The 57,671-nt window shown below is 47.3% G+C and carries 54 protein-coding genes and 1 tRNA gene (2 of these 55 only partly in view); 51 read left to right on the forward strand and 4 right to left on the reverse strand.

Annotation, left to right across the window (positions count from 1 at the left end; translation table 11 throughout):
* The 28 genes from IE104_RS17700 to IE104_RS17835 all read left to right on the forward strand — a co-directional run.
* Window positions 1-1,975: the 3' portion of a response regulator gene (locus IE104_RS17700; protein WP_189421009.1), read on the forward strand. The gene continues 419 nt to the left of window position 1, outside the view; the window shows 1,975 of its 2,394 coding nt (coding positions 420-2,394); the start codon falls outside the window, past its left edge; it ends in the stop codon at window positions 1,973-1,975.
* 127 nt (window positions 1,976-2,102) lie between these two features.
* A complete protein-coding gene (gene trxA / locus IE104_RS17705) occupies window positions 2,103-2,432 on the forward strand; it encodes a thioredoxin TrxA (RefSeq protein WP_189421011.1) in 330 nt (109 codons plus the stop codon).
* Window positions 2,433-2,860: 428 nt separating this feature from the next.
* Window positions 2,861-4,120, forward strand: coding sequence for a transcription termination factor Rho (gene rho / locus IE104_RS17710; protein WP_189421013.1), 1,260 nt, complete (start codon window positions 2,861-2,863; stop codon window positions 4,118-4,120).
* Window positions 4,121-4,212: 92 nt separating this feature from the next.
* Complete coding sequence (gene ubiD / locus IE104_RS17715) at window positions 4,213-5,694, forward strand: 4-hydroxy-3-polyprenylbenzoate decarboxylase (RefSeq protein WP_189421015.1); 1,482 nt, start codon at window positions 4,213-4,215, stop codon at window positions 5,692-5,694.
* A 29-nt stretch (window positions 5,695-5,723) separates the two neighbouring features.
* Window positions 5,724-5,915: a CPXCG motif-containing cysteine-rich protein gene (locus tag IE104_RS17720; RefSeq protein WP_189421017.1), complete on the forward strand. Its 192-nt coding sequence runs from the start codon at window positions 5,724-5,726 to the stop codon at window positions 5,913-5,915.
* A 115-nt stretch (window positions 5,916-6,030) separates the two neighbouring features.
* The gene (mscL, locus tag IE104_RS17725; RefSeq protein ID WP_189421019.1) at window positions 6,031-6,423 is read left to right on the forward strand and encodes a large-conductance mechanosensitive channel protein MscL; all 393 of its coding nucleotides are present in this window, start codon (window positions 6,031-6,033) and stop codon (window positions 6,421-6,423) included.
* Window positions 6,424-6,828: 405 nt separating this feature from the next.
* Complete coding sequence (gspC, locus tag IE104_RS17730) at window positions 6,829-7,830, forward strand: type II secretion system protein GspC (RefSeq protein ID WP_189421021.1); 1,002 nt, start codon at window positions 6,829-6,831, stop codon at window positions 7,828-7,830.
* Between the two features lie 14 nt (window positions 7,831-7,844).
* The gene (gspD, locus tag IE104_RS17735) at window positions 7,845-9,899 is read left to right on the forward strand and encodes a type II secretion system secretin GspD (protein WP_229838086.1); all 2,055 of its coding nucleotides are present in this window, start codon (window positions 7,845-7,847) and stop codon (window positions 9,897-9,899) included.
* The gene (gspE, locus tag IE104_RS17740) at window positions 9,896-11,464 is read left to right on the forward strand and encodes a type II secretion system ATPase GspE (RefSeq protein WP_189421023.1); all 1,569 of its coding nucleotides are present in this window, start codon (window positions 9,896-9,898) and stop codon (window positions 11,462-11,464) included. The genes gspD and gspE overlap by 4 nt, the downstream gene beginning before the upstream one ends.
* 131 nt (window positions 11,465-11,595) lie before the next feature.
* Window positions 11,596-12,831 (forward strand): type II secretion system inner membrane protein GspF, encoded by a 1,236-nt coding sequence (gspF, locus tag IE104_RS17745; RefSeq protein WP_189421025.1) that lies wholly within the window; start codon window positions 11,596-11,598, stop codon window positions 12,829-12,831.
* Window positions 12,832-12,871: 40 nt separating this feature from the next.
* Window positions 12,872-13,351 (forward strand): type II secretion system major pseudopilin GspG, encoded by a 480-nt coding sequence (gene gspG / locus IE104_RS17750; RefSeq protein ID WP_189421027.1) that lies wholly within the window; start codon window positions 12,872-12,874, stop codon window positions 13,349-13,351.
* Window positions 13,352-13,365: 14 nt separating this feature from the next.
* Window positions 13,366-13,947, forward strand: a complete 582-nt coding sequence (locus IE104_RS17755) for a prepilin-type N-terminal cleavage/methylation domain-containing protein (protein WP_268247529.1) — start codon at window positions 13,366-13,368, stop codon at window positions 13,945-13,947.
* The gene (gspI, locus tag IE104_RS17760) at window positions 13,944-14,420 is read left to right on the forward strand and encodes a type II secretion system minor pseudopilin GspI (protein WP_189421029.1); all 477 of its coding nucleotides are present in this window, start codon (window positions 13,944-13,946) and stop codon (window positions 14,418-14,420) included. Before IE104_RS17755 ends, gspI begins: the two co-directional genes overlap by 4 nt.
* Complete coding sequence (gspJ, locus tag IE104_RS17765) at window positions 14,413-15,093, forward strand: type II secretion system minor pseudopilin GspJ (RefSeq protein ID WP_229838089.1); 681 nt, start codon at window positions 14,413-14,415, stop codon at window positions 15,091-15,093. Before gspI ends, gspJ begins: the two co-directional genes overlap by 8 nt.
* Complete coding sequence (gene gspK, locus IE104_RS17770; RefSeq protein ID WP_189421031.1) at window positions 15,062-16,105, forward strand: type II secretion system minor pseudopilin GspK; 1,044 nt, start codon at window positions 15,062-15,064, stop codon at window positions 16,103-16,105. The genes gspJ and gspK overlap by 32 nt, the downstream gene beginning before the upstream one ends.
* Before the next feature lie 27 nt (window positions 16,106-16,132).
* Window positions 16,133-17,458, forward strand: coding sequence for a type II secretion system protein GspL (gspL, locus tag IE104_RS17775; RefSeq protein WP_189421033.1), 1,326 nt, complete (start codon window positions 16,133-16,135; stop codon window positions 17,456-17,458).
* A gap of 11 nt (window positions 17,459-17,469) precedes the next feature.
* On the forward strand, window positions 17,470-17,949 hold the full coding sequence (locus IE104_RS17780) for a type II secretion system protein M (RefSeq protein ID WP_189421035.1): 480 nt from the start codon (window positions 17,470-17,472) through the stop codon (window positions 17,947-17,949).
* A gap of 32 nt (window positions 17,950-17,981) precedes the next feature.
* On the forward strand, window positions 17,982-18,785 hold the full coding sequence (gene gspN, locus IE104_RS17785) for a type II secretion system protein N (RefSeq protein WP_189421044.1): 804 nt from the start codon (window positions 17,982-17,984) through the stop codon (window positions 18,783-18,785).
* Between the two features lie 32 nt (window positions 18,786-18,817).
* The gene (locus tag IE104_RS17790; protein WP_229838097.1) at window positions 18,818-19,801 is read left to right on the forward strand and encodes an FAD:protein FMN transferase; all 984 of its coding nucleotides are present in this window, start codon (window positions 18,818-18,820) and stop codon (window positions 19,799-19,801) included.
* Window positions 19,802-20,061: 260 nt separating this feature from the next.
* Window positions 20,062-20,643 (forward strand): AraC family transcriptional regulator, encoded by a 582-nt coding sequence (locus tag IE104_RS17795; RefSeq protein ID WP_229838099.1) that lies wholly within the window; start codon window positions 20,062-20,064, stop codon window positions 20,641-20,643.
* A 2-nt stretch (window positions 20,644-20,645) separates the two neighbouring features.
* Complete coding sequence (locus tag IE104_RS17800) at window positions 20,646-22,625, forward strand: tetratricopeptide repeat protein (protein WP_229838125.1); 1,980 nt, start codon at window positions 20,646-20,648, stop codon at window positions 22,623-22,625.
* A complete protein-coding gene (locus tag IE104_RS17805) occupies window positions 22,622-25,492 on the forward strand; it encodes a tetratricopeptide repeat protein (protein ID WP_229838100.1) in 2,871 nt (956 codons plus the stop codon). The genes IE104_RS17800 and IE104_RS17805 overlap by 4 nt, the downstream gene beginning before the upstream one ends.
* Window positions 25,479-26,228 carry a tetratricopeptide repeat protein gene (locus IE104_RS17810; RefSeq protein ID WP_189421046.1) on the forward strand — a complete coding sequence of 250 codons (750 nt, stop codon included), beginning with the start codon at window positions 25,479-25,481 and terminating at the stop codon, window positions 26,226-26,228. Before IE104_RS17805 ends, IE104_RS17810 begins: the two co-directional genes overlap by 14 nt.
* The gene (locus IE104_RS17815) at window positions 26,229-26,651 is read left to right on the forward strand and encodes a hypothetical protein (protein WP_189421047.1); all 423 of its coding nucleotides are present in this window, start codon (window positions 26,229-26,231) and stop codon (window positions 26,649-26,651) included. It begins immediately after the preceding gene.
* A gap of 66 nt (window positions 26,652-26,717) precedes the next feature.
* The gene (locus tag IE104_RS17820) at window positions 26,718-27,383 is read left to right on the forward strand and encodes a MotA/TolQ/ExbB proton channel family protein (RefSeq protein ID WP_189421197.1); all 666 of its coding nucleotides are present in this window, start codon (window positions 26,718-26,720) and stop codon (window positions 27,381-27,383) included.
* Between the two features lie 63 nt (window positions 27,384-27,446).
* Window positions 27,447-27,998 carry a biopolymer transporter ExbD gene (locus IE104_RS17825; RefSeq protein ID WP_189421048.1) on the forward strand — a complete coding sequence of 184 codons (552 nt, stop codon included), beginning with the start codon at window positions 27,447-27,449 and terminating at the stop codon, window positions 27,996-27,998.
* Complete coding sequence (locus IE104_RS17830; RefSeq protein WP_189421049.1) at window positions 27,995-28,540, forward strand: ExbD/TolR family protein; 546 nt, start codon at window positions 27,995-27,997, stop codon at window positions 28,538-28,540. Before IE104_RS17825 ends, IE104_RS17830 begins: the two co-directional genes overlap by 4 nt.
* A gap of 1 nt (window position 28,541) precedes the next feature.
* Window positions 28,542-29,534 carry an AgmX/PglI C-terminal domain-containing protein gene (locus IE104_RS17835; RefSeq protein WP_189421050.1) on the forward strand — a complete coding sequence of 331 codons (993 nt, stop codon included), beginning with the start codon at window positions 28,542-28,544 and terminating at the stop codon, window positions 29,532-29,534.
* A gap of 171 nt (window positions 29,535-29,705) precedes the next feature.
* On the opposite strand, the gene IE104_RS17840 is transcribed toward IE104_RS17835, so the two are convergent.
* Window positions 29,706-30,731, reverse strand: a complete 1,026-nt coding sequence (locus IE104_RS17840; protein WP_189421053.1) for a serine/threonine protein kinase — start codon at window positions 30,729-30,731, stop codon at window positions 29,706-29,708.
* A gap of 199 nt (window positions 30,732-30,930) precedes the next feature.
* Between IE104_RS17840 and IE104_RS17845 the strand changes: the two genes are divergently transcribed.
* Complete coding sequence (locus IE104_RS17845; RefSeq protein ID WP_189421055.1) at window positions 30,931-31,773, forward strand: type II CAAX endopeptidase family protein; 843 nt, start codon at window positions 30,931-30,933, stop codon at window positions 31,771-31,773.
* Between the two features lie 73 nt (window positions 31,774-31,846).
* On the opposite strand, the gene IE104_RS17850 is transcribed toward IE104_RS17845, so the two are convergent.
* Window positions 31,847-34,099 (reverse strand): arginine/lysine/ornithine decarboxylase, encoded by a 2,253-nt coding sequence (locus tag IE104_RS17850; RefSeq protein WP_189421057.1) that lies wholly within the window; start codon window positions 34,097-34,099, stop codon window positions 31,847-31,849.
* Window positions 34,100-34,434: 335 nt separating this feature from the next.
* The gene (locus IE104_RS17855; RefSeq protein ID WP_189421059.1) at window positions 34,435-35,205 is read right to left on the reverse strand and encodes a ComF family protein; all 771 of its coding nucleotides are present in this window, start codon (window positions 35,203-35,205) and stop codon (window positions 34,435-34,437) included.
* Window positions 35,206-35,364: 159 nt separating this feature from the next.
* Here IE104_RS17855 and IE104_RS17860 point away from each other — a divergent pair, with 159 nt between their 5' ends.
* The 18 genes from IE104_RS17860 to IE104_RS17945 all read left to right on the forward strand — a co-directional run bounded on the left by IE104_RS17860 (window position 35,365) and on the right by IE104_RS17945 (window position 53,936).
* Window positions 35,365-36,225 (forward strand): HDOD domain-containing protein, encoded by an 861-nt coding sequence (locus IE104_RS17860; RefSeq protein WP_189421060.1) that lies wholly within the window; start codon window positions 35,365-35,367, stop codon window positions 36,223-36,225.
* 89 nt (window positions 36,226-36,314) lie between these two features.
* Complete coding sequence (gene bioB, locus IE104_RS17865) at window positions 36,315-37,373, forward strand: biotin synthase BioB (RefSeq protein WP_189421062.1); 1,059 nt, start codon at window positions 36,315-36,317, stop codon at window positions 37,371-37,373.
* A 112-nt stretch (window positions 37,374-37,485) separates the two neighbouring features.
* Window positions 37,486-38,121, forward strand: a complete 636-nt coding sequence (locus IE104_RS17870; RefSeq protein ID WP_189421064.1) for a hypothetical protein — start codon at window positions 37,486-37,488, stop codon at window positions 38,119-38,121.
* Window positions 38,122-38,138: 17 nt separating this feature from the next.
* Window positions 38,139-39,326 carry an 8-amino-7-oxononanoate synthase gene (gene bioF, locus IE104_RS17875; RefSeq protein ID WP_189421066.1) on the forward strand — a complete coding sequence of 396 codons (1,188 nt, stop codon included), beginning with the start codon at window positions 38,139-38,141 and terminating at the stop codon, window positions 39,324-39,326.
* A complete protein-coding gene (gene bioC, locus IE104_RS17880) occupies window positions 39,319-40,884 on the forward strand; it encodes a malonyl-ACP O-methyltransferase BioC (protein WP_189421067.1) in 1,566 nt (521 codons plus the stop codon). The genes bioF and bioC overlap by 8 nt, the downstream gene beginning before the upstream one ends.
* A 26-nt stretch (window positions 40,885-40,910) precedes the next feature.
* A complete protein-coding gene (gene bioD / locus IE104_RS17885) occupies window positions 40,911-41,603 on the forward strand; it encodes a dethiobiotin synthase (protein ID WP_189421198.1) in 693 nt (230 codons plus the stop codon).
* Window positions 41,604-41,607: 4 nt separating this feature from the next.
* Window positions 41,608-42,288, forward strand: a complete 681-nt coding sequence (locus IE104_RS17890) for a DUF2459 domain-containing protein (protein WP_229838102.1) — start codon at window positions 41,608-41,610, stop codon at window positions 42,286-42,288.
* A 149-nt stretch (window positions 42,289-42,437) separates the two neighbouring features.
* Window positions 42,438-42,695 (forward strand): hypothetical protein, encoded by a 258-nt coding sequence (locus tag IE104_RS17895; protein ID WP_189421069.1) that lies wholly within the window; start codon window positions 42,438-42,440, stop codon window positions 42,693-42,695.
* A 30-nt stretch (window positions 42,696-42,725) separates the two neighbouring features.
* Window positions 42,726-43,577: a putative metalloprotease CJM1_0395 family protein gene (locus IE104_RS17900; protein ID WP_189421071.1), complete on the forward strand. Its 852-nt coding sequence runs from the start codon at window positions 42,726-42,728 to the stop codon at window positions 43,575-43,577.
* 150 nt (window positions 43,578-43,727) lie between these two features.
* A tRNA-Met gene (locus IE104_RS17905) sits at window positions 43,728-43,804 on the forward strand.
* Between the two features lie 312 nt (window positions 43,805-44,116).
* Window positions 44,117-44,623, forward strand: coding sequence for a ribosome maturation factor RimP (gene rimP, locus IE104_RS17910; RefSeq protein WP_189421073.1), 507 nt, complete (start codon window positions 44,117-44,119; stop codon window positions 44,621-44,623).
* 146 nt (window positions 44,624-44,769) lie between these two features.
* A complete protein-coding gene (gene nusA / locus IE104_RS17915) occupies window positions 44,770-46,251 on the forward strand; it encodes a transcription termination factor NusA (RefSeq protein ID WP_189421075.1) in 1,482 nt (493 codons plus the stop codon).
* An 84-nt stretch (window positions 46,252-46,335) separates the two neighbouring features.
* On the forward strand, window positions 46,336-49,068 hold the full coding sequence (gene infB, locus IE104_RS17920) for a translation initiation factor IF-2 (protein WP_189421077.1): 2,733 nt from the start codon (window positions 46,336-46,338) through the stop codon (window positions 49,066-49,068).
* 73 nt (window positions 49,069-49,141) lie between these two features.
* Window positions 49,142-49,564, forward strand: a complete 423-nt coding sequence (gene rbfA, locus IE104_RS17925; protein WP_189421079.1) for a 30S ribosome-binding factor RbfA — start codon at window positions 49,142-49,144, stop codon at window positions 49,562-49,564.
* Window positions 49,564-50,529: a tRNA pseudouridine(55) synthase TruB gene (truB, locus tag IE104_RS17930; RefSeq protein ID WP_189421081.1), complete on the forward strand. Its 966-nt coding sequence runs from the start codon at window positions 49,564-49,566 to the stop codon at window positions 50,527-50,529. The genes rbfA and truB overlap by 1 nt, the downstream gene beginning before the upstream one ends.
* A gap of 165 nt (window positions 50,530-50,694) precedes the next feature.
* On the forward strand, window positions 50,695-50,964 hold the full coding sequence (gene rpsO, locus IE104_RS17935) for a 30S ribosomal protein S15 (protein WP_189421082.1): 270 nt from the start codon (window positions 50,695-50,697) through the stop codon (window positions 50,962-50,964).
* Window positions 50,965-51,297: 333 nt separating this feature from the next.
* The gene (gene pnp / locus IE104_RS17940) at window positions 51,298-53,424 is read left to right on the forward strand and encodes a polyribonucleotide nucleotidyltransferase (protein WP_189421083.1); all 2,127 of its coding nucleotides are present in this window, start codon (window positions 51,298-51,300) and stop codon (window positions 53,422-53,424) included.
* A gap of 86 nt (window positions 53,425-53,510) precedes the next feature.
* Window positions 53,511-53,936 (forward strand): Rid family hydrolase, encoded by a 426-nt coding sequence (locus tag IE104_RS17945; protein WP_189421084.1) that lies wholly within the window; start codon window positions 53,511-53,513, stop codon window positions 53,934-53,936.
* A gap of 104 nt (window positions 53,937-54,040) precedes the next feature.
* On the opposite strand, the gene IE104_RS17950 is transcribed toward IE104_RS17945, so the two are convergent.
* A complete protein-coding gene (locus tag IE104_RS17950; protein WP_189421085.1) occupies window positions 54,041-54,586 on the reverse strand; it encodes a DUF4256 domain-containing protein in 546 nt (181 codons plus the stop codon).
* 213 nt (window positions 54,587-54,799) lie between these two features.
* Here IE104_RS17950 and IE104_RS17955 point away from each other — a divergent pair, with 213 nt between their 5' ends.
* The 4 genes in view from IE104_RS17955 to IE104_RS17970 are tightly spaced (at most 15 nt apart) and all read left to right on the forward strand, a layout consistent with a single transcriptional unit that may run on beyond the window.
* Window positions 54,800-55,669: a TraB/GumN family protein gene (locus IE104_RS17955; protein WP_189421086.1), complete on the forward strand. Its 870-nt coding sequence runs from the start codon at window positions 54,800-54,802 to the stop codon at window positions 55,667-55,669.
* Between the two features lie 15 nt (window positions 55,670-55,684).
* Window positions 55,685-56,527, forward strand: coding sequence for a CPBP family intramembrane glutamic endopeptidase (locus IE104_RS17960; protein WP_189421087.1), 843 nt, complete (start codon window positions 55,685-55,687; stop codon window positions 56,525-56,527).
* Between the two features lie 11 nt (window positions 56,528-56,538).
* A complete protein-coding gene (locus tag IE104_RS17965; RefSeq protein ID WP_189421088.1) occupies window positions 56,539-57,417 on the forward strand; it encodes an ABC transporter ATP-binding protein in 879 nt (292 codons plus the stop codon).
* On the forward strand, window positions 57,414-57,671 hold the 5' portion of the coding sequence (locus IE104_RS17970) for a hypothetical protein (protein WP_189421089.1). 384 nt of this gene lie beyond the right edge of the window; only the first 258 of its 642 coding nucleotides appear in the window; it begins with the start codon at window positions 57,414-57,416; its stop codon lies beyond the right edge, outside the window. The genes IE104_RS17965 and IE104_RS17970 overlap by 4 nt, the downstream gene beginning before the upstream one ends.

The following is a 57,671-nucleotide window of genomic DNA, read 5'->3' on the forward strand; positions in this document are numbered from 1 at the left end:
GCAACGCTTGGGCACTTTGCAGGTCACTGCGTCGCTTTCAAGTATTTACGATAAATTGTGGGAGCGCGCGCTCTTTATTGCGATTGTGCAATCCGCAAAAACCTTATTGATTTCGTTATTTATTTTATGGTTGGTTCACGCGCTTTTAACGCGTCACATGGAAGCTATTGCCAATTACGCCCGCCATTTAAATTTGGAAAGTTTGAATAAGCCTTTACGTTTAAAGCGTGTCAAATCAGATCCGCGTCGCGATGAATTGGATAACGTTGTCGATGCGATTAATCACATGCGCGAAACGCTGTTAGAAGATTTGGATCAACGTCGCACTATGGAGCTTGCACTGCTTGCCGAGCAGGAAGAAAAAATTGAAACCCGCCGCCAAAAAAATGCAGCAGAAGATGCAAGCCGCGCGAAAAGCCAATTCCTTGCGACTATGAGCCACGAGATTCGTACACCTATGAACGGCGTAATCGGCATGCTGGAAATGTTGCGCGATACACCACTTAATGAAAACCAAAAGCATTATATTGATGTAATTCATCGCTCCGGCGAAACTCTGCTCGAAATCATCAATGACATTCTCGATTATTCGAAAATTGAAGCGGGAAAAATGCAGTTGGAAGAGGCTGTGTTTACGCTCGATGATTTAATTGAAGATTGTTTACAGCTCTTCGGCGCCACTGCAAATAAGCGTCATATTGAATTAGTTGGCGGGGTTAAACCTAAAGCGCCCGTGTTGCTAAAAGGTGATCCTACACGCTTGCGTCAGGTGATTATTAATTTATTGGGTAACGCTTTTAAATTTACGTCTGAAGGATTTATCGTGCTGCAAGTAGGCGTTGCAGAAGGTTCTACCGACGAAAAACCGCGCTTGAAATTCACGATAGAAGATAGCGGTATAGGAATAGATTTAAGTTCGGGTGTCGATTTATTTGATTCATTTAATCAGGCTGATGCGTCCACCACGCGTAAATATGGTGGCACAGGTTTAGGGCTGGCAATCTGCAAAAGTTTGGTTGAATTGATGGGGGGTGAAATTGGTGTTGAAAGCGCTAAAGGCCAGGGCTCAACCTTCTGGTTCACCGCAGAGTTTTCTGCTGCCGATGTAATTGTTAACGAAACTACGCAAGAGCTTGAGCTGACTGAATTGCTCAGGCATAAAAAATTATTGTTGGTTGGCGCCAATCCTAAAATGGTTGATTTTTTGGCGGAGCATGGCGCAGCTTGGGGAATGGAAGTTCAATCCGCTGTCTCGGCAAAACTTGCACAAACTACCATCATGCGCGCAGCGCATAGCGGTGAAGCTTTTGATTTTATCGGCGTAGATTCTGCGTTACCGGATATGAGCGGAATAGAATTTATTCGCCAGTTGCGCAGCCACAATGAAACTCAAAATGTACCCGCATTTATGTTTTCTGCGAGCGATATTTTTGAAGATCAACAAGCCTTGCGCGCCTATGCTGTGCACGCGATTTTACGCAAACCACTTTCGGGCAAAGCGCTTAAATATGAATTGGCTGCGCTGCTCGGGCGCGCAGCAAAACCCGTGGAAGAGCAGCCTGCTGTTGAGTCACAGCCGGACAAGTTTGCACATTTACGCGTTCTGGTGGCGGAAGATAATGTGGTTAACCGCATGGTCATCAAAGGTTTGTTAGGCAAGCTTAAAATTACGCCAGAATTAGTTGAAAATGGTTTGATGGCGTTTGATATGGTGCGTAAAGCGGCGCAACCTTACGACGTTATTTTAATGGATTGTGAAATGCCCGAAATGGATGGATTTGAATCTACCCGCAGTATTCGTGTATTCGAACAAGAGCGCAATTTGCCCTCCACGCCTGTAGTCGCGCTAACGGCGCACGCCCTGCAAGAGCATCGCGACGCAGTTTTTGCCAGCGGTATGAATCATTATCTTTCCAAGCCCGTTACGCTTGATAACCTCGTCAGTGTATTTGAGCGAATTCTCAACAAAAACTAAGCCTGTTAACGCAAATCGCGCCCAATTGTTGCCCGCTATGGGTTCCATAGATTTTTTCTCCTTGCGAGACGTGACCCCAGTCCTTATGATGCAAAACATCAATTAAGCCTAGTAGTGGAGTAAAAAAATGAGTAGCGATGCAATTGTTCATGTAAGTGATGCCAGTTTTGCACAAGACGTATTGAGTGCAGATCTTCCTGTATTGGTGGATTTCTGGGCGGCCTGGTGTGGTCCGTGCAAAATGATTGCCCCTATTCTTGATGATTTGGCTGAGCAATATGCGGGCAAAGTTAAAATTGCCAAGGTCGATGTTGATGCCAACAAAGAAGTGCCAGGCAAGTTCGGTATCCGTGGTATTCCTACCCTGATTCTGTTCAAAAATGGCGAGCCAGCTGCCACGAAAGTAGGCGCATTGTCTAAAGCACAATTGGTTGAGTTTATAAATAGCTCAATCTAAAAAACGGGGTTACAGGTTTAACTAAGGCCTGTAGCCCGTTTTTTTAGCATTTAATTCCCCTTTTTTAGTTAGTGTTCCAGCTCTTTTAATTTTTCGTTTTGCACTTGGCTGATTTAGCCGCTATACTCAGGCCATCTACTTATCCTGCGTCGAACTTTCGTGTTCGCCTCCCATCGGATAAGACCTAACTCCCTGCTGTTGTTTCTTACCCTTTTTACAGAATACATCCAGTTGAGTTTTTTCATCAGTCGGATTTTCAACGGACCGAGTTTTCAAAAGACTGAGTTTTCAAAAAAGAGAGTTTCAAGCGTCATTACCGTAAAACTGCTAGCGACAAATAACAGAAAAAATTACGCAACAGATTTCAACCTTAACAATTCAGCCATCCGGCTCATTTTCTGCAACAACTATCCTACAAAGCATCACTTATGAATCTTACCGACTTAAAACTTAAACCCATCGAAGAACTTATTGATATCGCGCGTGAAATGGGGCTTGAAAGCCTGGCGCGTTCGCGTAAACAAGATATTATTTTTAATATCCTCAAACGCCACGCCAAGGGCGGCGAAGATATTTACGGCGATGGTGTTTTAGAAATCCTGGTTGATGGCTTTGGCTTTTTGCGTTCTGCCGATTCGTCTTACCTTGCTGGTCCTGATGATATTTATGTATCGCCCAGCCAAATTCGCCGTTTTAACTTGCGCACCGGCGATACCATTTCCGGTAAAATTCGCCCGCCAAAAGAAGGCGAACGTTATTTTGCATTGTTGAAAGTTAATGAAATTAATTTCGACAAACCAGAAAACTCCCGCAACAAAATTCTGTTTGAAAACCTCACGCCATTATTCCCCGACGAGCGTCTTTTGCTTGAAGCCGGTAACGGTTCTACCGAAGATTTGACAGGTCGTATCATCGATTTGATTGCGCCAATCGGTAAGGGTCAGCGCGGTTTGATTGTTGCGCCGCCAAAAGCCGGTAAAACCATCATGATGCAGAATATTGCGCAGGCGATTACGCGCAATAATCCAGAATGCCATTTGATTGTATTGCTGATTGACGAACGTCCGGAAGAAGTTACAGAAATGCAGCGCTCGGTGCGCGGTGAAGTAGTGGCTTCAACCTTTGACGAGCCACCATCACGTCACGTACAAGTTGCCGATATGGTAATTGAGCGCGCGAAACGTTTGGTTGAGCACAAAAAAGACGTAATCATTTTGCTCGATTCGGTAACGCGTTTGGCGCGTGCATACAACACCGTAATTCCTTCATCAGGCAAGGTATTAACCGGTGGTGTGGATGCGCATGCACTTGAGCGTCCAAAGCGTTTCTTCGGTGCTGCACGTAATATCGAGGAAGGTGGTAGCTTGAGTATTATCGCTACTGCACTCGTAGATACCGGCTCCAAAATGGACGAAGTTATTTACGAAGAATTTAAAGGTACAGGTAACCTTGAATTGCATTTAGATCGTAAAATTGCTGAAAAACGTATTTATCCTGCGATCAATGTGCGTCGTTCCGGTACTCGCCGTGAAGACTTGTTGATGAAAGAAGATGAGTTGCAACGCGCGTGGATTTTGCGTCGCTTGTTGAATGATATGGAAGACGTTGCGGCAACAGAGTTCCTGTTAGATAAACTCAAAGATTTCAAAACCAACGATGAATTCTTCATGTCGATGAAGCGTAAATAATTACCGCATTTTCAGGCGGAACACGAAAAACGACTTCCGCCACTTCGCTGGCGGAAGGCGTTTTTGTTTTGATGGCTTAAGGATTTTTGTAAATGAAATATAAAGATCTCCGCGATTTTATTGCGCTGCTGGAAGAGCGTGGTCAGCTCAAACGCATCACGCAAGAAATTGATCCCAATCTTGAAATGACCGAAATCTGCGATCGCACTTTGCGCGCAGGTGGCCCTGCTTTATTGTTTGAAAACCCAAAAGGTTTTTCTGTTCCTGTGCTGGGGAATTTATTCGGTACACCCGAGCGCGTTGCTTTGGGTATGGGGCAGGAATCTGTTTCTGCATTGCGTGAAGTGGGGCAACTGCTTGCGTTCCTGAAAGAGCCTGAACCGCCAAAAGGTTTTAAAGATGCCTGGGATAAAATCCCGGTCTTTAAACAAGTATTGAATATGGCTCCCAAGGTATTGAGCAAAGCGCCGTGTCAGGAATTTGTGCTGGAAGGAGATGCTGTAGATTTGGATAAGCTGCCGATTCAAACATGCTGGCCGGGCGATGCTGGTCCGCTAGTAACATGGCCCTTGGTGGTTACGCGCGGGCCGCACAAAGAGAGGCAAAATCTCGGCATTTACCGTATGCAAAAAATTGGTAAAAACCGTTTGATTATGCGCTGGCTTTCGCATCGCGGTGGCGCGTTGGATTTTCGCGAATTTCAAATTAAAAATCCGGGGCAAAATTTTCCCGTTGCAGTTGCCTTGGGCGCAGACCCCGCAACAATTCTCGGTGCAGTAACGCCAGTTCCCGATACGCTTTCTGAATATGGTTTTGCGGGATTGTTGCGCGGCGATAAAACGGAAGTTATTAAATGTATCGGCAATGATTTGCAGGTGCCTGCATCCGCAGAATTTATTCTGGAAGGTTTTATTGCTCCCAATGATCTGGCACCTGAAGGTCCTTTTGGCGATCACACCGGCTATTACAACGAGGTTGATAATTTCCCGGTGTTTACGGTTGAGCGAATTACACATCGCAAAGATCCTATTTATCACAGCACTTATACGGGTCGTCCGCCCGATGAACCTGCAATTCTTGGTGTTGCGCTCAACGAAGTGTTTGTGCCGATTTTGCAAAAACAATTTCCGGAAATTGTCGATTTTTATTTGCCACCGGAAGGTTGTTCCTACCGCATGGCAGTTGTCACCATGAAAAAACAATATCCCGGTCATGCCAAGCGCGTGATGATGGGAGTGTGGAGTTTCCTGCGGCAATTCATGTACACCAAATTTGTCATAGTCACCGACGATGATGTGAACGCGCGTGATTGGAACGATGTGATTTGGGCGATGACCACGCGCATGGATCCTGCGCGCGACACGGTCATGATTGAAAATACACCAATTGATTATTTGGATTTTGCATCGCCAGTCTCTGGTTTGGGCTCAAAAGTTGGCTTTGATGCAACCAACAAATGGCCCGGAGAAACAACCCGCGAATGGGGCGTGCCTATTGAAATGGATAGCTCTGTGAAAGCTCGGGTAGATGCTTTATGGGATTCGCTCGGTATCGAGTTGCCTAAAACTAATTGAGGCGGAGCTGCAATTATGAGTAGCCTTTTATGAGTTTCCTTGAAGAGTGCGCAAGTTATTGCCCTTATTGCGGCGAACCTATTTCAATGTTGGTTGATACTTCCTGCGAAGAGCAAACTTACGCTGAAGATTGCGAGGTTTGCTGTCGTCCCATAATTGTAAATGCATGGGTGGATGAAGACGGCAGTGCGAGTGTGAGTTTGCAGCGTGAGGACGATTGAGCAAAAATCACTTAAAGCTTTGCGCAGCGCTTGGTTTGGTACGTTTTATAGGGTATAAAAACACGAGCCCGACACATGTTGGCGCCTGTTTCAAAATTCACAAAAAGGGGATTTTATGAGCATTCTAAAAGAATTTAAAGAATTTGCCGTTAAAGGTAACGTAGTGGATTTGGCAGTCGGTATTATCATTGGTGCCGCCTTCGGAAAGATTGTGACCTCAGTGGTGGCCGATGTAATTATGCCGCCCATAGGTCTACTCATTGGCGGTGTTGATTTCAGCGATTTGGTTATCACCCTCAAGGCAGCCGAAGGTGCGAGCCCGGCAGTTGTGATTTCGATTGGCAAGTTTTTACAAACCGTTATTGATTTCACCATTATTGCATTTGCGGTTTTCCTGTTGATCAAAGTCATTAATAAAGTTAAAGCGAAAGAACCGGCCGCTGTTGTGACCCCGCCGCAAGAGTTGTTGCTTACCGAGATCCGCGATTTGCTGCGCGATAAAAAATAGCTGAATTGTCCAGGATGAAAAACGCGGCAGGTCCGCGTTTTTTTGTACAAGCGCACGCTTTTATGAACAAGTCTATGTTTTTTTGTAATAGTTAAATTCGCTTTAAGTGTGGTTTAGAAAGCAGCGTCAGCAGGGTGAATGCGTACTGGTAGTTAGCGAAAACTAATTGCTTTTAAGCTTGTCACAGCGCGGGCAAATATGCTTTTCATGTTTTCGCTTTTGCAAGGTGGATAGAGTAGAATCCCTGCTCTATAACCATAATGAACATGTTCAGTGTTTCTTTTTTGTATTCCGCAGCTCATTGAACTTTCTCTTAGGACTTCATAGTGGCTCGAGCTTAGCGGCTCGAATTTCCGGTAGTCAAAGTTTCTAGGCGATATTCGCGAAGGAATTAGTGCAATCCTTATGTTAGTTAATCGGTCATCTATCAACCGGTTTGCCGTGCCGCAAACCCGCGCAGAATGGGAGCAAGTTTTTGCCCGATTCGTTGCTTTGCTCGCGCGAGTGCCGCTGAGTAGCTGGCAGTTTTTGGCTCGTTTTTTATTAGTGCTGAGTTTAAGTGTAAGTTTGGCGCGCCTCTTTTGGTTGCTGCTTCCCACTCCTGTAATCCCCGCTGCAACAGTAGCCATTCCCACGGTAACCGCCCAGGTAGAGTCTAATAACTCTGCTGTTAATATCGAGCAACTAAAAACCCTGGCGGTTTTTGGTAAGGCCGAAGCACCCAAGCAAGACCAGCCAGCGGTTATTGAAACCCAGGCGACTGTGACTCAACTCAATTTGATTTTAGTGGGAGTGATTGTTAGCAGCGATGAAAACGCGGCGCGCGCCATGATTGCCGCTGGCGATAAACAGGATCTTTATGCAGTAGGTACTGCGCTACCCGTAGGCAACAACGTCACGCTCTCCAAGGTGATGAACGACAGGGTCATTATTAATAATAACGGCCAATACGAATCCCTGTTTCTTTATCAAAATGACCCCAATGCTCCGCCCATTTCGCAGGCGTCTCCGCAACAAACTACGATTCAACAAATAGCTCCACAGCAATCTTATCCATCGGGACGCCCGGGCCCCGGACCGGAAATGCAATCGCCTGCGGAGGGTGGTCGTGATCCGGCACTGGCTGAAGTGAGCCGCAATCTTTCCGATGTATTGGCGATGAGTATTGAGCGTGATCGTCAAAGTGGGCAGGTTATTGGATATAAAATTCGCCCTGGCCGCGACGCAGAAAAATTCAGATCTTTGGGTTTGCAAACCGATGATGTAGTCACGGCGATTAACGGCATGCCTTTAACAAATCCCGCCAAGATTATGGAAGTGTATAAAAATATGGGCAATACCACCTCAGCAAGTCTTGAAATCAAGCGCGGTGGTAGTCTTATAACAGTTGATGTAGTGCTCCAGTAAAGTGAGGGTGTAGGGTGAAAGCTAAATTCGTTAAAAGTGTTCTGTTTCTGGCCGTGCTTAGCATGACTGGAACGCTCATAGCTGCAGAGCCCAAGCCTGTAGTGCCGGAGCAAACCTGGACAGTCAGCTTTAAAGACGTAGATATAGTTGAAGTGGTCAAGTTTGTTCAGGAAGTTACCGGCAAGCCGATTATTGTAGACCCCAAGGTGCGCGGTCCAATTCGGGTTATGGCCAGCAAGCCGATGAATAAAAAGGAGCTCTACGATTTATTTTTAGCGGCTTTGGATGTGCACGGTTTTACCGCCTTTGAAAGCGACGGTGTAGTGCGTGTGGTTGTGAACCGTGAGGCGCGTAATTTACCTATTCCCAACGAACAAGCTGTTACCTCCAGAAATGACGGCTATATCACCCAAATTATCCAACTCAATAATATTAGCGCTGCCAAAGTTCTTGCCGCTATTCGTCCGCTGGTTCCGCAATACGCACATCTCACGGCTTACGAGCCCAGCAATGCGCTAATCATCAGCGACACACGCGCCAATATCGCTCGTATCAATGATTTGATTTTGCAAATGGATAAGGCCGCCGTTCTGGCGACAGATGTTATGCAGTTGCGCTATGCGCAGGCTGCCGAAGTGGTCGCTATGATCACGCAACTGGAAAAACCGGACCCTAACCGCGGTGTTACCACCTCGCCACCTATTGTAGTGGCGGACAAGCGTATTAATGCGGTGGTGATTAGCGGTGACGAAATGTCGCGCCAGCGCATCAAGGGTTTGGTAGAAAGCCTTGATCGCCCACAAACCCGCAACTCCAACGTGCGTGTGTTTTATCTCAAATACGCAAAAGCTGCTGATGTTGCCAAGGTCTTAACTGGCATGTCACAGGGGCAAGGTGGTGCTGCTAAACCGGGTGAGAGCGGCAACAGCCAAACCAATGTGCAAGCGGACGAAGCGACCAACTCTTTGTTGGTGACGGCAGATAGCGACAACATGCAATCGCTGGTTTCTGTTATTGAGCAGCTGGATATTCGCCGCGCGCAAGTGTTGGTTGAAGCGATTATTGTGGAGATACAAAACAACGCTAACAAAGACATGGGTATCCAATGGATGTATGCGGATACTAAAAAGGGCTTTGGAACCTCCAATGATGGCAGTGCGACTTTAGCTGGTTTGGGTGAAGGCGCGTTGAACATAAGAAGTTCAGATCCAAAAGTCTATGACACCGGCGTGGCACAGTTGGCAAAGGGGCTTTCAACGGTTAATGGACAGGCTTTCGGCACTGCATTTTTGGGTGAGCGAACCACTTTTATCGGCTTGTTGAAGTTGTTGCAGGAAGATAGCGGCACCAACATTTTGTCTACGCCGAACTTGCTAACCACAGATAACACCAAGGCCAAAATTTCCGTTGGCCAAAAAGTCCCGTTCAAGCAAGGTTCGTACACGCAAACAGGTACAGGTACGGGAACTGGTTCAATCGGTAGTCCGTACACGACTTTCCAGCGTGAGGATGTGGGTATTACCTTAGAGGTCACGCCGCATATCAACGAAGGAAATAGTGTGGTGCTGGACATTGATCAAGAGGTATCGAGCATTTCCAATATTTCCAGTGCAGACGGAATTATCACTAACCAACGCAAAATCAAAACCCAGATTCTTACGGCCGACGGCCAAACAGTGGTCTTGGGCGGTTTGATTAAAGATGACATCCAGACCGGCGCAACCCGCGTTCCGCTGCTGGGTAGCATTCCGGTAATGGGGCATTTGTTCCGCACCCAAACCAGCAAAAAAGTAAAAACCAATTTGCTAGTGTTTATTCGTGCAACTGTGCTGCGTGATGACGAAATGCTGGTGGGTGCGACCGCAGAAAAATACAGCGCAATTCGCGATGTCCAGCTACAGAACCGTCGCTCGCAAAAAGAGCTGGTAGATTCCAAATCAATTCCGGTATTGCCTGACTTGCACGATAAACCCTTGCCTCCACCAGAGCCCAAAGCCAAGGTTACCGAGCCAGCAACGCCTATAGAGGCAACTCCTGCTCCCGTGCAAGCCCCGGTTAAGAGTGAATGATTGTGGTCAATTCAGATGCAATAGTGACTGATGCCGCCGAGATTATCGATTTGGAAGCCGTGGCACCTGTAAATCCCGCGGCAGTTACTGCGGAAGAAGATGAGGCAGATAGCTATCGCCTGCCGTTTAGTTTTGCCTCGGCGCAGGGCGTGATGCTGGCTGATGCGGAGAGCAAACTGGTATTGCATCGCCCCGGGTTAACGCTGGATGTATTATTGGAGTTGCAGCGCTATTTGGGCGAAGGTTTTACGCTGGAGGAAATTCCTGCGGAAGAATTCCAAAAACGCCTGACCAAAGATTATCAAAGTGGCGACGGCGCAGCCCAACGCGCGGTGGAAGACCTGGGCGCGGAGTTCGATTTGTCTTCCATGGCGGAAGATTTGGCCGAGCGCACCGACTTGCTTGCGGGCGACGACGATGCGCCGATTATCCGTTTAATTAACGCCATTCTCTCGCAAGCGGTGCGCGAAGGCGCTTCCGATATCCACCTTGAGCCTTTTGAAGACCGCGTATCAGTTCGCTTCCGTATCGATGGCGTGCTGAACGAAGTTTTATCGCCAAAGCCGGAGCTAGCGCCAGTTTTGGTTTCGCGTTTAAAAGTAATGGCGCGTTTGGATATCGCTGAAAAACGCCTGCCACAAGACGGTCGTATTACCGTTCGCCTGGCAGGTCATGCGGTGGATATTCGTGTATCTACCATTCCATCTGCTTTCGGTGAACGTATTGTATTGCGTTTGTTGGATCAGTCGGCAGGGCAGCTTTCGCTCGATCAGCTGATGATGCCGAAAGCCGTGCAGGAAAAACTCAGCCGTGCTTTGCTCAAACCCCACGGCATTATTCTGGTTACGGGCCCAACCGGTTCCGGTAAAACCACCACGCTCTATTCTGGCTTGAGCCATATCAACAGCCGCAGCCGCAATATCCTCACTATTGAAGACCCGGTGGAATATTTGCTGCCGGGTATAGGTCAAACGCAAGTAAATCCCAAAGTGGAAATGACGTTTGCCCGTGGTCTGCGCGCAATTCTTCGTCAAGACCCGGATGTGGTGATGGTGGGCGAGATCCGCGATGGTGAGACGGCAGAGATTGCCATCCAGGCGTCGCTCACTGGTCACTTGGTGTTATCAACACTCCACACTAATACCGCCATTGGTGCGGTCTTGCGTTTAAAAGATATGGGTGTTGAGCCGTTCTTGTTGGCTTCGAGTCTTGAGGTGGTCATGGCGCAACGTCTGGTGCGCTTGCTGTGTAATCACTGTAAAGAATCCTATATGCCGGTGGATTCCGAGCGCTCCATGCTCAAATTGCCGGAAAACACCCCCATTTTCCGCCCAGTGGGTTGTCACCACTGTAACAACCAAGGCTATCGTGGCCGAAAAGGTATCTACGAATTGATTGAGATTAACGAGCGCTTGCGCCATCTCATTCACGAACAAGCCGGTGAGCAAGAGCTGCTTGCCGAAGCGCGTAAACACAGTCTTTCTATTAGTGATGATGGCCGTCAGTGTGTTCTGGATGGCATCACGAGCATGGAAGAAGTGCTACGCGTAACAACCCAACTTTAGATCTTTACTCAACGATACGGCGTTAAACATGACCTCAAAATGCTCATTTATTAAATATAAATTCCGCTTTTTCGGTCATGTTTGCCTTGTCTCGTTTTCGTCAGTAACGATCTAAGGTTTTTGAGGAAATCATGGGCGCCTACAGCTACAAAGCACTTAACGAAGCGGGTAAAACCGTTAAGGGCATTTTAGAAGCCGATTCCGAACGCCATGTTCGCAGCCAACTGCGCGCCAAAAAACTCAAACCACTAGAAGTTGAAAACGCCCACAGCCAAGCTGAAAAAACTGGCGACGATAGCATTAATCTTTCTGGCTGGCGCAAGCGCTTGGCAAGCCGGTTGAGCCCGCGCGATTTAAGTATTATTACCCGCCAACTGGCATCTCTAGTGCGCTCCGGTTTGCCGTTGGATGAAGCCTTACATGCAACCGGCAAGCAGGCGCACAAGCCCAATATCAAACGCATCGTATTGGGTGTGCGCACCAAGGTACTGGAAGGTTTTAGTTTGGCGCAGGCATTGGGGGAGAACCCCGTTGCCTTCAACGATATGTACCGCGCATTGGTACGCGCAGGCGAGAGTTCCGGTTATTTGGGGCCGGTGTTAGAGCGTTTGGCTGATTACACCCAGAGCAGCCAGCAAATTCAGGCGCGTATCAAAATGGCGATGATTTACCCCATAGTGCTGCTCTTGATCAGCTTGGGGGTGATTACTGCGTTAATGGCCTTTGTGGTGCCCAAATTGGTGGGGATTTTTGCCCACAGCCATCATGAATTGCCATTCCTCACCAAGGTACTCATCAGTGTGAGCGGGTTTATCGTTAATTATGGTGTGTTCATTGTAATCGCCGTTGTCGGCCTGGTATTTGGCTTGCGCAAATTGCTAAAGGTGGAGGCCAATCTGCGTGTTTGGCATCGCATGCAACTGCGCTTGCCAGTGATTGGTGAATTGGTTCGCCAGATCAATGCAGCGCGTTTTGCCGCTACCTTGAGTTTGTTGTCATCCAGTGGTGTTCCTTTATTGCAAGCCCTGACGATTGCCGGGCAGGTAATGAGCAACCGTATTTTGCAGGATTCTTGCGAGCAGGTTGTAGGCGCTGTGCGCGAAGGTAGTAGTCTGGCGCGGGCGATGGATAATGCGGGCACTTTCCCACCATTATTGGTCCAGCTGGTATCAAGCGGCGAAGCTAACGGCACCCTGGCGCAGCAATTGGATAATGCCGCCAAAGACCAGGAGCGTGAGCTGGAAATGGTTTTGGGTATGGCGATGGGGCTGCTTGAACCCCTCACCATCGTTTTTATGGGTTTTTCGGTGTGCCTGATCGTAATGGCGATTTTGCAGCCGATCTTCCAAATGAACTCACTTGTTTAATCGCAAGCGAGGCTTTTAATTTAAGAGTCAGGAGTTTTTTATGCGTTACTCAGGTTTAGCGAATAAGTCAGGGTTATTATCCCCAAGCCGCCAAAGCGGTTTTACCCTTATCGAAATCATGGTGGTGGTCATTATCATCGGCTTGCTGGCAAGCGTTGCAGTGCCCACGGTACTTGATCGTATGGAGCAAGCACGCACGCAAAAAGCCCGTGCAGATTTCAAATCCCTGCAAACGGCCCTGAAGTTGTATCGCATTGATAACTTCACCTATCCAACCAGTGATCAGGGTTTGGATGCTTTAGTCAACAAACCTACTTTGGCCCCGGTTCCTCGCAACTGGAAAACCGGCGGCTACCTTGACCAAATGCAGTTAGACCCGTGGGATCGCCCATACCTCTATATGAGTCCGGGCGAAGGTCACGACTATGATATTTACACCCTGGGTGCCGATGGCGTCAGCGGTGGCGATGGCCCCAATGCCGACCTCAGCATTTGGGATCAAGCTGAAAAAACCGAATAATTTACGGCTCACAAGTGATTCGGCACGGGCATTTAGGGTCGGTCAGGGGCTTTACCCTGATCGAAATCATGATAGTGGTATTTATCATTGGCTTAATGGCGACCGTCATTACCCTATCGGTCGGTGAAGATAAAAGTAAGGCCGCGCCGCGCCTTGAAGCGCAAGCCTTTATGCAAGCCGTGGGGTTTGTAAGTGAGTTTGCTGCCTTGAATGGCGAGGTGGTGGCGATGTTTATTAGCCCGCGTGAATCCAGCGATTCGCTCGGCAAATATTGGTGTTACAACTGGCAACGTTACCGCGACAACGCCTGGGTGAAATTGCCGGAAGACAGCCTGAGCGAACATTGCATGGACGAACGTGTGCAATGGGAGTTGGTCGTGGAAGGCCACCTGTACACCTACGACCCGGATTTGGAAACCCAGCCACCCGTATTAGTGTTTTCACCCAGTGGTGAAGCTACTCCGGTAGAAATGGCGCTGTTTGAGCAAGGCACAGGCACCAACACCGAGGCGCAACATATCGAGATCGACATGATGGGCAACAGTCATTGGCGTGAAGAAGACGAAGCCCAAAAAAGTAATGAAGCCGTGCGATGACAAGCAAGATCACAAAACCTAAAGCGATTAACGCCAAAGCGCACCTCGCAGCTACCAAGGGTTTTACCTTGGTAGAAGTCATGGTGGCGCTAATGATTGTCGCCATGGCTTTACCTGCGCTGGTGATTCTGGTGATGTCGCAAGTTGATGGTGCAGCCCATATTCGCAACAAAACCTACGGTATGTGGATTGCTGAAAACGAATTAACCCGTTTAACCCTGTTGAACAATAAAGAGCTGTTTCCCAAGTATAAGCTCGCCGAAAAAGATTCCGGCCGAACAGAAATGATGGGCCTGCAATGGCAATGGCAGTATGAAACTGTGGTTGCAGAAGAGATTCCGGTTCAGGGAATCCTTAAGCTCGATATAGATGTGGCGGTTTTGGGCGTGGCAGATAGTTCAGGCTTTAAGCCTGCCCAAGGCCTGGAAAAAGTTGACCCCATAGCGCATTTGACGGGGTACATGAGTGAATAGCGCGCAAAAGGGTTTTACCCTGCTGGAGATGGTCATTGCGATTGCGCTTTCAGCCTTAGTCGCCGCTATGGCTTACCAATCGTTCGACGGGGCGAGCCGCAACGCCGAGCGCACCCGCGATGTGCTCAACGATGTAAACAAACTCGATAAAGCCTGGCAGTTGATCGGGCAGGATATGCGGAATATTTTGCCGCTTAATCCGCAAATTGCTAATCCTCAACTCAAGTTTGAGGCGGCCAGTTTGAAGACGAAAGGTAAGGATACTTTCCAGGTAATTATGGTGTTTGCGCGGCGCGGTTGGGTAAATCCGCTGGGGCGTGTACGCAGTGATTTGCAGCAGGTTAACTACCGTATTGCTGAAGGTAAGTTGTGGCGGGACTATTTGCCCGAGCGCAATATGCCGCTGGAAAATATCGATTTTGAGCGCGAATCTTTCCACCAGTTGCTATTGGATAATGTGGTGGATGTGCAGCTGCGCTTTCTATCGGATGCGCGTATTAAAGCCGATGGCAAAAGCGTGTTGGAAGGCAGTGAGTACAGCAGAAATTGGGAGCCACTCTGGCCGCCGATTAATGCAACAGGCGGTTCGGCTATGCCCATCGCACTGGAAATGACCATAGAACTTGAGGGAGGAGCGCGCGGTGTACGCCTGTTCGAAATCCCTCAAAAATAACCGCGAGCGCGGCGCCGTGTTGATTATGGTGCTGCTAATCGTAGCCTTGGTCGCCGGCTTGGGTATTAAATTCGCGGGCGATTATCAGCTCGGTTTAGCGCGTGCGGAAGCGCGCTGGCACGGCGCACAAGCGCGGGCCTATTTGTTTAGTGGCGAAGGTGCGGCGATAAAGTTTTTGGCAACCGATGATGCGGCAGCGGATTATCGTGAGGAACTTTGGGGGCAACCTGTACCCATTCAGTTGCCTGACAATATGGGCGACTTGTTGATCTCCCTCGATGATGCCAATGCAAAATTCAATTTGAACCGGCTGGCGATTGTGAAGGCCGATTTTGCGAGCAAAGCGCCTTCGGATGCTTCGCGTTATACCAACGCCCAGCTTATGTTTATACGCTTGCTACAAGCCTTGCCGAATCGCGAAGACCCGCATACAGCACTGGTGCAATCCCCGGAAATTGCCACGGCGATTTTGGAAGCCATTGTCGATTGGACCGATCAGGACACGGACCCGGCGGGTTCAAACGGGGCTGAAAACGATTATTACCTGGGCCAGCCAGATCCATACCAAGCCGCTAATATGCCGTTTCGCAGCGTGGAAGAATTACAAATGATTCGCGGTGTTACCCCGCAAATCATGCAGGCCTTGCGCCCTTATGTAACAGTGCTTGAGCCCAGCGAAATATTAAATATCAACACCATGCCCGAGCTGCTCTATCGGTGCATCAACCTGAATACTGAGTTGAGCCCTTTGAGCGAGAGCCAGGCAAAGTCGCTGATTGCGGAAAAACCCTCAACAGGCTTCTATGCTAACTTGAGCGATTTTAATACCAGCTGGAACAAAGTAGTCGGCGCTGGCCAAGCGTCGGCAGACGGCGAACTTGCGGTAGCCACCAAATATTTTTGGCTGACTACAGTGGTGCAAATTGGCGATCAGCGGCGCACCGGTCGCAGCTTGTTGTTACGCGGTAGCCCGGCGTTCAAAGTTGTGCGCCGGGAAGAAGGTAATTTGTAGTTAAAAACAAAAATCAGGGTAAGTTGAATGTCCCCACAATTGGTAGTTTCCATTAGTAGCCATGCAGGCACTGGTAACGCAGGCAACAGCGACGCGGATAATTTCCGCTGGTGCTGGCTCAGCGATGGCCAGGTGCAGTCCTCTGCAATGGGTAATCTGGATGCTTTGCGTGCAAGTCTCGGCAATGTGGCGCATCAGGCCTGGTTGCTTTTGCCCGGTGCCAAAGTAGTTACTCGCCAGTTGGAATACACCGAGAAAGAAAAGAAGCATCTGCGCAATTTACTTCCCTTCCAATTGGAAGAATCTGTTGTTGGCGATATTGATGACCTGCATGTTGCTATAGGTACGGCCAACGCGGGCAAGGTTGCCTTGGCCTACACCGATAAGCGATGGCTTAAATCCATCTTCAACCAACTGGCAGCCATAGGCGTAGAAATTACGCGTTGCTGGTCAACACCGCTCCTGTTGCCATTTCAGGCATTGGGCGCCCCTGAGCAAGTAGAGCCGGCGTTAACCGATGCGGATGCCTCCGTAGAAAGCTTGACCCTGAATCCTTTTTCAACCTGGATACTTGCGCTGGAAAACGGTCAGGTCAATGTGCGTTTTGCCGAGCAAGAAGGCTTTAGCGTTCCTTTGCCTTTGCTGTCTGCCGCTGTCGACATGCTGATTGCAAACCAAAAGCTGGGCGATAACTTGCCTGCTTTGGTGCTAAGGGCGAGTGAGCAAACGGAGTTGGACGCGCTATATAAAAGTCTCCCCGAACGTTTGGCGGCGCGGGTCAGTGCACAAAATCTTGTAGAACCCTGGCAGCTGGATTTTAACGGCAAAGCGATTGATCTATGCCAGGCTGAGTTTTCCCAACGTCTGCCACTGGAACGCTGGATGAAGCTTTGGCGCGGAGTGGGCATTTTGGCGCTGGTAACCTTTATCGCCTATGTAGGCGTACTGGGTTTCCACATTTATAAACTCAACAAACAAAACCTGCAGTTGCGCCAGCAAATGGAAGCCATTTATCGCAGTGTCATCCCCAACGGCCAGTCGGACGATCCAGAGAAACGCTTGCGCGTCAAACTGCAAGCCATGCAGCCGAAAACCCAATCGGGCAATGTGATGGCTACCTTGGCGGGCGTGTTACCACTGATTTCAAACAATGCCGATGTGACTGTAAAAGTGATTTCTTATTCGGCAGATACGGGCGATATGTCCGTCAGCGTACAGGCGCACTCTTTCAACTCCATTGATGCTTTGCGCCAGACGATTGCGGCGCAAGGTTATGTGGCCGAGCTACAAGGCGTAAACGCGCAGGGTGACCTCAATACCGGTCGCCTTAAAATCAGCAAGCCGCAGCGCTAGGTGAGGTAATCATGGAAAAACTACTCAGCACACTTTCCCAATTTAATCGCCGCGAGCAAATGACCTTATTGTTTGGTGCTTTGCTCATTGCAGCCTACGTGCTTTGGCTGGCGGTTCTGTCGCCACTCAAACATAAACGTGATTCGCTGCTGCAAACCGTCACCAATACCCAGCAGTCACTGGGCAAGGTGCAGCTACTTGCCCGCCAATATGAAGTCTTGTCCCAGCAATCCAATCAGGCTAACAATGGTGGCGATATCAGCGGTCTCCTGGATGCCAGCTTGCGCGACAATGGCATCACCATGACCAGCTTTACCCCCGGTGCGGGTGGCGAGGTGCGCGTGCGCGTGGATCGCATAGCATCGGACGTGCTCATGCAGTGGCTTTACGATCTGGAGGTGAAATATCACATAGCCATCCGCGAGCTATCGATTACTGCCAGCAATGACCCGGGCTTGGTCTCTGTTAATTTGCGCCTCGTAAAGCCCTAATGCTTTTGATGAATGACAAGGTTGATGTCTCGATGGTTTTTAAAGCTGTTTCACTTCCCAAACTCAATATGAGTAAAAAGTTCTGGATTACCCTTGGGGTCATTTTCTGGCTGTATTTTGTGGTGAGTAATCTGCCTGCTGTTTGGGGGGCTTATTTGTTAACTCGCAGCGGCGATATCGCCATGAACGGTGTTTCGGGCACGCTCTGGTCAGGTCGTGCAAGTCTGGCGAGTATCAAAGTCAAAGGTGTTGATCATTCATTGGGTCAGTTGACCTGGAAACTCAATCTGCTTTCGTTTTTAACCCTCAAACCCTGCGCGCTTATTGGTACGCATATGGACAATCAAGAGTTTGATGGTGTGGTGTGCATGAGAGGTAAAAATGGCATCACCGTTAAAGATGCCAGTGTCAGTTTTCCCGCCGCACTCGTCCAACCGCTTCTACCCCTGGCAATCAGCGGGCAATTTGCGCTGACTATTGAGCGCCTGGAAATCGGCGAGCTGCAATTACTTGGCCTGCGCGCAAAAGCCACTTGGATGGATAGCAAAATTTACAACGGCTCTAATTGGATGAATCTAGGCGGCATAGGCGCCGAATTAACTGACGATGGCAAAAAAGGCCTGAATGCCCATATTTTTGATGTAAATAGCCCACTCCATGTGGATTTGCTTGGCAACTTACCTTATCCGACCGGAGCGGCGATTAAAGGTAGCTTTTCATTACCTGAGCCTTATTTCCGCGAAATTAATGCAGGCGCCTGGGTCTCTATGTTTGCAACCCAGCAGCCGAACGATGCGCAGGGCAACCTGACCTATGCCGTCGATTTGAATTTCTAGCCTGATACAGGCGCAGTATTGAAGGAGACGATGTGAAACGATTGCTGGCCCTGAGTTTGTGTCTATTAAGCTGGCCGGTAATGGCAGGCTGGCATGGCGATACCCAAAATATTATGGGCACCGTGATTAACGTGACTGTCTGGCATCAGGACGACGCTAAAGCCGAGCAGGCCATAGCGGCTGTGATGGCAGAGATGCACAGGATAGATCAGCAATACAGTCCCTTTATTCCCACCAGCGAACTCTCACGCGTCAACGAACTCGCGCCTAAATCCACCGCGAAAAACCCCATGCCGATTTCGGCCGAGCTGGTCAGCATTATTAAGAAAGCCGAGCACTATAGCGATTTAAGTGGCGGTGCTTTTGATATCACCTTCGCCTCGCTCGCTCGCTATTACGACTACCGCAAAGGCTTAAAGCCTACCGATGCCCAGTTCAAAGAACTGGTACCGCAAATCAATTACAAATTCATTCATCTCGATACCAAAAATAACACCGTCTATTTTGATCACCCCAAGGTTTACATTGATTTAGGCGGAATCGCCAAAGGCTTTGCAGTGGATCGCGGTGCAGAAATCCTCAAACAATTCGGCATCGCCAACGCCAATGTCAGCGCCGGTGGCGATAGCCGTGTCATTGGCGACAAGCTCGGCAAGCCTTGGCTAGTGGGTATTCGCAATCCCCGCGCCGAAGATAAAAACGCTGTGGCCATTACCTTGCCGCTGGAGAATTGCGCAATCTCCACCTCGGGCGATTACGAGCGCTTTTTCATCGATAAGGACGGCCAGCGCGTTCATCACATTATTAATCCCAAAACCGGTAAGTCGCCGCACGGCATTGTTAGTGCGAGCGTCATTGGTCCCTTGGGGTTTGATACAGATCCGCTCACCAAAACTATTTTCATTATGGGGCCCGAAAAAGGCCTGGATTTGATCAATAGCCTGCCCGGTTTTGACGCAGTGGTAATTACAGAAAGCGGAAAAGTTCTCTACAGCAAGGGCTTAACGCCACCTTGATCACGAAATTGAACTTTGCTGCGCGGAATTCCCAATCCTGCCAAAAACAGCAGCTATCCTTACACTCGTTCAAAGAATCATTTAAATAACGGGGCGTGAGCCAAGTCTCCGCGCCGGAAAATACTGAAATAACAAGAGTTTTACGGAAAGTCTGCACATGGGTAAGTTAAGTGTGCAGAGAGTCACACCGAATAAACTGATGGGCTTCTAGAATTGCACAATCGCAAACCACAATTGGCACGACACAGGGCGGGGCAGGCATGTTCAATCAATCGGTAAAACTACCGCTGTTGGGATTCGTTTTGGCACTTTGCCTCGGCACCACCGCAAGTGCGCAAACAGCGGCTCCTGCCGCAGTACCAAACTCAACTGCACCTGCGGAATCAGTGCAGCAACCGGCGGTTACGCCGCAGGTCGAAAACTTGAAAGTTTCCGTACTCAATCTCAATCGCGATTTGCTGATTCTGGAAGAGGAACTGCTTTATCCCCCGAGCAATCAAGTAGCGATTTATCTTTCCATGGATCTCGGTGAATTTTTTAGCCTCGACGCCGTCAAGCTCGAAATCGACAACAAATTAGTCACCAGTGAGCTTTACACCGAAAAACAAATCAATGCGCTCTATCGCGGTGGCGTACAACGTTTGTACGTTGGCAATTTAAAAGCGGGCGAACACGAAGTTAGTGCGTTTTTCACTGGCCGGGGACCGCAGCAAGATTATAAGCGCGGTGCAAAATTAATGGTTACCAAAACCCAGGCACCCTTGGTATTGGAACTTAAAATTATCGACTCAACTGCAAAACTTCAGCCCACCTTTGAAATTAAAGAATGGAAAGCTGAATAGTGATGAAGCGATCCATGATGGAATGGTTTAGCGCTAAAGTTGCTATGCGAACAACGCTTGAAATATGCGTTGCCGGCAGTTTGCTTGTGCTTCCGATATCCAGCAGCTTTGCCGCCGAGAAGCCAAAAACTGAAGTGGCAGACTTGCGTTATGGCGTTGCGCTTTATCACTACTATCAGCAGGACTATATTCCCGCCATCACCGAATTAATGGTGGCTGATGCACGCGATGGTATTCAAGGCCATGGCAATAATCCCGAATTAATTGCAGGCGGTTTAAGTCTCGCATTCGGTATGCAAAACCATGCCGAGCAATTATTTACGCAATTGTTGCAAGACACCAGTCGCCCCCAAAATGTGCGCGATGCCGCCTGGTTTTATCTCGGTAAATTACAATACGCAAAAGCGGATTGGGCAGGAGCAGCAAGCAGTTTCAGTCGCGTAAGCGATAAATTCAATTCAGATTTGCTCGCAGAAATGCATTCCTTGCAAATCAATTTGCAAATTAAACAAAACGATCTCGCGCCCTTCAGTATTAAAAAAATCGAGCAAGATAAGCTTTCGCAATGGGAACCTTACGCGCTCTACAATTTGGGTGCCGCTAATGCCCGCAACGGTGATTTAAAAACAGCGAAAGAATTTTTTAACGAGTTAACTGCTATTTCATTTGATGGCAGCGGGCAATCGCGTATTGAATATTTAACCCTAATGGATAAAGCGCACACCGCGATTGGCTACACCTACTTGCAAGATAAAAGTTATTCCGCCGCTATCGAAGAATTCCGCAAAGTGCGTCTGGATGGCATGGAGTCTAATCAAGCATTGCTGGGTTACGGTTGGGCCGCTATAGCGCAAGAAAAATATGCCGAGGCAATTCGCCCCTGGCAAGTCTTGCAGCAGCGCAGTTTGTTGTTTCCCGCTGCACAAGAAGCGCTGCTTGCTTTACCTTTCGCCTACGAAAAACTTAATGCACCGGGCGATGCATTGCGTGAATACGAGCATGCCGAAGCCTTGCTTGCGCAGGAGATTGATTTAGTGCGCGATATGCGCGAAACCTTGACCGCAGGCGAATTATTAACACTGGTAAGCAGTAAACCCGTTTCTGCAACTATGTTGCAAGAACTGGAAAAGAAAAACGAGCCCGGAACTTTAACGGCATTAATTACTGACGACGGCCAAAACTGGTTGAAACTCAGCGGCACTAGCGTAATTAAAACCCGCTCTATTTATTTGCGTGAACTTTTTGCCCAAAACGATTTTCAATCTGCCGTGCTTGATTTGCGTGATTTATTAAAGCTGCAAAAAATATTGCTGGACTGGCAACCAAAATTAACGTCTTACACTGAATTGCTGCACCAAAAGCAAAATTGGCGGCAACAAAAAGAACAGCAGGTCTCGCAGCAGTCGCTTGTACAAAAACAAGTTGATATGCAAAAAGAGCGCGATGCTTTGGCAAAGCGTATAGCAACAGTTAAAAGTAATAATGATTATATTGCACTCGCGGATCCGCAAACCCGCAAACTCTTTGCTGCGGTAGAACGCTCCACCGCCACCATTGAACGCATGAAATCTGCTGGGCAAGACACAACTGAATACGAAAACAGATTGTGGGTAAGTCGCGGCATTTTACTGTGGCGCGCAGCACAAGATTTTCCCGCCAATCTGGCTGCGCTGGAAGCTTCCTTAGCCGAAATGGATGCTGCTATTACAGCAACTAAACTGAGCCATGAAAAAATTGCCTCAGTTATAGCTACCGGGCAAGATCTACAGCCGTTATTTGCGCGCATCCAAACCCAGCAAGCACAGGTAGAAAAACAATTACTGGATTTAAATAAAGTGATTGATGCGCGCTCGGAAAAATTACGCAGCAAAGTGGATGCCCAATTAAATGCTCACGAAAAACGCTTAAACCGTTATCTCGCGCAATCTCATCTGGCTGTGGCGCGCTTGTATGACGCGGCCTTAAGGAAGCAAGCGCAATGAAAATAAAAAATTGGCTTGTGCGCACATCTCCTTTGCTTTGTACCAGTTTATTGTTGGCCGGCTGCCAAATGTTTAGCCCCGATCGTGAAGTGGGTAAAACATTGGCGGACTTGCCGACAGCAACTATGCCGGACGCAAAAAATACCGTTGCCGTTATAGATAACAAAAAAATAGAAGCCAGCTATCAAAAAGCTTTATCGGCTGCAGAAGATCCGATTCTGCGCCAACAAATTCTTGCGCGCATTGCAGACTTTGAAATGGCTCGCAGCGAACAAGCGCAATTAAACGCTAATGATTCGGGCCACTATTTTGATAAACCTATTGCGCTCTATCGCGAATTAATTGCCCTGCAAGAAAAATCCGGCCAACCGGTAAAAGGTGTTGAGCTTGATCAGTTGCGCTATAAATTAGCCAAAGCACTATCTATGGATAGCCGTGGCGACGAAGCCGCAAGTGCACTTGATCAATTGGCGAAAACTGCCCCAGCGTCTACCTATATGGGCGAAACGCAATTCCGCCGCGCTGAAAAAGCATTTGCAGATGGCGATTATTTAGCGGCAGAAAAACATTACAAAAGCGTGGCGGAAGATAAATCCAATCCTCTGCAACAAAATGCACTTTATATGCAAGGTTGGGCGGAGTTCAAACGTGCCGACTATGATTTGGCCTTACAATCTTTTGCTAAGGTCGCCGATCAGCTGCTGACCCTGGCGAAGAAACCGGAGGATGTTTCCCAAGCGGTTGAGCAATTAAGCGGTGCGCAAAAAAATATGATGGAAGATACTTTCCACGTAATGAGTCTCTCATTTTCGTATTTGGAAGGTGCGCAATCTATTATAGATTTGCAAAAGGAAATGGGTGATCGCGTATACGAACATTTGCTTTACGAAAATTTGGGGCAATTGTATTTAGAGAAAAAGCGTTACAGCGACAGTGCAGAAACTTACAAGAGTTTTGTAGAGCACAATCCACTCAGCAATTTTGCGCCAGAATTTTCAATCAAAATGATCAGCGTATATGAGCAGGGCAACTTCCCCAGTTTGATTTTGCCAGCCAAGCAAGAATATGTTCAGCGCTACGGCATTAGCAGCACTTATTGGACGCAGCGCAACGGCGTAATTGGTGTTAACGCATTAAATTATTTACACAAATCGCTGCAAGAGCTTGCCGAGTATGAACACGCGCAAGCCCAGGAGCTTTCGGGTACTAATAAGTCTGAAGCAAAAGTGGCCTTCGGCCGCGCGGCAACCTGGTACCGCGAATTTGTTGCGACTTTCCCTAAAGATCCCAAAAATCCTGAAATGACATTCTTGCTCGCTGAGTCCTTGAGTGAGTCGGGCGATTATCCTCAGGCGATCAGTGCTTACGAACAAGTAGCTTATCAATATCAGGACAAGGCTCACGGTGCTGACGCAGGTTATTCAATTGTGTTGCTGTCAAATGAAATGGCTACTGGCCAAGCGTTGGCAGAGACGCAAAAAGCTGCCTGGCAAGAGCGCAAAACTAATTACGCGCTACGTTTCGCGCAGGGTTATCCCGCTGATCCGCGTGCCGCTGCAGTTTTAACCCAGGCCGCGCAAGAATTGCTCGCGCAGAAACGTTACGCCGAAGCCGCAACAGTTGCTGAAGAAATTATTAATTTAAAACCGCCAGCAGAAGCTAAATTGCAATTCACTGCATGGTTGGTGTTAGGTCACGCCAGTTTTGATGATAAAAATTATGCAGGTGCAGAAAAAGCTTATTGGCAGGTTTTGAATTTGCTGCCTGCAAATGCACAAACCCCCGGTGCTCCCACTGCGCAACAAATGCGTGAACGAATTGCTGCGAGCATTTACCAGCAAGCGCAAGCTGATTTAGTGTTGAGCCAAAAAGACGAGGCTATTAAAAAGCTGTTACGTATTTCTGATGTTGCACCAGATACCGACATCGCCATTAAAGGTCGTTATGACGCCGGTGTTTATTTAATAGAACAGCAAAAATGGAGTGAGGCGGAACAGGTTTATTTAAGCTTCCGTCAACAATATCCCAAGCACGAACTCACAGCATCTATTCCCGCCAAAATGGTTTTGATTTATCAAAACCAAAGCAAGTGGGCCTTGGCCGCGAATGAATTAAGCATTATGGAACGCAGCAGTAATGATCCCAATGTGAAGCGCCAGTCGCTCGCCATGGGTGCTGAGCTTTACGAAAAATCTGGCAACAAGCCAATGGCTATCGAGCAATATCAGCGTTACGCCAACGAATATCCGCGTCCGGTTGCGGAGGCCATGGAGGCAGAATTTCATTTGGCGAAACTTTACGGTGAATTGCAGGATACAAAAAAACGCCAGTATTGGTTGCAGCGCATGATTGATGCAAATGCATCTGCTGGCGCGCAAGAAAGTGATCGTACTAAATATCTGGCGGCATCAGCTGCGAATGAAATGGCTGATGCTCCCTATAAAGATTTTGCCAGCACGCCACTCACCTTGCCGTTAAAACAAAGTTTGCAGCGTAAACGTGCAGCATTGGATAAGGCACTCAAAGCACAAGAAGCCGTCCTTGCTTACGGCGTGGCTGAGTTTACGACGCAGGCCAGTTACCGTATTGGTGATATTTATGCGCAATTAAGTCGCGATCTCATGAAATCAGAGCGCCCAACAAATCTGGATGCAGCTGCTTTAGAGCAATATGATTTGTTGTTGGAAGAACAAGCCTTCCCCTTTGAAGAAAAAGCCATTCAAATTCATCAGGCCAACGCCCAGCGTAGTACCAAAGGAATTTACGATCAGTGGGTGAAGCGCAGTTTTGAAGAATTGGCAAAACTTTTACCGGCTCGTTATAAAAAGCCCGAATCAATTTTGGAGGTGAGCAATGAAATTCAATAAACCATTGCTTGCTTTTATTTCGCTGCTTGCATTTTTGAGCAGCTGTAGCTCTAACCCTGAAAAATCAGCTGATACTAAATCTGCAGAAAAACCAGCCTTAACGGAAACTGTTAAAGCTGAAGGCGATGCAGATAAGGGCGCGCCTGCTCCAGCAAAAGTGGCAATTTCGTCTGCTGTATTACCTGTGGGTCCGGCAACGCCAAATCCTTATTTGCAGAACCCACAAAAGTTTAGCGAGCAAGTAGAGATAAATTTCCATGATGCAGTCGCGTCCATACAACAAAAAAATTGGGATCACGCTGAGGCTGTATTAAAGCAGCTGGCCGAGAAAAATCCCAAACTGTCCGGCGTATATTTAAATCTGGGGATTGTGTATCGCAATAAAGGCGATTCCGAAAAAGCTGCAGCGGAATTTAATCGCGCAATTAACGCGAATATGAAAAATGTGGATGCCTACAATCAATTGGCGGTATTGAAGCGTGAGGCTGGCGATTTCGCAGCTGCTGAAAGTCTCTACCAAAAGGCGCTGACAATTTGGCCTTTTTATCCTGAAGGCCATAAAAATCTTGCGATTTTATATGATCTTTATTTAGGTAAACCCGAGCTGGCATTGCCACATTATCAAGCCTACCAACAATTACTTCCTGCACCTGATAAACAGGTTGATAGTTGGGTGGCAGATTTACAGCGTCGTTTGAATGGCGGCAAAGCGCCTGAAAAGGCGGAGGTAAAATAAATGCGTTCCTATCGCAAATCTATGGCTAAAATCTTTACAGTGTTTTTAAGCCTGGTTGCAGCTACAGCAATTGCTCAGGATTCTGCAGCGCCCAAAAAAAAAGTGAGCGAGGCAGAGGTGAAGCAGGATGCAAATACTGCAATCCAGAAGACTGATTTAAAAGCGGATGCTGCAACTGTAAAAACAAATACTGCAACAGGCCAGCCTGCAAAAAAAATGGTGCAAGACGCCACGATTAATTTGCAAACAACAATTACTGGAAATCAGGAGCAGCCGCGTGTGCTTTATATTTTGCCGTGGCAATCACCGCAAACCGCAGATGTTGATTTTGAACCGCTCGATAATCAACAGAAAGCAGTTTTCGGTCATGTGGAGCGCGAGGAACTGCGGCGCGAATTGGAGTCCGCAGGCGAATTGCAATAATTATTCTTAACCAACTTATTTTGTTTCAATACATTTTTATTTAGGCGCAGGGGAAAAACTATGAATATGGCAACGGTTATTCGTTTCTTTCAAGACGGAGGCATTTTTATGTTTCCAATTGGATTGATTCTTATCGTAGGTACGGCAATCGTAATCGAAAGATTCATTTTTTTAAGTAATGCAAAAAAAATGAATCGCGATGCGTTCGATCGAATTTTAGCAATGTTGCAAAAAAAGGATTACCAGGGCGCGCTTAATGTCGGTAAATCTTCTGAAGCACCTGTTGCCAAAATTATCAGCGCAGGTTTGCAGCGTATGGCGCAATCCAGTCGTCGTGAAGATATTGAATTAGCAATGGAAGAAGGTGTAATGGAAGCTGTGCCTCGCCTGGAGCGCCGCACAGGTTATTTAGCAACCTTGGCTAACGTTGCGACCCTGCTGGGCTTGTTGGGAACCATTGCGGGTTTGAGTGAGGCCTTCGGTGCAGTGTCTAATGCCGACCCGTCAGAAAAAGCAGCGCTCTTATCTGCGAGTATTGCAGTTGCCATGAATGCAACAGCCTTCGGTTTGTTTACCGCAATTCCTTTATTGTTAAGCCACTCCTTTATTCAAAGCCGTACTTTGGAAATTGTTGATAGTTTAGAAATGGCCGGCGTGAAATGTATGAACATTTTGACCCATGCGCAAGATTTGATGGCTAAACAACGTGCTGAAACAAACTCACCCAAATAATGATTGTGCTGAATTGAAGTTAGCATTTTTCAGTGAGTCATTGTCGGTTAGAGGTAAAACCAAATGCGCCGATTAGCTAAAAGAAATGGCGAACACGCAGATGTGGACGTTACAGCCTTTATCAACTTGGTTGTGGTGTTGGTGCCCGTTCTCTTGATGGGAATGGTGCTGTCGCACATCACAGTGCTGGATTTAAAATTGCCGGATATTCCCGCTGCCAGCACCGAGCAGCAAGAGCCGCCGCCTGCGCAGCTTGAGCTGATTATTCGTCCGGATTATTTTGATATTAATTATCCCGCCGGTATACGCTTGAAGCGTATCGAGAAAACCGCGAGTGGCAAATATGATTACGAAAACCTGACACTGTATTTACAAGAAATTAAACGTCAGCTGGGTGATAAAGGCATCCAGAAACGCGATATTTATTTGCTCTCGGAAAAAAATACGGATTACCAAACCTTGGTAACCGTGATGGATACGGTGCGCTCCTACCGTACCGTAGTTGCGACATCTGTTGTGAATGCAGAGCTTTTCCCCGAAGTATCTTTAGGTGATGCCCCACCGCCAGGCGAGCAGACACAAGCTGTTTCCAGTGATCAAGGAGCGCAGCCATGAAAAAATCCATGCGCGCAAAACGTATGGCAAAACATCGCCAGCGTTTAAATCTTGTACCCAAATTAAATTTGGTGCCTTTGATCGACTGTTTTACTTTATTGATATTTTTCTTATTGATTAATTACTCTGCTGATGTGGAAGTTCTACATTCAGATAAGTCCATTAAATTACCTGCATCTATTTCGGAGACCGCACCAGGTGAAACCATTGTTATCACCGTAAGCGCTACCGATATTATTGTTTCAGGCCGGAAGGTGGGCAGCATCAATGAAATGATGGCGAATACCGCGCCTAAATTTGAACCTCTGGAAACAGAACTTAAATTTTTAGCGAGCAAAGCTGCGCCTGTTACAGAAAAGGAAAAACTCGAAGGTCGCCCAATTACCATCTTGGGTGACAGAGCAATTCCTTATGAACAGCTGAAAAAAATAATGGCCACTTGTGTTGCGGCAGATTATCGCAATATTGCCTTAGCCGTTTCCCACAGGGATGCCAGCAACAAAGTTTTGGGCACGGGCGGCAACGCTGTGAACGGAGGTTGATATGACAACATACATTATATCAACCATGCAGTTGCCCTGGTCATTCGCGGATGATGACGCGCGCTTTAAAAAAATCCTGTTGGTTGCAATGGTGATTTTTCTTGTAGTTGCGATTCCGGTTACGATTACTAAATTGCCGGAATTAACGCGTAAGGAAAAAGCGGATTTACCTCCGCAATTGGCTCGCGTCATGTTGGAAAAGCAAGAGCTCCCTCCACCAAAACCTATTGAACCGCCAAAGGAAGAAAAAAAGCCGGAAGAAAAGAAACCTGTGGAAAAAGTTGCTGAAAAAAAACCAGTGACGACCAACACTACTAAACCGGTTGAGAATGCAAAAAATATTGATTCAAAAAGCGATGTAACCGCCAATGCAAAAGCGCAAGCCCAAGCGCAAATTTCCACTTTCAAAGATGATTTGATGGAAATGCGTGAAGCCTTGCAAACCAGCGCGGTAGAAACTGCAAGCGCAACCGTGAGCAATGGCGCGGGCCAGGCAACGCAAGTTGATCGCTCTATGATTAATAGCGGCCAAACCAAAGGCAGTGGCGGCATCAATGTGGGCGCTTATGCTAGCCACGATGTTGGTGGCGTTGCACTTTCCGGCCGTGAAACCACCAAAGTAAAAAGTGATTTGGCTAATGCAGGCAAAAAAGCTGCAGGCGCTACAGGCTCGGGTGGCGGTAATAGCGATGGTGCAGGCGGCGCGGCGCGTAGCGAAGAAGAAATGCGCAAAGTGATGGAGCAATACAAAAGTTCCATCTTTTCAATTTACAACCGCGCTTTACGCGATAACGCTGCGCTACAAGGAAAAGTTAAATTCAAAATGATTATCGATCCGTCAGGCCAAGTGGTGGAAGCAAGCATCGAGTTTAGCGAGTTAAAAGATGCAGCTTTAGAGGCAAAACTTTTAGCTAAGATGAAATCAATCGCTTTCCCTGCCGCAAATGTTGTGCGAACAACTTTCTATCAAACATTGGATTTTTTGCCGCAGTAGTTTGAAACGTTAAAGAATAAAAAAAGCGAACCGATTGGTTCGCTTTTTTTATTCTTGTTGATCGTGGTTAGAGCGAAAACACAGCCACACCCAACTCGGCCAGTAAATAATAAATAACGCTGCCTATAACAGTCATAGAAGATGCAAGGCTTTTTGATGAGTATGTAACCTTTAAAATATTGCCAATGGTGGCTCTTGCAGTGCTGCCAGTTGCTCGCGCAGTTCCAAAATATGTTGTGACCAATAGTGCTCAGTATTAAACCATGGGAAATAGCGTGGAAATGCTGGGTCACTCCAGCGGCGCGCAAGCCACGCGCTGTAGTGCATTATGCGCAAACTGCGCAGCGCTTCGATTAGTTGCAGCTCTGCCAAATCAAAATCGCAAAACTCCTGGTAGCCCTCCAACATTTCACTCAATTGCAATCGCTGATTATCGCGCTCGCCCGTGAGTAGCATCCAAAGATCTTGAACCGCGGGGCCGGTGCGTGCATCGTCAAAATCCACAAAATGCGGTAATCCATCACGCCACAATACATTGCCGGGATGACAATCGCCGTGCAAGCGAATGGGGTTATAGTTAATGCGATCAAAGAGTGCGTCACATTGAATAATAATGTCGGCACCAACGCGTTTGTAATTTTCTAATTGATTGGCAGGAATAAAATTGTTGTTGAGTAAAAATTCGTAAGAATCACGTGCAAAATTTTGTACTGTTATTGATGGGCGATATTGAAACGGTTGCGCTTGCCCCATGGCGTGAATACGTCCAAGGCAGCGCCCAATCATTAACAGTGAATCAAAATCATCAAGGTTCGGGGCATGACCGCCCTGGCGACGAAAGAGCGCAAAATCAAAACCTTTATAGTGGAGCAGCGTGTTGCCCGCTTCGTTAATTAAGGGCGCGACCACCGAAATTTCTAATTCCTGCAATGCTTGAGTGAAACTGTGTTCCTCTAAAATTTGTTCACGTGTCCAACGCTCCGGGCGATAAAATTTTGCAATCAAAGGGCTGCCACCTTCAATGCCAATTTGGTAGACGCGATTTTCGTAGGAATTGAGTGCAAGTATGCGCGCATCGGTGAAATAGCCATTTTCCTCAACTGCATCCATTACCAAGTCAGGGCTTAGTTTTTCATAGGGATGAGATTGAGGTGTGTGCGCTACAGGCGGCGCTTCGTGCTCGAATTTGTTACTCATAGGCAGTAAGCCATCCTAACTTGATGTACGAGATTTACTGGCCTTATCATCTCATATTGAATACAAGCATTAAATTTTAATTTTGTGAATCTAAAAATCTTTTATCCGTGTCTTAATTTATGACAGGCGAGTTTATCGGACCGAGGTGTTGAAGCCGCCTCGAATATAAAATCAGCACGACACATAGAAGGATTAGGATATGTTGCTAAATAAAAAATTAATTGTGTTTACTCTGGTTACCTATCTTGTCTCCTGGGCATGTTGGTTGCCTATCATCAACGCTCTTCCAGCAGATGTTTTTAAATCATCGGCCAATGTTTTGTTGTTGTTCCTGTTGGGTGCCTATGCCCCAAGCCTTGTGGGTATCACCTTGACTTATTTTTATGAGCGGGGCCAAGGCCTGAAAGCCTTATTCAAGCGAGCTTTTTCCGTGAGGGTAGGTGCGGCTCCATTCTTGGCTGCCATAGTGACAGGGCCAATTTTGTACACAGTGGCGACGATTTTTTACGTAGCATTTGGCGGTGATGTTGGTGCGGTTAATTACGGTTTGCTACCTTGGATTCCTGTCGTGTTTGTGGTGCCTGTTGTCTTTGGGCCCTTGGCTGAGGAATTTGGTTGGAGAGGTTTCGCGCTGCCCCAACTCGATCACAAAAATAAAGTAGTGGCTGCCAGTTTGATTGTGGGATTGATATGGGCACTGTGGCATGCGCCTTTGTTCTGGGCGGCAACAGGCACTGCAATTAGCGGCTTCCCTGTTGCAGCCAGTTCGATTGCGCTTTTCTTTGGAATGGTAATTGGTGCGAGCTTTCTTCATACCTGGTTGTTTAACCGTGCTAATGGCAGCGTATTTATCGCAATCATGTTGCACTTGAGTATGAATGCTTGTGGGACTATCACCAACATGTTATTTCCTGAGATGAGCCTGGAACAAAAGTTTGATTTGTACGAATATTTTGTTCTGGCGATTTGGTTGTTGGTGGTGGCAGTGGGTCTGTTGAAATTAAAATCCAGGAACAATGTACTTAAATCTGCTGCGATTTAATGAGTGTGTAGCAATAAAAAAAGGGCGCTTGTTTGCGCCCTTTTTTTATTGCTAAATATTTTTACACAATTATTTATTGCTTAACACAATCAACAAAGTAACCGCGCTTGCCATCCACTTCACGTTTCACCAAGCCGTGAACATCAGTTTCAAAGCCCGGGAATTTTTCGTTGAAGTCACGCGCAAAACGCAAATAATCCACAATGGTTTTATTGAAGCGTTCGCCAGGAATTAACAACGGAATTCCTGGTGGATAAGGCGTTAACAAAATTGATGTGATACGACCTTCCAATTCATCAATCGGTACACGTTCAATTTCGCGGTGCGCCATTTTTGCAAATGCATCAGAAGGTTTCATTGCTGGCTGCATATCGCTCAAATACATTTCAGTCGTCAAGCGCGCAACATCATAAGCTTTGTAGAAATCATGGATTTGCTGGCAAAGATCGCGCAAGCCCATTTGCTCATAACGCGGATTTGCTTGCGCAAATTCCGGCATGATTCGCCACATGGGTTGGTTTTTATCGTAATCATCTTTGAATTGTTGTAGCGCGGCTACCAACGTATTCCAGCGACCTTTGGTAATGCCGATGGTGAACATAATGAAGAATGAATAAAGACCGCACTTCTCGATAATTACGCCATTCTCTGCCAAATATTTGGTAACTATAGATGCGGGAATGCCCGTCTCGCTGAAATCACCGTTTACAGATAAACCTGGATTAACGATGGTCGCTTTAATTGGATCGAGCATATTGAAGCCCGGCGCCAATTTTCCGAAGCCGTGCCAGTTGTCTTCGCTGCGCAATACCCAATCTTCGCGCTCGCCAATACCTTCCTCAGCAAACTCTTCCGGCCCCCATACCTGGAACCACCAATCCTGGCCCCATTCTGTATCCACTTTTTTCATGGCGCGGCGGAAATCGAGCGCTTCGAAAATAGATTCTTCAACGAGTGAATGACCACCGGGCGCCTCCATCATGGCTGCTGCGATATCGCACGATGCAATGATCGAGTATTGCGGTGATGTAGAGGTGTGCATCAAATAAGCTTCGTTAAACGCATCCTGATCGAGTTTTACTTTTTCAGATTCACGCACCAGCACTTGCGATGCTTGGGATAAACCAGCGAGCAATTTATGCGTGGATTGGGTTGAGAAAATCATCGACTCTTTTGCGCGTGGACGATCTTTGCCAATCGCGTGCATGTTTTTGTAGAAGTCGTGGAAGGTGGCATGCGGCAGCCAGGCTTCGTCGAAATGTAGGGTATCAATTTTTCCATCCAACATATTTTTCAGCGTTTCTACGTTGTAGAGCACACCGTCATAAGTGGATTGGGTAATCGTTAAAATGCGTGGTTTTTTATTGGCTGCAGCGCGTGCAAATGGGTTTGCTTCGATTTTGCGGGCAATGCTTTCCGGTGTGAATTCTTCCAGCGGAATAGGGCCGATAATACCGAGGTGGTTACGCGTCGGCATCAGGAATACCGGGATCGCGCCACACATAATAATCGAATGCAGAATTGATTTATGGCAGTTACGGTCAACCACAACAATATCGCCCGGTGCTACGGTTGAGTGCCACACCATCTTGTTGGAGGTAGACGTACCGTTGGTCACGAAATAGCAGTGGTCAGCGTTAAAAATGCGCGCGGCATTGCGCTCAGACGCAGCGATAGGGCCAGTATGGTCGAGTAACTGGCCAAGTTCTTCTACCGCGTTACACACGTCGGCACGCAGCATGTTTTCACCAAAGAATTGGTGGAACATTTGTCCGATAGGTGATTTCAAAAAGGCCACGCCGCCAGAGTGACCAGGGCAGTGCCATGAATAGGAACCGTCATTAGCGTAGTGAACGAGCGCGCGGAAAAATGGTGGTGCAAGGCCATCAAGATAAGACTTTGCTTCACGAATAATATGGCGCGCTACGAACTCGGGAGTATCTTCAAACATGTGAATGAAGCCGTGCAGCTCACGCAGGATATCGTTGGGGATATGGCGCGATGTGCGGGTTTCGCCGTAAAGATAAATGGGGATATCCGCGTTTTTGTAACGAATCTCTTCCACAAAGGCGCGCAGGGATTTCAACGCCTGATCGGTTTCCTCTTGAGAACCCTCGCCAAACTCTTCATCGTCAATCGACAAAATAAACGCCGAGGCGCGCGATTGCTGCTGCGCAAACTGCGATAAATCGCCGTAGCTGGTTACGCCCAGCACCTCCATACCTTCTTTCTCCATGGCATCCGCAAGCGCGCGGATGCCAAGGCCAGAGGTGTTTTCGGAGCGGAAATCTTCGTCGATGATGACAATAGGAAAGCGAAACTTCATGGAAACCTCCAAATAGAGCAGGTGCCAAAACGGCAAGTGCGAGTAAAGACGCCTGGGCAAGGTTGAGGCCACCGCTTGCGCGCCGAAAAGCTGGATGCGGATTTTCGCAGAAATAAATGGCTCGTGGGGAAAAAATACGCCCTAAAAGCCTCTTGGGGAGCATAAATCTTTCTTCTGCTAGCTATTCCGCCTGTTTTAGTCGTCTGGTGTGGTTCTACCATACTTTTGTTAAGACTTACCCCGGGCTACTTAATTCCTTGCTTTTTTGACGGCCCAAGCTTTGATTAATACTTTTAAGTGGCGGGCATTCGCTGTGTATGTGTTACGTATCCGGCCTACATAGTCCTCGCTAAGGCCCAGACCTGCACATCTTTCGCGCCTGCCCTTATCAATAACTCGCTAAGCTCCCTCACTGTTGCCGTAGTCGTTACCACGTCGTCCATAAGTACTACGTGCTTGTCTTTGATGTTCGAAAGATATTTGCTGTTGATGGCGAAGGTTTTGCGTAAATTTTTTTGGCGCTCAATACGAGACAATCCTTTTTGTGGAGGTGTTTTGTGTGTGCGTTGGACAATCTTGGTCGCCATTGGAATAGCTAATTCATCCGCAACATATTGCGCCAAAATTTCTGCCTGGTTGAATCCCCTCTGCCAGCGCCGCATCCAATGTAACGGCACTGGAATAATCAAATCGGGCGTCTGCCAATCCACTTGGTCTTGTGCGTAGTGTTTTAAATAATCCGCCAACATTTTTCCGAGTAATTTTCCGCAAGTCAGGTTGTGCCGATATTTAAATTTATGAATTAGATGGTCGATGGGGTGCTGGTAAGAAAAGGGCAAAAAGCTGCGGCTAAATGCGGGCGGGTGATGCAAACAGCTGCCGCAAAAATTACTGAGGCTCTCAATGCGCAAACCGCATTGGCAACACAAAAGCTGGCCGTAGGTGTGCGGCAAATCGTGCTGGCAATTTGCGCAAAGCAGTTCACCGCTTAAACTGCAAGCGCAGAGCAAGCATTGGCTGGGGAAGAGTTTTGCGGTGAATTTTGTCAGGCCATTGAATGTAAAACGCCTGCCGGATTTCAATAAAGAAGCACTAAATTTGTGCATTGCCCAAGTTCCTTTTGGATTTTTGCTAAAGATAAATAGTCTGCTGGATGATTTCCAGGCGACAGTCTAGCAATTTTTAGGGAATATCCAATATAGCGTTGAATTTATAACGGCTTCTTCTAGGCTTAGGGTAATTCTGTCGGGCTAAGGTGCTTTGTTGTGGATGTTGTAAAGAGCGATTACGCTAGCTATAAAAGTGCGGTTTCTGCACTGCTGAATAATCCCGAAAATCTTCCCCGTTTACCTGGTATTACGCAAGATATTCGCCAGGCGTTAGTTCGCTCAGACAGTTCTGCCAGTTCCCTAAGCAAACTTATCGAGCGTGATACCGAACTGAGCCAGCTTCTCCTTCGCTATGCCGCCAGCGTGATGATGCACAACCACATGCCGCCGCAATCGGTATTTGATGTAGTGCGAATTTTGGGTATGGCGCAGGTCGAGCGCATCACTATGCTCCACGCCGTTAAAGCCCTGTTTAGCGGGCATACCCAAGCCTATACCCGTATATTTGCCGCCTCTTGGGATCGTTTGATCAACAAGGCGAGTATGAGTGCGCTTATCGCCAAAAAAATAGGCCGGGTTGCGCCGGATTATGCTCTTCTGGGAAGTTTATTGAGTGAAGTGGGTACCCTTGCGGTGCTGTCCGTATTTAAATCGGGTGATCTGCCGGTGCCAGATCGGGAAACCTATGTCACCTTGTGCCGCGAGTTCGCCAAAAGCTTGGGAATAGCGCTCTTGCAGGATTGGAAAATGGATGAGGAGTACATCCAGCTTGTGCGTCAGGTGGGCAACTGGCAAGCGGCTGAGAATGAGTCTTTCGGTTTGATTGATGTAATCAACCTCGGCCTTTACCATTCATTAAAGGCCCGAATGACAGCAAATCGTTTACCTCCCATCACTCATTTGTGTGCCTATCAAAAACTATCCGACAAACACAACGCTGTTACCGACACCAATGAACTGGAGTTGGTAGTAGTTAATCGTGACGATATTCGCGCAATTGCAGATAGTCTCTATTAAGGTCTGTTAACCTAAAATCCACTTTTGGGTTGACAGCGAAATCCTTACCGTTAATATGGCTTTATTGGTCTATTAACGGAATCCCCGCTATGAATGCTTTCACCAAACCCCTTATTCGCCACGACTGGTCCCGCGCTGAAATCCAGGCATTGTTTGATTTGCCCTTTAGCGATTTGATGTTCCAGGCGCAAAGTGTTCACCGGATGCATTTCAATCCCAATGAAGTTCAGGTCAGCACACTTTGCTCCATTAAAACCGGTGCCTGCCCGGAGGACTGCGCCTACTGTCCGCAATCTGCCCGTTACGACACCGGTCTTGAGCGCGAAAAGCTTATGGCGGTAGAGAAAGTTATCGAAGAAGCTAAAGCCGCAAAAGCCAGCGGTGCAACCCGTTTTTGCATGGGCGCTGCTTGGCGCTCACCCAAGAATCGCGATATGCCTTACGTCACCACTATGGTTCAGGGTGTGAAATCCCTCGGTTTGGAAACCTGCATGACTTTGGGGATGTTGGATGAAGAGCAGGCGCAAACCCTGGCTGATGCTGGCCTCGATTACTACAACCACAACCTCGATACCTCGCCTGAATACTACGGTGAAATTATCACTACCCGCACTTATCAGGATCGTTTAACCACACTGGCAAACGTGCGCAAAGCGGGCATGAAAGTGTGCTGCGGCGGCATCGTGGGAATGGGTGAAGAAGTCACAGATCGCGCGGGTTTATTGCAGCAATTAGTCAATATGCCCGAGCACCCCGAATCAGTGCCCATCAATATGTTGGTAAAAGTAGAAGGCACCCCGCTTGAGGGTGAAGCAGATTTAGATCCATTCGATTTTATTCGCACCATCGCTGTAGCCCGCATTTTAATGCCGCAATCACATGTGCGTTTGTCGGCAGGTCGCGAGCAAATGAATGAGCAAACCCAGGCCATGGCATTTCTGGCGGGCGCGAATTCTATTTTCTACGGCGAAAAATTATTGACCACGCCAAACCCCGAAGCCAACAAAGATATGCAGTTGTTTAAGCGTTTGGGTATCAAGCCCGAAGCCTACGAAGTACATGAAGATGAAAGCGAACAAGAGGCGGTGATTGTTAACAAGTTGCAAGAAGCAAAGTTAGATTCTTTGTTTTATAACGCGGCGAATTAATCGGCCGCCGTTAGGCGAGAAGGTGGATCCTTCAATATTCAGTTTAGGTTAAGAGCTGCAACACTAAGGTGCCGACTTAGCTAAATAATTGATTGAAGACTAAGGATTGCCCATGAAGAAAATTCTCGCTGCAGTGTTGTTCTCGCTGTGTTCCCAAATTGTATTAGCCGATGGTTACGCCGGCATAGGCATTGGTTTAGTTGAACCTTGCCGCACCAAATATCAACCCAGTTTTAGTGGTGGCGATTGCATCTCGCCGAATCTGGATGTCCATGGTTTTTTCGGCCGTGAAATAAATCCTTATTTTGCAATTGAAGGCAGTATAGATGCCGCCTTTAGCGCAGGCAGTGCGTTTGATTTTATTGTTGATGCGGATAATGAAGATAATTTTTTCTTCGATTCCGACTACACCTCTAATCGCTGGGCGATGGCCAATTTTGGTGTGCATGCATTTGGTTTTTTACCGCTTTCAAGTTCAGTGCGGTTATTTGGCGGGCCGAGTTTGGCGGTGTCCATTGTCAATTTTGATTACGATGTTAAATATTTCGGTAACGGCGATTCCGATGCACATTCCTCCACCGAATTTGGATTGAATTACGGTTGGGCTGCGGGAATAGATTTTGGCAGAACGCAAAGTTCCTTTATGCGGTTACAGTGGCAAAACTGGCGCTCATTGGATGCAGATATAGGCACTGGCAGTGAATTTAATAGTAATGCGCTCACTTTTAATTGGGTGGGGTATTTTTAAAGTGATAGTGAATTATAGTGACCAGCGAATCCTCTCTCGACAACATACTTTCTTCGGCGCTCGCTGAGCGTCGTGCGGCAAAGCTCTATCGCAGTCGTCGTGTTTTACAATCGCCACAAATTCCCAATGTAGTTGTCGATGGTAAAAAATACACCGCATTTTGCAGTAACGATTACCTAGGCTTAGCCAATCATCCCGCTGTTATTTCTGCTTTCCAAAATGCTGCCAACCAATTTGGTGTTGGCAGCGGTGCATCGCATTTAGTGGCTGGTCACTCCAGCGAACATCACGCACTTGAAGAAGAGTTGGCCGCATTTACAGGCCGCGAGCGCGCATTATTATTTTCCACCGGTTACATGGCCAACATGGGGGCAATTACCGCGCTGGTTGGCCAAGGCGATGCGATTTTTGAAGACCGTTTAAATCACGCAAGTTTGTTAGATGCAGGATTATCAAGCGGCGCTCGTTTCCAGCGTTTTTTGCACAATGATTTAGGCAATCTGCAAACACGTTTAGATAAAACTGAAGCCAATCGAAAACTTATTGTCGTAGATGGTGTGTTCAGCATGGATGGTGATTGCGCACCTTTGACTGAGCTCGCTGAGCTCGCGCAAAAAAATAATGCATGGTTAATGGTAGATGATGCCCACGGTTTTGGGTGCCTTGGGAAAAATGGTGGCGGCAGTGCAGAATATTTTGGTTTAACACAAAACCAGTTGCCAATCTTAATGGGCACGCTAGGTAAAGCCTTTGGTACATTCGGCGCATTTATCGCCGGTAGCGAAACCTTAATCGAAACTCTGATTCAATTTTCTCGCTCGTATATTTACACAACGGCTATGCCGCCAGCTGTTGCAGCGGCAACGCGCGCAAGTTTGCGTTTATTGCAAGCAGAGCATTGGCGGCGCGAACATTTGCAACAATTGATTTCACATTTTCGTGCAGGTGCGCAGCAATTGGGTTTGCAATTGCTGGATTCTTTTTCGCCGATTCAGCCCATTATTATTGGCGATGAAGCTCGCACATTGGAGATTGCAGCGAAGCTTGCGGAGCGCGGTATTTTAATTATCGCCATTCGTCCACCTACAGTTGCTGCAGGCAGTTCGCGTTTGCGCGTTACTTTTTCTGCTGAACATTCAATTGAACAGGTAGATCAGTTGTTATCAGCATTAAGTGATATTCTGGGTAAGCTAGCCCATGAGTGAAAATAATTACTTGCTTGCAACACAGTATTATCCCTGCAAACAACAAATACAGTTAGACGATATTGTGTTGTTGCACGGTTGGGGTAGTAACAGCCAATCCTGGCAGCCGCTAATTCCTGCGTTACAAAATATTGCCAATATCATCACTATTGATTTGCCGGGCTTTGGCGCTAGTCCTGAAGTTCCAGAGTTTACTGTAGATGTTGTCGTTGATTTAATTGCGGCGCAATTGCCAAAGAAATGTGTTCTCATTGGTTGGTCTTTGGGTGGCATGCTTGCAGTGCAAATTGCAGCGCGTTATCCGCAACGTGTTTCGCGTCTTATCACGCTTACCGCCAATGCAAAATTTGTGGCGAGCCGTGATTATGAAACGGCAATGCCCTTGGCGGTGAACCGTCAATTCAATAAAGGATTCGCCGCTGACCCGCACGCAACTTTGAAGTTATTTGCGGGTTTAACCGTGCAGGGTGATATCAATGAGCGTTCGTTGCTAAAGCAAATTCGTACGCTGCCGGTTGCGGAGAATATAAATGCAAATTGGCTGCAAGCCTTGGAGTTGTTGACGCGCTCGGATAATCGCGAGGCATTTGCTAATTTGGTTCAGCCGGGGCTACACCTTCTTGCTGAAAAAGATTCGCTTGTCCCTGTGGCTGCTGTGAAATCATTAAGTGAATTGAATGCTCGACAACAAGTGCAATCTATATCCGGTGCTTCCCATGCATTGCATTGGAGTCAGCCAGATTTGGTAGCAGAGCATATTAAGAATTTTTTGCTTCCACCTTTGCTGGATAAAAAACAAGTTGCTCATTCCTTTAGTCGTGCAGCGGTTACCTATGATTCGGTTGCGGGATTGCAACGCACAGTGGGTGATTCGCTGCTTAAAAAAATTAACCAAAATTCACAGGCTGAAGTGGTTATAGATTTAGGTTGTGGTACTGGGTATTTTACTCCGCAGTTACAATCGCAATTTCCCCAAGCTTTGATTGTGGGTGTAGATCTGGCGGAAGGTATGTTGCATTTTGCGCGCGAGCAACATGACGGCCAAAAAAATTGGTTATGCTCAGACGCGGAGAAGTTGCCTTTCGCTGATCAATCGGTGGATCTTATTTATTCCAACTTTGCCTTGCAGTGGTGCTCTAATTTGCTGCGTTTATTTGCAGAGCTGAAGCGCATATTAAAACCGGGTGGCGAGCTGATTTTCACAACGCTTGGTCCTGCTACTTTGCACGAATTAAAATCTGCCTGGCAACAAGTGGATGACCGCATTCATGTAAACCAATTTCACGAGCGGGATGAGTTGCTAAAAGATTTACAGCAACAAGGCTTTGCTCAAGTTGAATTTGAGCACAATCCTGCGGTTATGGAATTTGAAAGCCTGTCAGATTTAACTCGCAGCTTAAAAGCTCTGGGTGCACAAAATGTAAACCGTGGTCGCGCCACAGGTTTGACGGGGCGCAAGACAGTTCAGGCTTTTAAGCAGGCTTACGAAAATTTCCGCCGCAATAATCTATTGCCGGCAACTTACGATGTGTTTTACGTAAAAGCGAAAAAACTATGACCTTAGAAGCTGCGACCTCAAAAGCAATGCCCAAGAAAGCATTTTTTATAACAGGTACAGATACCAATGTTGGCAAAACCTTAATTGCAGCAGGCTTGTTGGTTGCTGCAAAAAATAATGGTTTAACCACTGCTGCCTTAAAACCGGTTGCGGCGGGCTGCGAAAAAACCGATGCAGGTTTGCGCAATTCAGATGCTCTCTTGTTACAGTCAGTTATCACTCAAAAGCTGGATTACGATCAAATTAATCCCTATGCGTTGGAATCAGCCATTGCGCCACACATTGCAGCGCAGCAAGAAAAACGTAGTTTGTCGGCAGATCGGCTATCCGGTTTTTGCCGTGGTGTTTTGTCATCAGCTAATTTTATTTTGGTAGAAGGTGCTGGCGGCTGGCGTGTGCCATTAAATGCGCGCGAAACCTTGGCTGAATTGGCAAAAAATTTAGACTTGCCGGTAATTCTTGTGGTGGGTGTGCGCTTGGGCTGTATCAATCACGCGCTTTTGACCTTTGAGGCAATTGTGCGCGATGGTGTTGCCGTTGCAGGTTGGGTTGCCAATTGTGTGGATGCAGATATACCGGTACTGCAAGAAAATATTGACAGCTTGCGCACACGCTTACCTGTTCCCTGTTTGGGGGTTGTACCTTTTTTGGTGGATACATCACCTGATAAAGTGGCTAGCTATTTTGATAAAGCTGTTATCGATCATTTAATGCAGTAATGCCATGAAATATTTTTTCCGTATTTTTCTGCTGCTGAGTTTTTTCCTGTCGAGTTTTTTGTTGACCGGTTGCGCCAGTATGCCGCCTACAAAAAATATTCCAGCTGCAAATACCAAGCATACAATTTATTTTATTTATCGCGGTTGGCACACGAGCATTTTGCTCGATGCAAAATTACTTGCGGTGCAAAACCCGCATTTGGCAGTCGATCTCAAAGGACAAAAATACGCGCGTATAGGTTGGGGCGATGGCGACTATTTCACTGGCAAAAGTAAATCGACCGCCACTGCCGCCAAGGCTTTGATAGCATCGGGTTATTCTGCAGTACAATTGTTAGCCTACGATTACGAACCTTTTTCTGAAATTCCGGCAGATACCCGAGTGTCTTTGGCGGTGACTGATGAGGGGATGAAAAAGCTGGTTGCCTATCTGGGCGATTCGATTGCGGTTGATCAGCAGGGTAAGCCGGTTCGCTTACCTGCGTTTGGTGATGCCATGGGTTCATTTTTCCAGTCTAAAGATCACTACAGCTTGTTCAGTAATTGCAATACCTGGAGCGGTAATGCCCTGCGTTCGGCGGGCCTGCCGGTGGCTAATCGCCTAACCGCTCAAGGGGTGTTTGAGCAAGCCAGGTTTATTTCCCAATGGCAGTCTGAGCAGGGCTTGTTCAAAAAGCGCGATTAAATCCCTGCTGGTTATATTCTTTTTATTCTTAATCCAAAGTTGTCTTAAAATCTCCCACAAAACGGCAAGCTTCGCCTGTTTTTTAATCGTTCTTGTGCGTAAAATTAGGGTGTTAGAAGTCTTTCTACCATTTTTGCGAGGGCAAAGTAATGGACGTAGGTTCAGCAGTAAGCGGTTCAGCGGTAACCCAGGGTCTGATTGGTATGCAGCGCAGCCAGGCTGAGATTTCCAAATCAGCGCAGCAAATCGTTAAAGCAGGCACCACTGAGCGCGATAACCCGGCCCAAAACGATGTGGCTGAGTCGTTGGTAAATATTAAGGCGCAAACCCAGGTATTTGACGCATCTGCCAAAATCGTGAAAGCGGCGGATGAAACCATAGGCACTTTGCTTAACGCTAAAGCCTAAGCTCGAGCGATTAAGAGGCGGGAGATTCCAGTGATTAATTCAATTTCATCGAGTGCTAGCACCGTTGCGCCTTATGCGCCTATCGGTCGGCAGCCCGTTGGATTGGAATCCACCGAGCTTAAAAGTTCAAGTTTGAAGGCGCTCGAACAATCTGCTGAAACGGCTCCGGGTCAAAATCGCCGTGGTCCGGAGTACAGCCCTAATCAAGATGCAGAGCGCGACCGCGTTGCAAATCCTCAACAGAAATCTGCTGCCCAGCAAGAGCAGCAACAAAAGGAACAGCGCCAGATTAGCGAGCTAGCCACACGTGACCGTGAGGTGCGTGCTCACGAGCAAGCGCATGCCTCTATAGGCGGACAATATGCAGGCTCCCCAACCTATTCTTTTGAGCGTGGCCCAAATGGCGTTAACTATGCCGTAGGCGGTGAAGTTGCTATAGATACCTCACCAGTTCCCAATGATCCAGAAGCAACCTTGCGCAAGGCACAAATAATTCGCGCTGCGGCTAGCGCCCCGGCCGAGCCTTCACCGCAAGATCGCCGGGTTGCGGCGCAAGCGGCCAGTTTGGAGAATGAAGCACGAGCTCAAATTGCCGCAGAAAGTGCGTCTGAAGTTCAGCAAATCCAACAATCTTCAGAAAGCGAAACCAGTGCACGCAAGGAAGAGGCTAAAAAGCAAGCCGCTGAAGAGGACGAGTTGCGTAAAGAAATTCGTAGGGAAGAAGAGCGCCAGCGCGTTGAGCTGGACCGCAGCAATCAGGAGCGTGCCGCCATTTTGGCTAGAACAGCACAAACTACCTTTGATATTAGCCGTCGCCTTGTTGAAATCGGTGCAGTAAAAAGCACGCCTAGCGTCGGAAACTTCTTTAACGACAGCGTTTGATAAGCCCCTGTCACGCTCGTGTCATCAACAGCAAATAATATCTTCCCTCATAAACTAAGTGATTGAGCTGTAAAGTTTTACTTGACCGCATAGGGGTAGATCCCTATACTGCGCGACCTCGGTTAGGCGTAAGCAAAACCGAGTTACGGACGCGGGGTGGAGCAGCTTGGTAGCTCGTCGGGCTCATAACCCGAAGGTCGTAGGTTCAAATCCTGCCCCCGCAACCAAATTTAAATTTATAGTCTGCTTGTTCTAACTAAGCGACTGTAAATAAAGTGTGAGATTCCATTTGAGTTTCCACTAACAGATCTACTGAGTCGGCCAACGTAGTCGCTCAGCTACAAAAAGCCCCTTTATGGGGTTTTTTTGTATGTGTCGTTTGTGCAGTTGTTGCCCTCGACGTGTTGCTCCTCTTGGCTGTTGGCTAAGTGATTTGCAACCACACAGCAGTATCGTTCGAATGGGCCTCGTGCCCATTTTTGTTTTCTGGACGTTTGTTTTTATCAGCGTTTTTATCCCGTTAGGGAAGGTTTTAAGGCATGGCATCAAAGCAAGAAATTTTGCACAGCATGATTGAACCCATTGTGGTTTCTTTAGGTTGTGAACTTTGGGGTTTGGAATATTTAACCCAAGGCCGTTACACAACATTGCGTCTTTTTATTGATGCACCCGCCGGTGTGTCTTTGGAAGATTGTGAAAAAGTCAGTCGCCAGGTGAGTTCGGTAATGGATGTTGAAGATCCTATCGATGGTGAATACACCTTGGAAGTTTCTTCACCCGGTTTGGATCGTCCTTTATATATACCAGCGCACTATGCGCGCTATGTGGGCGAAACCGTAAACGTGCGCTTGCGTATGGCGCGTGATGGCCGCCGCCGTTTTAAAGGCGAAATTGTAAAAGTTGACGGCGACGATGTGGTCATTACAGTTGAAGGCAAAGAAATTTTGCTTCCTGTTGATGCAATTGATAAAGCCAATGTCGTGCCGCGTTACGATGAAATTATTTCAAAAATTGATGGCTTAAAAGAAAAAGACAGCTCGAAATAAATCGTTTGAAAGATAAACAAGTTTTCTAAATTGTTAAAAAAGATGTGCATTTCAAATAAGTTTTTCAATGATGTGCACGTATATTCAGCCACCCGTTACCTAATTGCAGTGTGCGATTAGCTTCAGGAGTTAACAGAGGTTAAGAAATGGCAAAAGAGATTTTATTAGTCGCTGATGCAGTGTCTAACGAAAAAGGTGTCGACAAAGAATTAATTTTCCAGGCGATTGAAAGTGCTTTGGCAATGGCGACCAAAAAACGTTTTGACGAAGATTCAGTGATCGAAGTGAATATTAATCGTCACTCTGGTGATTACGAAACTTTTCGCACATGGGAAGTTGTTGCCGATGACGTAATGGCTGAATTAGGCACGCAACTTTATTTAGATGAAGCGCGTGAAAAAGATGCCAGCGTAAAAGTGGGCGAAATTTATCGCGAAAAAATTGAGAACGCTGATTTCGGTCGTATTGCTGCGCAAACGGCTAAACAAGTTATCGTACAAAAAGTTCGCGAAGCTGAGCGCGCGCAAATGGTTGACGAATATCGCGACCGCATGGGCGAGTTGATAAGCGGTACTGTAAAGAAAGTAACACGCGATAGCATTATTGTTGACCTCGGCAATAACGCAGAAGGCTTGTTGCCGCGCGATCAATTAATTGGCCGCGAAATTTTCCGCATGGGTGATCGCATTCGCGCATTGCTGTTGGAAGTTCGCACTGAAAACCGTGGTCCGCAATTATTTTTAAGCCGCTCCAATCCGCAAATGCTGGTTGAGTTGTTCAAAATCGAAGTGCCAGAAATTGCTGAAGACATCATCGAAATCAAAGGTGCAGCTCGCGACCCAGGTTTGCGCGCGAAAATTGCAGTAAAAACCAATGATGGCCGTATTGATCCGGTAGGCGCATGCGTCGGTATGCGCGGTTCGCGCGTACAAGCGGTATCGAACGAACTGGGTAATGAGCGTGTTGATATAGTGCTGTGGGACGATAACCCGGCGCAGTTTGTTATTAACGCTATGTCACCTGCTGAAATTGAATCCATCGTTGTTGATGAAGATGCCGGTTCAATGGACTTGGCAGTGAACGAAGACAATTTGGCGATGGCTATTGGCCGTGGCGGTCAAAACGTACGTTTGGCGTGCGACCTGACTGGCTGGAACATCAATGTAATGAGCGTTGCCGATTGGCAAGCCAAGCAACAAGCAGAATCTGGCAGCTTTATCCAAATTTTCATGAATGCTTTGGATGTAGATGAAGATGTTGCAGCGGTATTGGTGGAAGAAGGTTTCACCACCCTCGAAGAGGTTGCCTATGTTCCGCTGGAAGAAATGTTGGCAATTGAAGGCTTTGATGAAGACATCGCCGAAGAATTGCGCGCTCGTGCTAAAGACGCTTTGTTGACCCAGGCTTTGGCCTCGGAAGAGCGTTTGGAAGGCGTGGCTCCGGCAGAAGATTTGCTGAATATGGAAGGCATGGACCAAGCCTTGGCAATCAGTCTGGCTGCCCGTGGCATTATCACTATGGAAGATTTGGCTGAGCAGTCAGTTGATGACTTGTCAGGCATTGAAGGTGTTGATGCTACCCGCGCTGCAGCGCTGATTATGAAAGCTCGCGAGCCTTGGTTTGCCTAATGCACACCAAGCTCCCATTTTGAGCCAGGAATCTGTTCCGGTAGTCGGATCAGGTTCCAAGAATTATCTCCTTGAGGAAATACAATGGCAGAAGTAACAGTTAGCGAACTCGCCAAGTCGGTCGGTGCACCGGTAGAGCGATTGCTAAAACAAATGCAAGAAGCAGGTTTAAGCCAAAAATCGCCTGATGCGCGTGTATCAGACGATGAAAAGCAGCGTTTGCTCGCTTTTTTGAAGACTAGCCATGGCGAATCTTCGGCTGAACCCAAGAAAATTACCTTGCAGCGTAAAACCACCACTACGATTAAAACCGGCAGTGGCGCCGCGCGTAAAACCGTTAACGTAGAAGTTCGTAAGAAGCGAACCTATGTTAAGCGCGAGGATGAAGATGTTCAGGCTGATGATCTGCAACAAGATGAGGTTGCGGTACATGAGCCGGTAGTAGAGGCAGTACCCGAGCCAGTGGTTGAGTTAGCGCCAGAGCCGGTAGTGGAGGTTGAAACTGTTGCTGAGGCTGCTGAGCCTACAGAAGCTGCTCCCGCTGCATCTCATCGCATCTCCTTTACTGATGGCGTTGAAGAAAAACGCCGCGCCGCTATTGAGCGTCGCCAGAACGAAGAGGCCCAACGTGCCGCTGAAGCTAAAGCGCGTGAAGATGCCAAGCGTCAACCGCAAGCGCCCAAGCGCCCTGCGGAAGGTGCTCGCCCAGACGTTAAGCCAGCTACCAAAGAAGCGGGTGGTGCACGCCCGGCGCACAACAAGCCAGCCAAAGCTCCTGTGATGGTGGCGTCGCTGGATGACATTAAAGTCAATCATGGCCATGGACATAAAAAGAATCATAGACACGATGATGACGCGGATGACGGCGGCGATGCACGCGGCAAACGCGGCCCAGGTGGCAAGGCTGCTAAAAAAGGCGCTGTGCCCAAGAAGACCAGCAAGGTTGAGTTGTTGGATATTGTTGCGGACGAGAATGAAGACAGCGATGTATTAGCTCGCCGCAGCCATTTGCGCGCGCACCACAAAAAGACCAACAAGCACGCCTTTAAGAAGCCAACTACCAAGATCGTTCACCAGGTTGATGTTCCTGAAACTATCGTGGTATCCGAGCTGGCATCACGCCTCACCGTAAAAGTGGGCGAAGTGATCAAGCGTTTGATGAAAATGGGTGTTATGGCATCCATGAATGAATCAATCGATCAGGACACGGCGGTATTGCTGGTTGAAGAAATGGGTCACGAGGCAAATCTCGTGCACGCTGATGCGATTGAACACGCATTGGAAAAATCCCTTGAAACCGAAGGTGATACTGTTCAGCGCGCGCCTGTGGTTACCGTTATGGGTCACGTTGACCACGGTAAAACCTCGCTGCTCGACTACATTCGTGAAGCCAAGGTTGCCGCAGGCGAAGCCGGTGGTATTACCCAGCATATTGGTGCTTACCGCGTGCAAACCAGCCGTGGCGAAATCACCTTCCTCGACACCCCCGGTCACGCCGCGTTTACCGCCATGCGTGCTCGCGGTGCCAAGGCAACGGATATTGTGATTCTGGTAGTAGCAGCGGATGACGGCGTTATGCCGCAAACCGAAGAAGCGATTCTGCATGCTCGCGCTGCGGATGTTCCTATCGTGGTTGCCATCAACAAGATTGATAAACCAAGTGCTGATCCTGAGCGTGTTAAAAACGAGTTGGTTGTTAAGGGTGTTATCCCTGAAAACTACGGTGGCGATACCCAGTTTATCGAAGTATCTGCCCACACCGGCCAAGGTATTGATGAGCTCTTGGAAGCGATTTCCTTGCAGGCTGAAGTACTTGAGTTGAACGCCGTAACCCACGCCGCTGCGAAGGGTGTGATCATTGAGTCACGCTTGGACAAAGGCCGCGGTACTGTGGCGACCTTGCTGGTTCAACAGGGTACCTTGAATCAGGGCGACTTGATCCTCGCAGGCCAGAGCTATGGTCGCGTGCGCTTGATGACCGACGAGCGCGGTGTAACCGTGAAAGAAGCCGGTCCATCAACACCTGTGGAAATCCTCGGTTTGGATACAGCGCCAAGTGCCGGCGATGACTTTGTGGTCTTGACCGATGAGCGTAAAGCTCGTGAAGTTGCCCAGTTCCGCGCGGAGAAAGAGCGTCAAGAGAAGTTGGCTCGTCACACAGCCGCGAAGCTTGAGAATATGTTCGCTGGTATGGACGCAGGCCAGAAGAAGATTCTGACTGTGGTTGTGAAGGCAGACGTTCGCGGTTCGCTGGAAGCTATTCAGGCATCTTTGGCTGATATCGGTAATGAAGAAGTTCAGGTAAACGTGGTGTCTTCTGGTATTGGCGGTATCACTGAAAATGATGTGAACCTTGCATTGACCACTGGCGCAATCATCGTAGGTTTCAACGTACGTGCTGACGGTACTACCAGACGCCTGGCGGAAACCGAAGGCGTTGATATTCGTTACTACAGCATCATTTACCAATTGTTGGACGAGATCAAAGCGGCACTTAGCGGTATGCTTGATCCAGAGCGCATCGAAACTATCGTCGGTATCGCCAACGTGCGTGAAGTATTTACTTCGCCCAAGTTTGGTCAAGTTGCCGGTTGTATGGTTATCGAAGGTACTGTGTACCGCAGCAAGCCAATCCGTGTATTGCGTGACAACGTGGTGATTTTCCAGGGCGAATTGGAATCTCTGCGTCGCTTTAAAGACGACGTTAACGAAGTTCGCAACGGTATGGAATGTGGTATCGGCGTGAAGAACTACGACGTTAAAGTCGGCGATCAAATTGAAGTTTACGAAGTGAAAGAGGTTGCGCGTAAGTTGTAATTGCTTGCGCAAAACCCCGCGCCCCGACGCTTGATGGTGTTCGGGGCTTTGTTATTTTAAAGGTGTACGGCTAATGCCAAGAGAATTTACAAGATCAGACCGCGTGTCCGATGCTATCCAGCGCATTCTAGGGCAAGTGATTTCCCAGGAAATCCGCGACCCACGCATAGGTTTGGTCAATATCAACGCGGTGACTGTGACCCGTGATATGGCCTACGCCAAAGTCTATGTGACTTTTGTGGGCTCAGATGAGGCTGAAAGTTTGGCTGCTGCTGCCGTGCTGAATAAGGCCAGTGGCTTTTTGCGCAGTTTTATCGCTAAAGAGCTGATCATGCGCAGTGTTCCCAAGCTACAGTTCATTTACGACAAAACAGCAATTCGCGGCCAAGAGATTTCGTTTTTGATTGATCGCGCTATGAAAGAAGACAGCCAACACGTTCATGACGACGAGCCCGATGCAGGTTCAGATGCGGCAAATGATGGCGAGAAGGCTTAATGGCGCGTAGAAAAGGCCGTCCTGTCGACGGTGTTTTGTTGTTGATGAAGCCTGAAGGCATGACCTCGAACCATGCCTTGCAACGTGCAAAACGATTGTTCTTTGTGGAAAAAGCCGGCCATACCGGCGCGCTCGACCCTTTGGCGACAGGTGTTTTGCCTCTGTGCTTTGGCGAGGCGACCAAATTTTCGCAGTTTTTGCTGGATGCCGATAAACGCTATCGCAGCACGTTTTTGCTCGGCGTGCGCATGAACACCAGCGATGCTGATGGCGAAGTCGTAGCAGAAGCATCGGCGGCGCATGTGACGCTCGATGCGATCAAGCAAGCCTTGATCCCCTTAACCGGTGATATTTTGCAAGTGCCGTCCATGTTTTCGGCACTGAAACACCAAGGCCAACCGCTCTATAAATTGGCGCGAGATGGGATTGAGATCGAACGCCAACCGCGTCCGGTTACGGTGTATGCGATAGAGATTTTAGGCTTTCGCCCCGGCGAGCGCGCAGAAGTCGATGTAGATGTACGCTGCAGCAAAGGCACCTACATTCGCTCCATTGCGGAGGATTTGGGTTTCGCTTTGGGCTGCGGTGCCCATGTGAAAACCTTGCATCGTTCAGCGGCAGGTTTGTTTGTAGAAGAGCAATGCATAAGCCTAGAAGCGCTTGAAAAAGAGTTCGAGCAAGGCAGTTATGAAGCGCTGGATAAACACCTTTTGCGGGCTGATGCGCCAGTAGCGACTTTGCCGGAGATTGTGTTGCCAGAGAGCAGTGCGCACTACTTTCGGCTTGGGAACCCGGTTCAGGACTCACAGGTCTATCGCGTTGGGCAACAAGGTGATATGGTGCGCGTCTTTTGCACAGAAACGGGCGGCTCAAGCCAGCAATTTCTGGGCTTGGGTGAATTGACCGACGATGGTCGCGTTGCCCCAAAACGAATTATTGCTAACCGCTCGGCGAACGAGCAGTAGCTAAAGAATTTATCGCAACCCTTTCGGGTCGATAATAAGCCTGCGGTGACATCCTTTTTCTCTCTCTAAACCAGAGGCGAAATGCGGATAATCACCGCGACAACCCACCTGTAAATATGCGCGGGCGGGCTGTAATTGAATCGCATATTAACTGAGGAAAAAATCATGGCACTGAGTGCTTCTGAAAAAGCTGCAATTGTAAAAGAGTACCAACAAGCTGAAGGCGATACTGGTTCACCTGAAGTTCAAGTTGCTTTGTTGACTATCAACATCAACAAACTGCAAGGCCACTTCGCTGACCATAAAGCTGACCACCACTCACGTCGTGGTTTGATTCGCATGGTAAATGCGCGTCGTAAATTGTTGGATTACCTCAAAGGTAAAGACGCATCACGTTACACTGCACTGATTCAAAAATTAGGTCTGCGCCGTTAATTTGATCCATGCCCGCCTCGGCGGGCATTCTTGTTTTTGATGAGCTGAAAAAGTTATGGAGTTGTGCGCCACCGAGAGTAAATAGGCGCGATGGCAGGATGCAAATCGAATGAAAAATGAGTAGAAATTTATAGGCGTGTGAAAAAATTTAACAGACGTTCTGCACGAAAAATTAGCCGAATCTGAATGTGGCACAGCGACGATAGTGCAAGGCAAAATTTTTCGAGAAAGCGGAGTTTACTTAGGTAAATGAGCATTTATCGAAAAATTTTAACGCCGCAATATCTAGCACCTGTTCGTGAGAAAATGTCTAAGCAACCAAAGGATAAAAGAGTGAATCCGATTATTAAAAAATTCCAATACGGCAACCAAACCGTAACCTTAGAAACTGGCCGCATTGCTCGTCAAGCAACCGGTGCAGTATTAGCAACCATGGGCGAAGTATCTGTACTTTGTACCGTTGTAGGCTCAAAAGAAGCCAAAGCAGGCCAAGACTTCTTCCCTTTGTCTGTACACTATCAAGAAAAAAGCTACGCTGCCGGCCGTATTCCCGGTGGATATTTGAAGCGTGAAGGCCGCCCTTCCGAAAAAGAAACTTTAACGTCTCGTTTGATCGACCGTCCAATTCGTCCTCTGTTTCCAGAGGGCTTCCTGAACGAAGTACAAGTGGTTTGTACCGTTGTATCAACTGACAAGCAATACGATCCAGATATCGTTGCTATGATTGGTACTTCTGCCGCTTTGGCAATTTCCGGTATTCCATTCAATGGCCCAGTAGGTGGCGCGCGTGTTGCTTACACCCAGGCTGATGGTTACATCCTCAACCCAAGCTACGCTCAACTCGAAACCTCTGAGTTGGACATGGTAGTTGCCGGTACTAAAGACGCGGTATTGATGGTTGAATCTGAAGCGAAAGAATTGCCAGAAGACACTATGTTGGGCGCCGTTCTTTACGCTCACCAAGAGATGCAAGCTGTGGTTCAAGCCTGTGCTGAGTTAGCGCGTGACGCTGGCAAACCACGTTGGGATTGGACCGCTCCAGCTGAAAATATTCCGCTGAAAGATGCCTTGGTAAAAGGTTTTGCTGACTCAATCAGCATGGCTTACCGCATCACTGACAAAGCCAAGCGTTATGATCGTTTAGGCGAATTGCGTAACGAAGCTGTTGCTGAATTAGCGACTGAAACTTCAGGTTTCTCTGCTGATGACGTGAAAGCTGCATTCGGTACTTTGGAGTACCGTTTGGTGCGTGCAAACATCGTTGCTGGTCAACCACGTATCGATGGTCGCGACAACAAAACCGTACGTCCAATTCAAGTTGAAGTTGGCGTATTGGGCAAAGCCCACGGTTCTGCGTTGTTTACTCGCGGTGAAACTCAAGCATTGGTTGTTGCAACTTTGGGCAACGCGCGCGATGCACAAATCATCGACTTCCTTGAAGGCTCCAAAAAAGACGCTTTCATGCTGCACTACAACTTCCCACCCTTCTCTGTAGGTGAGTGTGGTCGTATGGGCGCTACTGGCCGTCGCGAAATCGGTCACGGCCGTTTGGCGCGTCGCGGCGTTGCAGCGGTTCTTCCTGCTGAATCAGATTTCCCGTACACCTTGCGTGTTGTGAGCGAAATTACTGAATCAAACGGTTCAAGTTCAATGGCATCTGTGTGCGGTTCTTCATTGGCATTGATGGACGCGGGCGTTCCACTGAAAGCGCCAGTTGCGGGTATCGCAATGGGCTTGGTTAAAGAGCCAGAAGGTTTTGCTGTATTGACCGACATCCTCGGCGACGAAGATCACCTCGGCGATATGGACTTCAAAGTAGCCGGTACCACCAGCGGTGTAACTGCACTACAAATGGATATCAAAATCGAAGGCATCACCGAAGAGATTATGGAAATTGCACTTGAGCAAGCTCTTGCGGCGCGTTTGCATATCCTCGGCGAGATGAACAAAGTATTGGCAGTTTCTCGTAGCGTTGTAAGCGAAAACGCACCACGCTTTGAAACCATCAAGATTCATCCAGACAAGATCCGCGACATCATCGGTAAAGGCGGCGCAACTATCCGTTCAATTACCGAAGAGACTGGTTCTTCAATCGATATCGATGATGACGGCACCGTAAAAATTTACGCTGACAACACCGAAGCTTTGAACGCAGCAATTTATCGCGTACAAGGTATTGTTGCTGAAGCGGAAATCGGTGCAATTTACGAAGGTACTGTGGTGCGTATCGTAGATTTCGGTGCCTTCGTAAACTTCCTGCCAGGTAAAGACGGCTTGGTACACATTTCACAAATCGCCGACGAGCGCGTAAACAGCGTTGCTGATTACTTGAAAGAAGGTCAGGTTGTGAAAGTGAAATGTTTGGACGTAGATCAACGCGGCCGCATCAAGCTTTCTATCAAAGAAGCTAATGCAGAAACCGCAGGTACCGCACCTGCTGCTGAATCTACTGAAGAATAATCTGCAGTGATTTAACGAAAAGCCTCGACTCTGGTCGGGGCTTTTTTTTAACTAAAAATAATTAATTTCATAAGGAAGATTAAATAATGCGTTCACTTCTAATCACTCTATTTGCAGTCCTGATATCGACAGCTTGCGCTACTAATTCGCCCACAAAAATTACGCGCTACATGATGAACCCTTGGGAAAAAGATATAGGTTATGCCCAAGTTGTACAGGCGGGCGATACTTATCATATTTCCGGCGTTACTTGTGGCGGCTCCAATTATCAACAAGCTGTACCTGAGTGCTACAAAGAGTTGCAAAAAGTTTTGGATAAGCTGCAGCTGAGCGTAAAAAATGTTGTTAAAGAAAATGTTTATGCGCGAGATATAGAGCAATTTAAAGCGCAGATAGAAACGCGCAAAAAATTCTACGGCAATACTGAGTACCCGGCAGCAACTTGGGTGCAGGTAGATCGTTTATATTCGCCAGAGCATTTGGTGGAAGTTGAGTTGGTTGCGGTTAAATAAAATATTGAAGTTCGACATATTCTTGCTGAACACTAGGCCTAACTAACCTCTACTAGTCGCAGTTAGGCCATGTTTATTCATCTATTTATTAAACTTCTTATTTGTTAAACCTTAAGCCGACCGCGAAAACCACGGGCGGCGTAGTAAGATTCAGCACCATTGTGATAAACAAAAGTTTGGTTGTAGCGACGATCGCAGAAAAGCGCACCACCAAGATCTCTTATGGCAGCGGGGGTTTTTACCCAGCTCGATGTCTTTTTATCGAATTCTCCAAGCTCCTGTAATTCGCGATATTCTTGCTCGGTAAGAATTTCAATTCCTATGCCAGCCGCCATTTCAATAGCATTGCCAACTGGCTTATTTTCTTTGCGTGAATCAAGTGCTTTCCGGTCGTAACAAAGACTACGTCGGCCAGCAGGGCTTTCGTGTGAGCAATCGACAAAAATAAATTCTTCGGTCTTTTTATCGTAACCAATAACATCTGGCTCTCCGCCTGTGCTTTCCATTTCACCAATAACACTGAGCATTTTCGGTTTGGCCCGTAGCTTTTCCTCTACCGCTTCCCAACTAATGTCGGCGTGACGCTGCATGTTTTTGGCGAAGCGATCCTTGAGTGTTTTTATTAAGTTATCTACCTCTGATTTGTTCATTATATTTTCCTTGGTGAGTCGTTGGTCGGGATACAGTATTCCTTGCGCCTGCTTTTGAATGGCTGAAAGCCACATGGCAGATCTATAGGTTGGAAATTTCCAAAAATCTCTAAATTATAAGGCTTGCATAAATAGAAATTGTGTATTAGTGTAGTAATACACATGGTTGATGTTAGTATACCTAAAGATTAATGAGTTTATAAAGGAGTTTGTATGAGTAAAGTGTTCCGCACCCTGGTCATTTTGGCAGGTTTGGTCTTTAGCCAAAGTCTATTCGCTGCATCGACTGTTTATGAGGTTAGTAAGGGAAAACAAAAAGTTTACATTGCGGGCACTATTCATTTAATGCGTCCTAGTGATTTTCCGGTGCCTGCTGAGTTTGATAGCGCTTATAAGAATGCCCAAAAAATTTATTTTGAAACTGACATGGAAAAAGCCAAAACACCAGAATTTGGTCAACGCTTTGCCCAGGCAATGATGTTGACAAATAATAAAACCTTGAAAGATGTATTAAGTGCAGATAACTGGGCTGCGCTGCAAGTTTACTCGGCAAAAAGCCAATACCCGCTCAGTCAGACCATGATGTTCAATCCAGCAATGGTAAGTATTTTAATTACGCTAACTGAAAGCAAAAAGTTGGGTGTAGCTGACGGCATTGATGCTTTTTATGACAAGGCTGCGCGCGCGGATAATAAACCAATTGGCGAGATGGAATCTGCCGATGAAGTTATCGCCTATATGCAAAAATTTTCCCAGGAAGATCCCGATAAAACAATAGAAAGTGTTTTGAAAGACGTTGAAAACATGCCTTCAGATTTGGAAAAAATGATAGTGAGTTGGAGAGCGGGCGATCTCGATGCATTAGATGCAAGCTTTAGCGAAAGAATGCGTAAAGAAACACCTATGTTATATCAATCTCTAATTGTCGACCGCAATCAAAAATGGTTGCCAAAAATTGAAGCAATGCTAAAAACACCCGAAATTGAAATGGTGTTAGTGGGGAGCTTGCATCTTTCGGGTAGTGATGGGCTTTTGGCTTTGCTCAAAAAGGCTGGCTACAAAGTTAAACCTGTAAATTTATAATAGGGATGTGTGGGAATGACTGAAACATTAGAAGTAAACACAGATATGGATGTGGCACGGCACAATACACAGCACCAATCGGAGACAGAAGAGCCTAATCAATATTCGCCTGAGCCTATGCTTAACTTGCCGCGCGTGGGGTCGAGTATTGGATGGATGGTGGTATTTTTTTTGATGAGTGCATTGAGCGGCTTTTTGTATGCTGTGTACTTCGGCTTGCAAGAAGGTTTTATCGCGGGTTTGCACCACACTGAGGTTGATGCAAGCACTTTCGGCGTGCAAATAAAAAATAATTTGGAAACTCCTATCGGACGTACCATCACGGCCGTATTACAATTTGTTTTGGTCATCCCAATTATTTTTTTCGCTGCAAAATTTCCAGGACAATCAGCTGCGAAAACCCTGGCAATAACAAAAGTCCCCAAAAATATATTGCGTCGTTGGATTTTATACTTTGCTGGCTATTGGCTCTTCTCGGTGGCGTTTCTACATTTCATACACGAAACTGATAGTTCTTTTACGCAGTCATTGCGCGGAAGTAAACACTTTGGGTTAGCAATTACCATTGCTGTAATAGCACCGATTATAGAAGAACTTATTTTTCGTGGTTACCTCTACAAAGCTTGGCGTTTTACGCGGTTAGGTTTTGTCGGGGCTCTGATCCTGATTTCGGCATTATTCACTGTGATTCATGCTGGTCAATATCAATGGCCTACTTTGCTGGTTATCTTTTGTTTTTCAGTTCTGCTAGGAACTGCTCGTGAGAAAACTGGTTCCGTGCTAGTGCCAATACTACTTCACGCTATTAATAATACGCTTGCTGCAGTATTGGTAATTTATTTAGGTGCAAATATCTAATAGGAATAATTATGAATTCAGTAATTGTTGACGTTCGCAATATGCAGCGGAAAATCGATAATGTCACCATTATCAAAAGCATTAGTGCGCAAGTAAAAGCGGGTGATGTTATTGCGTTACTCGGAAAAAATGGCGCAGGTAAAACAACTCTGTTGGAAACATTGCTCGGTTTTAGCTTTCCCTCTTTTGGCAGCGTCAAAATCTGGGGCGAAAATGCGACTGAAATGAAAGGTGATATCAAACAGCGCATTGGTTTTGTTCCGCAGTTGGATGAACTTTTGGCAGGCTTTAATGGAAAGGAACATTTAGAGCTCTTTAAAGCCTTTCGCCCAAACTGGAATCAGGATTTGGTTGATCGTTTGGTGTTGGAATGGTTAATTCCTATGGATGTAGTAGCGCGCAAAATGTCTGTTGGTCAGCGCCAAAAATTATCCATTCTGTTAGCTATAGCCCATGATCCAGAATTGTTGGTTCTGGATGAGCCAGTTGCCAGTCTTGACCCAATTGCGCGCCGCCAATTTCTGCAACAATTGGTTGATATCGCGGCTGACGAAAATCGTGCAATTATTTTTTCATCGCACATAGTTTCCGATATGGAGCGTGTTGCTAACCAGGTGTGGATGTTGCAAAACGGCGAGCTGGATTATCAGGGTGGGTTAGACGAACTTAAAGAATCTATTGCGCGCATTACTATTAATGCCGCCGAAGATCTACCAGCAAACCTGGGTTTAAAAAATGTTGTCAAGCAGCGTATTCAAGCCAGGCAAGCATGGGTAACCGTTAAAAATTGGTCGCCAGAGCAGCAGGATTATATCGCACAAAAATTCAATGCAGATGTGCAGGTGGATTATCTATCGCTGGAAGATATTTTCCTGGAGCTAAATTCGTGAGTTCTAACACATCTTCCAGAGCATGGTTTTTACTTAAATACCTTCTGGCGACACCATTGGGCGCACAATGGCTGGCTCCTTGTGTCTTGGGGTTGTTTGCGGCTAGTTATGTGTGGCGCAATTATTGGGGCGGACAGCAGGATTCCATTTTTTTTCAAGTGCTGAGTTTAGGTGCGCTCTGGTATGTCTATCTTTTTGGCGTTACACGAACGTTATATGAGTTGAGGAATAACTCCAATAGTTTTCTTGTGGAT

Origin of the sequence: Cellvibrio zantedeschiae (assembly GCF_014652535.1) — a bacterium.
Lineage (GTDB): Bacteria > Pseudomonadota > Gammaproteobacteria > Pseudomonadales > Cellvibrionaceae > Cellvibrio > Cellvibrio zantedeschiae.

Excerpts from the sequence above, each read along its gene's own strand:
- trxA (WP_189421011.1), top strand. The coding sequence starts at position 2,103 with ATGAGTAGCGATGCAATTGTTCATGTAAGTGATGCCAGTTTTGCACAA.
- rho (WP_189421013.1), top strand. The coding sequence starts at position 2,861 with ATGAATCTTACCGACTTAAAACTTAAACCCATCGAAGAACTTATTGAT.
- ubiD (WP_189421015.1), top strand. The coding sequence starts at position 4,213 with ATGAAATATAAAGATCTCCGCGATTTTATTGCGCTGCTGGAAGAGCGT.
- IE104_RS17720 (WP_189421017.1), top strand. The coding sequence starts at position 5,724 with ATGAGTTTCCTTGAAGAGTGCGCAAGTTATTGCCCTTATTGCGGCGAA.
- mscL (WP_189421019.1), top strand. The coding sequence starts at position 6,031 with ATGAGCATTCTAAAAGAATTTAAAGAATTTGCCGTTAAAGGTAACGTA.
- gspC (WP_189421021.1), top strand. The coding sequence starts at position 6,829 with ATGTTAGTTAATCGGTCATCTATCAACCGGTTTGCCGTGCCGCAAACC.
- gspE (WP_189421023.1), top strand. The coding sequence starts at position 9,896 with ATGATTGTGGTCAATTCAGATGCAATAGTGACTGATGCCGCCGAGATT.
- gspF (WP_189421025.1), top strand. The coding sequence starts at position 11,596 with ATGGGCGCCTACAGCTACAAAGCACTTAACGAAGCGGGTAAAACCGTT.
- gspG (WP_189421027.1), top strand. The coding sequence starts at position 12,872 with ATGCGTTACTCAGGTTTAGCGAATAAGTCAGGGTTATTATCCCCAAGC.
- gspI (WP_189421029.1), top strand. The coding sequence starts at position 13,944 with ATGACAAGCAAGATCACAAAACCTAAAGCGATTAACGCCAAAGCGCAC.
- gspL (WP_189421033.1), top strand. The coding sequence starts at position 16,133 with ATGTCCCCACAATTGGTAGTTTCCATTAGTAGCCATGCAGGCACTGGT.
- IE104_RS17780 (WP_189421035.1), top strand. The coding sequence starts at position 17,470 with ATGGAAAAACTACTCAGCACACTTTCCCAATTTAATCGCCGCGAGCAA.
- gspN (WP_189421044.1), top strand. The coding sequence starts at position 17,982 with ATGGTTTTTAAAGCTGTTTCACTTCCCAAACTCAATATGAGTAAAAAG.
- IE104_RS17795 (WP_229838099.1), top strand. The coding sequence starts at position 20,062 with ATGTTCAATCAATCGGTAAAACTACCGCTGTTGGGATTCGTTTTGGCA.
- IE104_RS17800 (WP_229838125.1), top strand. The coding sequence starts at position 20,646 with ATGAAGCGATCCATGATGGAATGGTTTAGCGCTAAAGTTGCTATGCGA.
- IE104_RS17805 (WP_229838100.1), top strand. The coding sequence starts at position 22,622 with ATGAAAATAAAAAATTGGCTTGTGCGCACATCTCCTTTGCTTTGTACC.
- IE104_RS17810 (WP_189421046.1), top strand. The coding sequence starts at position 25,479 with ATGAAATTCAATAAACCATTGCTTGCTTTTATTTCGCTGCTTGCATTT.
- IE104_RS17815 (WP_189421047.1), top strand. The coding sequence starts at position 26,229 with ATGCGTTCCTATCGCAAATCTATGGCTAAAATCTTTACAGTGTTTTTA.
- IE104_RS17820 (WP_189421197.1), top strand. The coding sequence starts at position 26,718 with ATGGCAACGGTTATTCGTTTCTTTCAAGACGGAGGCATTTTTATGTTT.
- IE104_RS17825 (WP_189421048.1), top strand. The coding sequence starts at position 27,447 with ATGCGCCGATTAGCTAAAAGAAATGGCGAACACGCAGATGTGGACGTT.
- IE104_RS17830 (WP_189421049.1), top strand. The coding sequence starts at position 27,995 with ATGAAAAAATCCATGCGCGCAAAACGTATGGCAAAACATCGCCAGCGT.
- IE104_RS17835 (WP_189421050.1), top strand. The coding sequence starts at position 28,542 with ATGACAACATACATTATATCAACCATGCAGTTGCCCTGGTCATTCGCG.
- IE104_RS17840 (WP_189421053.1), bottom strand. The coding sequence starts at position 30,731 with ATGAGTAACAAATTCGAGCACGAAGCGCCGCCTGTAGCGCACACACCT.
- IE104_RS17845 (WP_189421055.1), top strand. The coding sequence starts at position 30,931 with ATGTTGCTAAATAAAAAATTAATTGTGTTTACTCTGGTTACCTATCTT.
- IE104_RS17850 (WP_189421057.1), bottom strand. The coding sequence starts at position 34,099 with ATGAAGTTTCGCTTTCCTATTGTCATCATCGACGAAGATTTCCGCTCC.
- IE104_RS17855 (WP_189421059.1), bottom strand. The coding sequence starts at position 35,205 with ATGCACAAATTTAGTGCTTCTTTATTGAAATCCGGCAGGCGTTTTACA.
- bioB (WP_189421062.1), top strand. The coding sequence starts at position 36,315 with ATGAATGCTTTCACCAAACCCCTTATTCGCCACGACTGGTCCCGCGCT.
- IE104_RS17870 (WP_189421064.1), top strand. The coding sequence starts at position 37,486 with ATGAAGAAAATTCTCGCTGCAGTGTTGTTCTCGCTGTGTTCCCAAATT.
- bioC (WP_189421067.1), top strand. The coding sequence starts at position 39,319 with ATGAGTGAAAATAATTACTTGCTTGCAACACAGTATTATCCCTGCAAA.
- bioD (WP_189421198.1), top strand. The coding sequence starts at position 40,911 with ATGCCCAAGAAAGCATTTTTTATAACAGGTACAGATACCAATGTTGGC.
- IE104_RS17890 (WP_229838102.1), top strand. The coding sequence starts at position 41,608 with ATGAAATATTTTTTCCGTATTTTTCTGCTGCTGAGTTTTTTCCTGTCG.
- IE104_RS17895 (WP_189421069.1), top strand. The coding sequence starts at position 42,438 with ATGGACGTAGGTTCAGCAGTAAGCGGTTCAGCGGTAACCCAGGGTCTG.
- rimP (WP_189421073.1), top strand. The coding sequence starts at position 44,117 with ATGGCATCAAAGCAAGAAATTTTGCACAGCATGATTGAACCCATTGTG.
- nusA (WP_189421075.1), top strand. The coding sequence starts at position 44,770 with ATGGCAAAAGAGATTTTATTAGTCGCTGATGCAGTGTCTAACGAAAAA.
- infB (WP_189421077.1), top strand. The coding sequence starts at position 46,336 with ATGGCAGAAGTAACAGTTAGCGAACTCGCCAAGTCGGTCGGTGCACCG.
- rbfA (WP_189421079.1), top strand. The coding sequence starts at position 49,142 with ATGCCAAGAGAATTTACAAGATCAGACCGCGTGTCCGATGCTATCCAG.
- truB (WP_189421081.1), top strand. The coding sequence starts at position 49,564 with ATGGCGCGTAGAAAAGGCCGTCCTGTCGACGGTGTTTTGTTGTTGATG.
- rpsO (WP_189421082.1), top strand. The coding sequence starts at position 50,695 with ATGGCACTGAGTGCTTCTGAAAAAGCTGCAATTGTAAAAGAGTACCAA.
- IE104_RS17945 (WP_189421084.1), top strand. The coding sequence starts at position 53,511 with ATGCGTTCACTTCTAATCACTCTATTTGCAGTCCTGATATCGACAGCT.
- IE104_RS17950 (WP_189421085.1), bottom strand. The coding sequence starts at position 54,586 with ATGAACAAATCAGAGGTAGATAACTTAATAAAAACACTCAAGGATCGC.
- IE104_RS17955 (WP_189421086.1), top strand. The coding sequence starts at position 54,800 with ATGAGTAAAGTGTTCCGCACCCTGGTCATTTTGGCAGGTTTGGTCTTT.
- IE104_RS17960 (WP_189421087.1), top strand. The coding sequence starts at position 55,685 with ATGACTGAAACATTAGAAGTAAACACAGATATGGATGTGGCACGGCAC.
- IE104_RS17965 (WP_189421088.1), top strand. The coding sequence starts at position 56,539 with ATGAATTCAGTAATTGTTGACGTTCGCAATATGCAGCGGAAAATCGAT.